The 41,746-nt window shown below is 70.4% G+C and carries 39 protein-coding genes and 1 pseudogene; 20 read left to right on the forward strand and 20 right to left on the reverse strand.

What is annotated here, in order from left to right; all coding sequences use genetic code 11:
- The coding region (locus FHS29_RS35535; RefSeq protein WP_184698991.1) for an AfsR/SARP family transcriptional regulator at positions 1 to 890 on the reverse strand (890 nt) is incomplete at its 3' end.
- A 259-nt stretch (positions 891 to 1,149) separates the two neighbouring features.
- On the opposite strand from FHS29_RS35535, the gene FHS29_RS35540 reads away from it, so the two are divergent.
- Complete coding sequence (locus FHS29_RS35540) at positions 1,150 to 1,650, forward strand: hypothetical protein (RefSeq protein ID WP_184698993.1); 501 nt, start codon at positions 1,150 to 1,152, stop codon at positions 1,648 to 1,650.
- Positions 1,651 to 1,915: 265 nt separating this feature from the next.
- Here FHS29_RS35540 and FHS29_RS35545 read toward each other — a convergent pair whose 3' ends face one another.
- The 9 genes from FHS29_RS35545 to FHS29_RS35585 all read right to left on the reverse strand — a co-directional run bounded on the left by FHS29_RS35545 (position 1,916) and on the right by FHS29_RS35585 (position 12,917).
- Positions 1,916 to 2,863 (reverse strand): carboxymuconolactone decarboxylase family protein, encoded by a 948-nt coding sequence (locus tag FHS29_RS35545; RefSeq protein WP_184698995.1) that lies wholly within the window; start codon positions 2,861 to 2,863, stop codon positions 1,916 to 1,918.
- A gap of 64 nt (positions 2,864 to 2,927) precedes the next feature.
- Positions 2,928 to 4,775, reverse strand: a complete 1,848-nt coding sequence (locus tag FHS29_RS35550) for a DUF8508 domain-containing protein (RefSeq protein ID WP_221457287.1) — start codon at positions 4,773 to 4,775, stop codon at positions 2,928 to 2,930.
- Positions 4,772 to 5,893, reverse strand: coding sequence for a hypothetical protein (locus tag FHS29_RS35555; RefSeq protein ID WP_184698997.1), 1,122 nt, complete (start codon positions 5,891 to 5,893; stop codon positions 4,772 to 4,774). Before FHS29_RS35555 ends, FHS29_RS35550 begins: the two co-directional genes overlap by 4 nt.
- Before the next feature lie 21 nt (positions 5,894 to 5,914).
- Complete coding sequence (locus tag FHS29_RS35560; protein ID WP_221457288.1) at positions 5,915 to 7,321, reverse strand: (5-formylfuran-3-yl)methyl phosphate synthase; 1,407 nt, start codon at positions 7,319 to 7,321, stop codon at positions 5,915 to 5,917.
- Positions 7,322 to 7,738: 417 nt separating this feature from the next.
- Positions 7,739 to 8,389, reverse strand: a complete 651-nt coding sequence (locus tag FHS29_RS35565; RefSeq protein WP_184699001.1) for a class I SAM-dependent methyltransferase family protein — start codon at positions 8,387 to 8,389, stop codon at positions 7,739 to 7,741.
- Positions 8,390 to 8,399: 10 nt separating this feature from the next.
- Positions 8,400 to 9,596, reverse strand: a complete 1,197-nt coding sequence (locus tag FHS29_RS35570) for an FAD-dependent monooxygenase (protein ID WP_184699003.1) — start codon at positions 9,594 to 9,596, stop codon at positions 8,400 to 8,402.
- 509 nt (positions 9,597 to 10,105) lie between these two features.
- Positions 10,106 to 10,843, reverse strand: coding sequence for a MerR family transcriptional regulator (locus FHS29_RS35575; protein WP_184699005.1), 738 nt, complete (start codon positions 10,841 to 10,843; stop codon positions 10,106 to 10,108).
- Between the two features lie 39 nt (positions 10,844 to 10,882).
- Positions 10,883 to 11,797, reverse strand: a complete 915-nt coding sequence (locus tag FHS29_RS35580) for an alpha/beta fold hydrolase (protein WP_184699007.1) — start codon at positions 11,795 to 11,797, stop codon at positions 10,883 to 10,885.
- Positions 11,798 to 12,083: 286 nt separating this feature from the next.
- Positions 12,084 to 12,917: an SDR family oxidoreductase gene (locus FHS29_RS35585; RefSeq protein ID WP_221457292.1), complete on the reverse strand. Its 834-nt coding sequence runs from the start codon at positions 12,915 to 12,917 to the stop codon at positions 12,084 to 12,086.
- A gap of 39 nt (positions 12,918 to 12,956) precedes the next feature.
- On the opposite strand from FHS29_RS35585, the pseudogene FHS29_RS37455 reads away from it, so the two are divergent.
- From FHS29_RS37455 to FHS29_RS35595, 3 genes and pseudogenes are all read left to right on the forward strand, one after another.
- Positions 12,957 to 13,151 (forward strand): annotated as a pseudogene (locus tag FHS29_RS37455) (helix-turn-helix domain-containing protein); the annotation flags it as partial.
- A gap of 6 nt (positions 13,152 to 13,157) precedes the next feature.
- Positions 13,158 to 13,790, forward strand: coding sequence for an MmyB family transcriptional regulator (locus FHS29_RS35590; RefSeq protein ID WP_312865260.1), 633 nt, complete (start codon positions 13,158 to 13,160; stop codon positions 13,788 to 13,790).
- Positions 13,791 to 14,036: 246 nt separating this feature from the next.
- A complete protein-coding gene (locus FHS29_RS35595; RefSeq protein ID WP_221457294.1) occupies positions 14,037 to 14,744 on the forward strand; it encodes a tyrosine-type recombinase/integrase in 708 nt (235 codons plus the stop codon).
- On the opposite strand, the gene FHS29_RS35600 is transcribed toward FHS29_RS35595, so the two are convergent.
- Positions 14,649 to 16,202: an alpha/beta hydrolase gene (locus FHS29_RS35600; protein ID WP_221457295.1), complete on the reverse strand. Its 1,554-nt coding sequence runs from the start codon at positions 16,200 to 16,202 to the stop codon at positions 14,649 to 14,651. The two genes, FHS29_RS35595 and FHS29_RS35600, sit on opposite strands and share 96 nt — an antisense overlap.
- Before the next feature lie 160 nt (positions 16,203 to 16,362).
- Between FHS29_RS35600 and FHS29_RS35605 the strand changes: the two genes are divergently transcribed.
- The 5 genes from FHS29_RS35605 (at position 16,363) to FHS29_RS35625 (ending at position 20,657) form a co-directional block, all read left to right on the forward strand.
- Positions 16,363 to 17,520 (forward strand): sensor histidine kinase, encoded by a 1,158-nt coding sequence (locus tag FHS29_RS35605; RefSeq protein WP_312865253.1) that lies wholly within the window; start codon positions 16,363 to 16,365, stop codon positions 17,518 to 17,520.
- On the forward strand, positions 17,517 to 18,212 hold the full coding sequence (locus FHS29_RS35610; RefSeq protein WP_184699015.1) for a response regulator transcription factor: 696 nt from the start codon (positions 17,517 to 17,519) through the stop codon (positions 18,210 to 18,212). Before FHS29_RS35605 ends, FHS29_RS35610 begins: the two co-directional genes overlap by 4 nt.
- A gap of 1,011 nt (positions 18,213 to 19,223) precedes the next feature.
- A complete protein-coding gene (locus FHS29_RS35615) occupies positions 19,224 to 19,682 on the forward strand; it encodes a hypothetical protein (protein ID WP_184699017.1) in 459 nt (152 codons plus the stop codon).
- Between the two features lie 10 nt (positions 19,683 to 19,692).
- The gene (locus tag FHS29_RS35620; protein ID WP_221457297.1) at positions 19,693 to 20,352 is read left to right on the forward strand and encodes a hypothetical protein; all 660 of its coding nucleotides are present in this window, start codon (positions 19,693 to 19,695) and stop codon (positions 20,350 to 20,352) included.
- Complete coding sequence (locus FHS29_RS35625; RefSeq protein WP_184699021.1) at positions 20,349 to 20,657, forward strand: transcriptional regulator; 309 nt, start codon at positions 20,349 to 20,351, stop codon at positions 20,655 to 20,657. The genes FHS29_RS35620 and FHS29_RS35625 overlap by 4 nt, the downstream gene beginning before the upstream one ends.
- A 123-nt stretch (positions 20,658 to 20,780) precedes the next feature.
- Here the strand turns inward: FHS29_RS35625 and FHS29_RS35630 are convergent, their stop codons facing one another.
- Positions 20,781 to 23,783 (reverse strand): AAA domain-containing protein, encoded by a 3,003-nt coding sequence (locus FHS29_RS35630; RefSeq protein ID WP_221457299.1) that lies wholly within the window; start codon positions 23,781 to 23,783, stop codon positions 20,781 to 20,783.
- A gap of 460 nt (positions 23,784 to 24,243) precedes the next feature.
- Between FHS29_RS35630 and FHS29_RS35635 the strand changes: the two genes are divergently transcribed.
- The 5 genes from FHS29_RS35635 to FHS29_RS35655 all read left to right on the forward strand — a co-directional run bounded on the left by FHS29_RS35635 (position 24,244) and on the right by FHS29_RS35655 (position 28,682).
- Positions 24,244 to 25,212, forward strand: coding sequence for a siderophore ABC transporter substrate-binding protein (locus FHS29_RS35635; protein ID WP_312865255.1), 969 nt, complete (start codon positions 24,244 to 24,246; stop codon positions 25,210 to 25,212).
- Entirely contained in the window at positions 25,209 to 26,201 is a 993-nt protein-coding gene (locus tag FHS29_RS35640) for an ABC transporter permease (RefSeq protein ID WP_184699023.1), read from the forward strand. The genes FHS29_RS35635 and FHS29_RS35640 overlap by 4 nt, the downstream gene beginning before the upstream one ends.
- Before the next feature lie 5 nt (positions 26,202 to 26,206).
- Positions 26,207 to 27,187 carry an iron chelate uptake ABC transporter family permease subunit gene (locus FHS29_RS35645; protein WP_184699025.1) on the forward strand — a complete coding sequence of 327 codons (981 nt, stop codon included), beginning with the start codon at positions 26,207 to 26,209 and terminating at the stop codon, positions 27,185 to 27,187.
- Complete coding sequence (locus tag FHS29_RS35650; RefSeq protein ID WP_184699027.1) at positions 27,184 to 27,942, forward strand: iron ABC transporter ATP-binding protein; 759 nt, start codon at positions 27,184 to 27,186, stop codon at positions 27,940 to 27,942. Before FHS29_RS35645 ends, FHS29_RS35650 begins: the two co-directional genes overlap by 4 nt.
- Positions 27,943 to 28,079: 137 nt before the next feature.
- Complete coding sequence (locus tag FHS29_RS35655; RefSeq protein ID WP_184699029.1) at positions 28,080 to 28,682, forward strand: hypothetical protein; 603 nt, start codon at positions 28,080 to 28,082, stop codon at positions 28,680 to 28,682.
- A 30-nt stretch (positions 28,683 to 28,712) separates the two neighbouring features.
- On the opposite strand, the gene FHS29_RS35660 is transcribed toward FHS29_RS35655, so the two are convergent.
- On the reverse strand, positions 28,713 to 28,982 hold the full coding sequence (locus tag FHS29_RS35660) for a hypothetical protein (RefSeq protein ID WP_184699031.1): 270 nt from the start codon (positions 28,980 to 28,982) through the stop codon (positions 28,713 to 28,715).
- 305 nt (positions 28,983 to 29,287) lie between these two features.
- Between FHS29_RS35660 and FHS29_RS35665 the strand changes: the two genes are divergently transcribed.
- Positions 29,288 to 29,899: an SMI1/KNR4 family protein gene (locus tag FHS29_RS35665; protein ID WP_184699033.1), complete on the forward strand. Its 612-nt coding sequence runs from the start codon at positions 29,288 to 29,290 to the stop codon at positions 29,897 to 29,899.
- Between the two features lie 191 nt (positions 29,900 to 30,090).
- Here the strand turns inward: FHS29_RS35665 and FHS29_RS35670 are convergent, their stop codons facing one another.
- From FHS29_RS35670 to FHS29_RS35685, 4 genes are all read right to left on the reverse strand, one after another.
- Positions 30,091 to 30,765, reverse strand: coding sequence for a response regulator (locus tag FHS29_RS35670; RefSeq protein ID WP_184699035.1), 675 nt, complete (start codon positions 30,763 to 30,765; stop codon positions 30,091 to 30,093).
- Positions 30,762 to 31,910 carry a sensor histidine kinase gene (locus FHS29_RS35675; RefSeq protein ID WP_184699037.1) on the reverse strand — a complete coding sequence of 383 codons (1,149 nt, stop codon included), beginning with the start codon at positions 31,908 to 31,910 and terminating at the stop codon, positions 30,762 to 30,764. Before FHS29_RS35675 ends, FHS29_RS35670 begins: the two co-directional genes overlap by 4 nt.
- A gap of 16 nt (positions 31,911 to 31,926) precedes the next feature.
- The gene (locus FHS29_RS35680; protein ID WP_184699039.1) at positions 31,927 to 32,775 is read right to left on the reverse strand and encodes a CPBP family intramembrane glutamic endopeptidase; all 849 of its coding nucleotides are present in this window, start codon (positions 32,773 to 32,775) and stop codon (positions 31,927 to 31,929) included.
- 249 nt (positions 32,776 to 33,024) lie between these two features.
- Positions 33,025 to 33,645, reverse strand: coding sequence for a TetR/AcrR family transcriptional regulator (locus FHS29_RS35685; RefSeq protein ID WP_184699041.1), 621 nt, complete (start codon positions 33,643 to 33,645; stop codon positions 33,025 to 33,027).
- 56 nt (positions 33,646 to 33,701) lie between these two features.
- On the opposite strand from FHS29_RS35685, the gene FHS29_RS38405 reads away from it, so the two are divergent.
- Together FHS29_RS38405 and FHS29_RS38410 are read left to right on the forward strand one after the other, a co-directional pair.
- Positions 33,702 to 34,115: an alcohol dehydrogenase catalytic domain-containing protein gene (locus FHS29_RS38405; RefSeq protein ID WP_312865256.1), complete on the forward strand. Its 414-nt coding sequence runs from the start codon at positions 33,702 to 33,704 to the stop codon at positions 34,113 to 34,115.
- A gap of 133 nt (positions 34,116 to 34,248) precedes the next feature.
- Entirely contained in the window at positions 34,249 to 34,521 is a 273-nt protein-coding gene (locus FHS29_RS38410; RefSeq protein WP_312865257.1) for a zinc-binding dehydrogenase, read from the forward strand.
- 216 nt (positions 34,522 to 34,737) lie between these two features.
- On the opposite strand, the gene FHS29_RS35695 is transcribed toward FHS29_RS38410, so the two are convergent.
- From FHS29_RS35695 to FHS29_RS35705, 3 genes are all read right to left on the reverse strand, one after another.
- Positions 34,738 to 36,282 carry an alpha/beta hydrolase gene (locus FHS29_RS35695; protein ID WP_312865258.1) on the reverse strand — a complete coding sequence of 515 codons (1,545 nt, stop codon included), beginning with the start codon at positions 36,280 to 36,282 and terminating at the stop codon, positions 34,738 to 34,740.
- A gap of 385 nt (positions 36,283 to 36,667) precedes the next feature.
- Entirely contained in the window at positions 36,668 to 37,747 is a 1,080-nt protein-coding gene (locus FHS29_RS35700) for a lipocalin-like domain-containing protein (RefSeq protein WP_184699045.1), read from the reverse strand.
- Between the two features lie 115 nt (positions 37,748 to 37,862).
- Positions 37,863 to 39,128: an FAD-dependent monooxygenase gene (locus FHS29_RS35705; protein ID WP_184699047.1), complete on the reverse strand. Its 1,266-nt coding sequence runs from the start codon at positions 39,126 to 39,128 to the stop codon at positions 37,863 to 37,865.
- 245 nt (positions 39,129 to 39,373) lie between these two features.
- On the opposite strand from FHS29_RS35705, the gene FHS29_RS35710 reads away from it, so the two are divergent.
- The 3 genes from FHS29_RS35710 to FHS29_RS35720 form a co-directional block, all read left to right on the forward strand.
- On the forward strand, positions 39,374 to 39,841 hold the full coding sequence (locus FHS29_RS35710) for a MarR family winged helix-turn-helix transcriptional regulator (RefSeq protein WP_184699049.1): 468 nt from the start codon (positions 39,374 to 39,376) through the stop codon (positions 39,839 to 39,841).
- 325 nt (positions 39,842 to 40,166) lie between these two features.
- Positions 40,167 to 41,072, forward strand: coding sequence for a YwqG family protein (locus FHS29_RS35715; protein ID WP_184699050.1), 906 nt, complete (start codon positions 40,167 to 40,169; stop codon positions 41,070 to 41,072).
- Positions 41,073 to 41,375: 303 nt separating this feature from the next.
- A partial coding sequence (locus tag FHS29_RS35720) for a TetR/AcrR family transcriptional regulator (RefSeq protein WP_312865259.1) occupies positions 41,376 to 41,746 on the forward strand: 371 nt, incomplete at its 3' end.

Genomic DNA, 41,746 nt, shown 5'->3' on the forward strand with positions numbered 1-41,746 from the left:
GGGACGTCGGTGGCCGCGACGGTGGTGGGCAACGCGCGGTCCAGCGCGGCCAGCTCGGTGAGGCGACCGGTGAACAGTCCCGGCGCGGCGGGCAGCTGACGCGGCACCACCGGTGACCGGACCGCCGCCCCCGTGAGGGGGACGGCGAGGTCGGGGTCCGCGGTCAGGATCCGCTGGTGCAGGTGCTGCAGCTCCGGTCCGGGGTCGGTGCCCAGTTCCTCGACCAGTCGGGTGCGCACCTGCTGGTAGTGGTCCAGGGCGTCGGCCTGGCGACCGGCGCGGTAGAGGGCCAGCATGAGCTGGGCGGTCACGCGTTCGTCCAGCGGGTGAGCGGTGGCGCGGTCGGTCAGCTCGGGCAGCAGCGCGGTGTGCCGCCCGAGTCGCAGCGCCAGGTCGAGGCGGTCGGTGTCGGCGGCGAACCGCTCCAGCTCCAGCCCTTGCCGCACCGAGGCGATCCACGGCGTGTCCAGACCGGCCAACACCTCGCCGCGCCACAGCCCCGCGGCCCGCTCCAGCAGCTGCAGCGCACGGCCCTGGTCGCCCTCGGCACGGGCACCGTCGACCAGGCGGCGGAACAGGTGCACGTCCACGCGCTCGGGGTCGACCAACACGACGTAGCCCCCGCCACGCCGCTGGATCACCACCTCGTCCACGCCGGCGTCGGCCAGCAGGTGGCGCAGCAGGGACAGGTAGTTGCTGACCAACTGCCGGGCCCGTCGAGGCGGACGCCCACCCCAGATCCGGTCCACCAGCTCATCGGTGGCCACCACCCGGCCCGCCTCGACCACCAGCACCGCCAGCACGCACCGCTGCCGGGCGTGCCCGAGGTCCACCCGCGTCCCGTCGACCAGGACCTCGACCTGACCCAACACCCGCAGCTCCACCGTCATCGCCCCACCCCTCCACCCCGGCACCGCCGGGCGCCGTGGGGAGTCCTGCCTATGCCCACCGACCCGCCGGCCGGCACCACTGAACGAGCGATTCGCAGAACGTCGTGTTGCCAGAAGGAAACGGGCGCCCACTCTGGCACCGCGGCGAAACGGACCCGCCGCACCGGACAGGCCGCGGCGCACACCGACGGACGTCGAACCAGGCAAATACCGCCGATATGCCCGCGCCCGTCCGCAGAGCCGTTGAAAGGAGCCGGAGATGTCCGGAGCGAAAACCAGGCGACCCGCCGCCCTGCTACTGGTGGTGGCCGCAGCGCTGACCGCGCTGGTGGCAGGTGCCACGCAGGCGGGCGCCGCACCCGCCACCAGCGAGACGACGACCTTCACCCTGCACCTGCCGAGCACCGACGGGAAGTCCGCCGCCGCGGCGATCGTGTGCCACGGTCGCAGCGACCTGCTGGTCATCCGCCGTTCGGGCAACGACTACGCCCAGGGGACCGGGAGGACGGACTGCCCCGTGACGCTGCACAACGTCACCGCGCAGACGACCCTGTACCAGTGGTCGGCACCCCTGAGCAGGTGGGAGCCGGTGTCGATCGGGAACTACGACAGCCGGCCGGGGAGGAAGGCGGAATCGAGGACCTCCGGCTACAGGTGCACGTCGACGCCGCGCTACTACGTCGCGTCCACCTTCCACTACGTCCGACTGGGCAATCAGCACGCCACGGCCGTCTCGACCAGCCGGTATGCCGGCTGCTAGTCGCGTCACGGGTGGGTCTCCGGAAGGAGGCCCACCCTCCGCCGATCCGCCACCGGCCGCGTGGGACCGGCCAGCGGGCCGCAGGAGCGTCCACCTGAACGGTGGGCGTCACCGGGATGCCGATCCTGCGGCCCTACCACTGGGCGCGCGGCCCGGTCGGACCGGGGAACAGAGCTCCTGCTTCACGGCCAGAAACCGGACGGCACGTTCGAGCGGAGCTGGAGCCCGAGCGAGTTCATTCCGGTCACGGGCACGATCTCGGACGTCATGGTGTCAGAGCTCCGACGGAAGACGCGGTCGGCTGCGTTCCCGTTCGGTCGAGCGGTGAGTCGCCCCAGCCGGTGGGGCCGAGGAGGGCGTTGTTGCGTCGGCGGATGGCGCTGGGGACGGTGGTGTTGTAGGCGGTGATGAAGTCGATTTCGTCGTCGGCGACGCTCGCTTCGTCGAAGGTGTGCAGGACGGTGAACCAGACGTTGAGCAGGCCGCTGAAGTGGACGGTGAGCCAGGTGAGTTCGACGAGCATGCCGGTGGCGTAGGCGTTGCGGTAGGCGGGTGTGTCGGTGCCGGGGTACTGGTCGAGGCCGTGGGCGGTGATGGCGGCGGGGGCGTGGTCGAGCAGGATGCGGTGGGTGGTGCGGACCTGGTCGTCGGTGATGCCGTGGGGGTGGGCCTGGGTGGCGGCGGCCAGTCGCAGGCAGGCCAGGTGCAGTGCGGTGTAGGGCGGTGCGCCGGGGCGGTCGAAGGTGGGGTCGCCGTGCTCGTCGACCAGGTGCAGGAGCATGGCCTCCGCCTGCTTCGCGCGGGTGTCGGGGTCGGGGTGGGGCAGGAGTTCGGACAGGGTGTTGTAGCCGATGACGGTGTGGTGGGTGATGGAGTAGCGGCTGCGGTTGAGCAGGCTGACGACGTTGATCACGAGTTCTTTGGTGACGCGGTCGAGGAAGCCGGAGGTGGGGTAGCGGACGGTGCCGCCTCGTGCGGTGTCGGGGTCGGGGATCTCGGTGAGCTCGCCGGCGTCGAAGATGATCGAGTTGGCGTAGGGCACTTCGGTGATGGCCAGTGCGGGGTGGTGGGCCATGGTGCGGAACAGGTTGCTGGGGATGCCCCAGGTGGCGATGCTCAGGTCGTAGGCGGCTTCCACGTCGGCGTTCATGCGGGCGCGGGGCAGTGGCGGCACGCGGGTGCCGGTGGTGGGCAGGACGAGTTCGTCGGTCATCGGTTCGGTCCTCCGAGGGGCTGGGGCACGGGTTGCTCGTGCGGGGGCCGGTGGGGACTGGTGGTCACGGGATCTTCAGCCGGACCAGTTGGGGGTCGTGGTCGCTGACCTGGTCGGCGAACTCGGCGTTGACGTGGACGATGTCGTAGTCGTAGCCGTCCGCGACCAGCCTCGGGCCGAGCAGGATGTGGTCGAGGACCTGGGCGTTGCCCTGGTAGATGTAGGTGTAGCGCTCCGGTTCGGGCAGGGTGGCGGGCAGGTCGGTCAGACCGAGGTCGCGCAACGTCCGCAGTGGTGGCGAGAACTCGGTGTCGTTGAAGTCGCCCGCGAGCACCAGTCGTGCGTCCGGGTCGTTGTCCAGCAGCCGGCGGGCGAAGTCGCCCAGGACGCCGGTCTGCTCGCCGCGCGGGACGCGGCTGGGTGTGCGGGGCGGGTGGAAGCGGCCGAAGGTCGGGTCGTCGCCGCGCTGTGAGGTCAGGTGGTTGGCCACGACGACCAGTCGGGTGCCGTGGAAGGTGAACTCCCCGGCCAGTGATTTGCGGGTGTCGGTGAAGGCGGGGTGGTCGGGCTGGACGCGGCCGGGACTGAGGTTGAGCGCGCCGTCCGGCGTCACCTGGACCGGTGTGGTCGCGGTGCCGCCGGGGCGGTCGACGAAGGACAGCCCGATGTCGGTGCGGAACAGGAACCCGACCCGGATGTTGCCGCCCGGCACGCCCCCGTCGGCGCCGTCGAGCGGGTCGATCTGCCGGAAGTCGTAGCGCGGACCACCGACGGCGGCGATCCCGTCCACGAGGCTCTGCCAGGTGCGCCCGGCGGTGGTGACACCGGTGTCGGCCGGTCCGTCGTCGTCCTGGACCTCCTCGACCACCACCACGGCGGGGGAGGCGAGGCGGGTGGTGATGGTGCGCGCGATCTCGGCGACCTTCTCGGGTGGTGACACCGCCGAGAGGTTCTCCACGTTGAACGTCGCGATCGCCAGCTCGTCGGCTGCCGCGGGCCGCGCGGACTCCCGGGCCAGGCCCGCGGGGTAGCGGGTCGAGGAGCAGGTGGCCACGATCTCGTAGGCGCCGTAGCGGTAGTCCAGGACACCGCAGGCCCGGGAGAGCCGGTCGCCGACGTCGATCCCGGCGGGGATCGCGTCGGGCACGGGCCCGGTGACGAGACCGAGTCGTTCGGGGTTGGGGTCGTGCTCCCGCGCGGCCAGCGCGCCCCGACCGGCCAGTGTCGTGGCGCCCGCGCCGCCGTCGGCCACGACGGTGACCCGCCTGCCGCCGGAGAACTCCAGTGCCGGTGACACCGCGACGGGCTCGTCCACCCGCACGGGCATGCCCTCCAACGACTCGTAGAAGTCCAGGCCCTGCGCGGCGGGGTCGAACGCGGCGCTGTACTCGATGTCGCCGACCACGTCGTCCTTGACCACCTCGTGCGGCGGGGTACGGCCGGACTCGCCCAGCGGGACGGGTGCGGGCACCGGATGGCGGCCCACGATGGTCACCGACGCCGGACCGCCGATGCGGGTCACCGACAGGTTCGCGTTGGTCGGGGTGTCGTCGCCGTCGCGGTGTTCCCGCACGGTGCCGGTGACCCGTACCAGGTCGCCGACTTGCGGGGTGGGCGCGTCGACGGCGACCTGGACGCCCTCGGAGGTGGCCGGATCGTGGTCGGGGGTGACCGAGTGCAGCCAGAACACCCTGCGGCGGGCGTCGGCGGCCACGACCACGCCCCGCGCGACGGTCACCTGCTGCCCCGCGAGCGGTGATCGGTGCCCGGCACCCTGCACGTCGTGCACGTCCACCACCGGTGTCCGCGGCGGACCTGCCGAAGCCGCGGCGAAGGCGGGGGACGGGCACAGCAGCACCAGGACCGCGCCGAGGACGAGCACCCCGCGCGCGGGCGAGGACGGCGCCGTCACCGTGTCGCCTGTGCGGTGGAGTCGAGCGGCTCGCGGGGCAGGACCAGCTCGGGCAGCGTGCCGTACGGCCACGCCACCTCGGCCTGCGACAGGGCGGGCACCGTCGCGCCGTCCGGCGCCGACCGCGTCCGCGCGGTGGCGTCGAGAACCTCGTAGCCGGGCAGGGTCTCCTGCTCGGTGTCGCCGAGGCTGAACTGGCGGCCGTCGAAGAACCCGGCCATCTCCTCGCCGACGCCGTAGGCCGCATCGGCGCGGCGGGCCTGGTTGAGGCGGTGGTGGATGTTCCACTCGTCGTGGGCGCCCAGGCTGAACGCGGTGCTCACCCGGGTGCCGTAGTAGACCAGGAACGCCCGGCGCCGCGCCTCGTACACCACCGCGTCCTGCGGCCGGCTCGGGTCCAGCGGGCGACGCCCGCCGGCACCGTCGTCGACGGTGCCGAAGTCGAGGTAGAACTGCGGGTCGGTGGTGTAGCGGCGGGCGAAGTAGCCCTCCATCCGGTCGGTGAGCGACTCGCCGCCGCTGCGCAGCGAGAAGAACTCGCGCGCGTCGGTCGGGCCGAGGAAGTAGTAGGCGTCGAACGCGCCGCCGAGCTTGAGGTCCTTGCGCGTCGGGTGTGCCAGGTAGTCGTCCTCGATCAGCACGCGCGACCACATGCGCATGTAGTCCCCGCCCGTCGGGTGGGTCTGGGCCAGCAGTTGCTCCAGGGTCAGGCCGGGGTACTTGTCCTGCAGGGCCGCGATGTGACGGGTGATCAGGCCGGTGCCCTGGCGGGACTCCAGCTGGTAGGCGGCGGGATTGAGGAAGAAGAACCGCTCGCCCCACTGCTCGGTGAGCCGCCGGGCGGTGTGGTTGGCGATGTCGACGTTGGTGGCGAAGTGCCCGCCGCCGCGCGAGCTGATCGGGCAGCTGAGGTAGACCACCACCCGGCCCTCGGCCTGGGCGCGCGCCAGGTCGGACTTGATCAGCGCGGTGTGCAGCTCGAACACGTCGAACCACGCGCCGGTGTGCCAGGTGAACTTCATGATCGGCCGGTCGGGCACCGGGTAGCCGGTTTCGGTGTCCGGTGGTCGTGCGTCGTCGTGGAGGGTCGCCGGGGTGGCGGTGTGGGTGTCGTGCATGGTCGTCGCCTCCCTGGCGGGTCAGAAGGGCTCGAGCCGGCCGTACTCGTCGGCCCAGAACACCTGTCCGATGTCGGGGAAGTTCTCCAGGAGCTGGTCGACGGCCTTGTCGACGCCTTCCACCGAGCGCATCTTCTTCGGCAGCCACAGGTAGCCGCCCTGCTCGGGCGGGACCAGGCCGCGCACCAGTTGCCGCATCATCACCTGGTCGCGGCGGGAGGCGACCGGATCGCCGTCACCGGGGTCCGCGGACGGGTCGGGGCGGACCGCCGACGCGCCGCCGCGGGTGGACACCTGGTCGGTCTGCGGCACCAGCCGCCAGATCTGCTGGGCCTGGTAGCTCTGCAACGACCCGGCCAGGTTCGCCTCCACCCCGCGGTAGTGGCAGTAGTCGACGAAGAACCTGATGTCCTCCACCGACAGGATTCCGGTGCGGGTCAACGCGTCCGGTCCGGTCCCGGTGGTGTCGAACCGGTTGAAGTCCACGATGGACGGACCGTCGCCGTTGCCGGTCTCGGTGGTGTCGACCAGGCCGACCCGCGCGACCTTGAACAGGATGCTGGTGTCGAGCATGATGCCGTCGGCGCCGGAGTCCGCGGTGGCGTCGACCATCTTCTTGATCGCCTCGCGGTCGGTCCGCTCGGCCGGTGTCAGCCCGAATTCCGAGTGCGGGAACGGTTCGTTGATCTTCACCCGGGTGCTGTCCGACCACGCGGGCAGCACGCCGGCGGCGATCAGCTCCCGGAGGTCGGGGCGGTGGTCGAACAACGGGTTGCCGTCCGCGTCGGTCAGGTACTGGTAGTAGTCCGGCAGGTCGATCGTGCCCTCGACCGGTGTGGCGGTCGTGGTGGGCGAGAACTCGCGCAACGCCACCAGTTCCCGCACCACCAGGGGGTTGTTCCTGCGCTGCCGCCACAGCACGAGGTCCTGCGCGAACAGCACCGACATGACCTGGCTGTGGCTGAACTGCTCGGTGCGGTTGAGCGTCTGCACCACCTCGGTGAGCGACTCCCTCAGGATCGGCAGGTGCATGCCGTCCAACCCGACCTTGATGATGTTGCACGGGTGCACCCTGGTGCCCATCGACACCGCCACGCCCAACGCGGCCTGCGACGCCTTGCCCGCGATCTCGTACGGCGACTTCTCCACCGCGTGCCCGCTGTCGGTCCGCCGGAACAGCAGTTGGTCCTCGCCGATGTTGGTGCTCAGCTGCACCTCGCTGTCGCGCGTGTAGTTCAACACCGCGTCGGCGATGCTCATGATCGCCTGCGGTTTGATGTTGCCCAGCGCGCTGCGCGGGTCCTCGCTGTCCACGATCCGCGCCCCGCCCAGCACCGCCTCCCGCGCCTCCTGCGGGTCGAACACACTGACCAGCAATTTCCTGTTGTGCCGCCGATCGGGCCCATCTCCCTGCACCGTGCTTGCCATGGCGGATGACGTCCTTCCGTCGGAAACCGGGACCTGCCCAACGCAAGCAGCACCGACGTCCGAATCCAACGGGGTGCGGGGCCGGCCACGCGATCGTGTAAGCGAATCCCCGGGATCGCCCAAGTCCCGCCACGAGCAGTCAGCACGGCTGGAGGACGGTTCACCGCCCAGTGGTGGGCGACCAGCCGACCGGGCACGGCGGAAGTCGTCGCACCCCCAGAGCCGGTGCGCGGCCAGGTCGGCTCCGCAGCGCCACCGCGATGACGACGCGACCGCGAGATCACCGGTCCGACCGGTTCCACCGGGAGCGCGAGGCGCTGAGCGCACCCCGCCGCGGTGCGGGGTGGTCGCGATCAACTGCGTCCACGCCTGCCACAAGCTCTCGTGGTGCTCGGTGCGGTTCGCAGACGGACGCTGTCAGGAATTGCGACCCTGCTTTTCCGCTTCTTCGACGAAGGTGAACATGCGCATACCTGTGGCCAACGGCTGTGGTTCGCCGTGGAAGCGGTGCACGCCGACACCGAAGCCCGCGTCCGGCTCGGAGACCCACTGGCGGTCGAAGCCACGCTTCTCGAACCATTCACAGATCACCGGCACCAGGTCCGGTGCGCCGCGATGGCGGGTCCAGACGACGGTGCCGCCGGTCGCGCACAACTGGACGCAAGCGTCGACGGTCCGTTCGACGTCCTCGTCGGTGATGTTGCCGAACACCCCGCAGACCAGCACCAGGTCCGCAGGCGTCAGGTCCCGGTAGTGATCGGTGATCGAGGCATCGGCCGTCACCACCTCCACCCCTTCCAAGCCGGCCGCCCGCGCCGTCGCTTCGGCGACCGCCGTGTTCCGCGCGTCCAACTCCACCAGACGCGCTCGAACGTCATCCCGCCTGGGATGCCCGGCGAGGACTTCCAGCAGATCGCGCCCCTGGCCCGCGCACAGGCTGATCACCCGCAACGGCCCTGGCGCACCGCCGTCCAACGCGGCCCGGATCTGCGTCTGAACAGCCCGCAACCGCAGCGCCAGTCCGGAGTCCGGACGGTCGTAGTCGCGGTGCCATCCATGCCAGTCCACGGCACGAACTCTACGGCGCCCCGGAGTCCGGCACCCCGGCGTAGTCGGGCAGCTCGACGCCGTTGATCGCGCGGCCGATCAGCTCGGTGAACCATTCGCCGGTGAAGTCGGGGCTCGGCTCGGCGTCCGGCCCGGGGACGTCGCGGCTGCGGGCGTTGAGCCGGCCGATCTCCTGGTTGGCCTCGACGAACGAGCGCATCCGCTCCTCGTAGCGGGCGAACCCGGCGTCGGGGTTCCACCCGGCGGCGGCCAGTTCACCGGCCAGCAGGTAGGCGCCGACCAAGGCCAACCCGGTGCCCTGCCCGGACATCGGCGACGAGCTGAACGCCGCGTCCCCCAGCAGCCCCACCCGTCCGCTCGACCAGCGGTCCATCACCACCTGGGCGACCTGGTCGAGGTAGAAGTCCGGGGTGTCGTCCAGGTGCGCGAGGATGTCCGGAGCCAGCCAACCCAGGCCCGCCATCCGCTCACGCAGCAGGCGCTTCTGGGCCGCGACGTCACGGTGGTCGACGTCGAAGTCGGCCGAGGTGAAGTAGAACATGGCCATCGCCCGGGTGGCGTCCTGGATGGGCCGCAGGAGGGCGGAACGCCCGGACTCCTGATCCTGGTATTCGAGCAGCCAGCGGTCCAGTCCGAACTCGTTGGGCACGCTGTAGAAGGCCAGCACGTGCCCGAGGTGGCGGAGGAACCGCTCATGCGGCCCGAAGACCATCGCCCGCAGCGCCGAGTGCAGCCCGTCGGCCCCGACCACCAGGTCGAAGCGCCGCCGGTCGCCGCCCGCGAAGACCACGTCGACCCCGTCCGCGTCCTGGGTGAGCCCGGCGATCCGGTCGCCGAAGATGTACTCGACCCCGTCGCGGGTGTCGTCGTAGAGCACCCGGGACAGGTCCCCGCGCAGGATCTCGATGTCCGCGATGAACCCGTCGCCACCGTCGTCGTCGGCACGGAAGGTCTCCAGCACCCGCCCGTCCGCGTCCACGGTGTACGCGCCGGCGGTGTCGGTGCACGCCGCGCGCACCGCCGCGTCCAGCCCCATGCGCCCGATGACGTCCTTGGCCACCCCGCGCGCGTCCACCGCCTGCCCACCGGGACGCAGCTCAGGGGCCCGCTCCACCACGGTCACCTCGGCCCCCCGCCGACGCAACCAGTGGGCCAGCGCGGGCCCCGCGATGCTCGCCCCCGCCACCAACACCCTGATACCGCTCACTGCGTCCCCCTGCTCACCCGTCCGGATTCCGGTCCGGATCCTACGGTGACCCACGGCCCCGGCCGGCGAGTTACCGGCGATTCCGGCTCGCCGTCGGCCAACGGCCCGCAGTCCGGCACCTCGGCGGGGCTCGTGCTGCAACGGCTGTCCAGCAGTATGCCGATCGGTGACGGCGCAACGCTCGGGTGAAGCTCGTCCGAGTCCCTCCCCGGGCCGTCCGCAACGGTCCGTGCTTGGTCGTAACGCCGAACGGCTGCCTCCCGAGATACCCGGTGGCCACCCGGCATCGGAGCGGTCAGGAACGAGTGCGCCAGCCGGAGGTCGGGTGACACCGGGGGATCGGGCGGCGGTGATCGTGGCCATCGCGGCCCTCTTGGCGGCCACCCTGGCGGTGCCGGCCCGAGCGCCGCGCCGGAAAGCCGTACTTCCCGCGTCCAGACCAACACGCAGAACATCTGTCTGTGCCGACGTTCGTGGGTCGGCTATCGGGCGTGACCTGGGCGCTGGCTTCAGCTGTTGTGCTCGGCGGTTCGGCGCTGCTCGGCGCGGTGGGTGAGCACAGCGACGATGCGTTGCCACGCCGGTGACGCCTCGGAGATCCGGGAAATGACCAGTTTCAGGTACCCGGACCGGCCGCTGTCCCGCTCATGGCTGATCTCCCAGGCGTCCAGGTCGTCGATGAGCCGGTCCAGTCGCGGATCGTGCGGATCCCAGTCGACCGCTCGATCACAGGCGAGGTACAGGCGCGTCGTCCCGGGGTCGTCGAAGGCGGCGTTCTTATCCCGTATCCGCTGCGGCACGGCGTGCGGGTCCAGTGCCCGCATCAGGATCCACGCGTCGCGTTCGAGCCGTACCCTCCGTTCGCCGATCCCGAGATCGCGCATCCGGTTCAGGATGGCGACCACCTCGGGGGGCAGGACGAGCCGTTCGCCGCCGGCCAGTTCGGCGATCCGGCGGCGGTACTCGGTGAGCTGGTCGATCCTGCGCTGCAGTTCGACGTCGATGTCGGTGATGGCCGCGGCGAACTCGGTCGGCTGTGCGTGCAGCAGCGCGTCGATTCGGGCCAGCGGAACACCGGCATCGGCGAGGGTCCTGATCCGGATGAGGTCCACCGCCGCCTGCGCGCTGTAGCTGCGGTAGCCGGAGGCGTCGCGATCGGGCTCGGGCAACAGGCCGACGTGGTGGTAGTGGCGGACGGTACGTACGGTCACGCCGGCGGTCGCCGCGAGCTGGCTGATCGTGAGCACTGTCCTCCTCGGACTTCGGGGCACGTGATCGTGCCGACTCTAAACGCGAGCCGCCCGGTTGACGACGTCGCGGATCGCCTGGACCACGGCATCGGGGCGGTCGAAGCACAGGCGGTGGTGGAGGGTGTCGCGGAGGATGCGTTGTTCCCCGTGCGAGACCGCGCTCACCAGGGCCGCGTCCAGCCTCCTCCTGCCCTCGTGCACCTCCTGCAACGTCCGCTCCGACGTCAGCGACTGCTGGGCGGGATCGACACCCAACACGGTGAGTGCGACCACCGGGACGTCGGGGATGTCCGGTCCGGCCAGCAGTTCGGTGGCGAGTTCGGCCAACGTGCCGCGCTCGGCGATGCCGACGTGGATCCATTCGTCGCGATCATGGGCGTCGATCAGCGGTTGCCGCACGTGCTCCGGGTAGTCCACGAGCAACTCGCCGCGCATCTCGCGCAGGGCCAGGCGCATCCGTTCGAGCTGCTCCAGATCAGGTGCCATCTGCTCGCTCGCGACGAGGTGCATCGCGGGCGGCAGGAACGTGTCCCAGTCGCGGTGCAGGGCGTCCAACCAGACCAGTCCGGCAACGTCCTGGGGGTACAGCTGCGCGAACCGATGCGCGTAGAAGCCGCCGAGGGAGTGCGGTGCGAGAACGTATGGGGCGGCGATGTTCTGCGCGTGCAGCAACTCGTGCAGTTCCACGGCGACCGCGGCGGCGGTGCGCGGCAGCGGAAGGGGGTCGCTGTATCCGGTGCCGCCGCGGTCGTACACCACGGCGGTGGTGAACTGCGAAACCTGTTGCTGGACACCGAAGTAGTCCAGACCGACCGCGCTCGCGCCCGGCAGGAACACGACGGCCGGTCCGCCGCTGCCCGACCGGTGCACGAAGATGCCGCGGCCGCCGACCTCCTGGAACCCGCCGACCGGAGGAGCAGGCCGGGCTGCGGAAGTGGTGTCGTTCGTCATGCGACCAGGCTCCAACCCTGACGCAGGGTCAGGGTCAACCCCCTACCACCGCAGCACCCGAGATCGTGCAGCCGTCCGACGCGCTGCCGTGCTGCCGTGCGCCTGACTGGAAGCTCATCGCGACACACGCTCATGCCGCTGACCGGGCACTCAGTGGACGCACTCTTCTGCCGAGTTGAGTGCGCGGGCGATGCTTGGACCCGCACCCGAGTTCACGAAGTGGTGTTGGCCGGCCTGCCCCCTGCTGCTTGCCCGACGCTACGGGTGGTGGTGGGAGCCGGGTGGGTCACGCCGTCTCGGCTAGCTCGCGCCACTGATGCCAGGTGGCGAGCCGCTGCTGGTACACGCTCTCGGTGATCGGGTACGGGTAGCTGCCGAGGAACAGTCGCAGTGGCGGTTCCGGCAGGTCGACCAGGCTGAGGACGACCTCCGCGGTGACCGACGGGTCGCGCGGCGCGCGGGCGGTGGCGCCGGCCCGGCGGGCCTGCCGGATCGGCTCGTAGGCGGCGATCGGTGCGGTGTGCGCCGCCGACGCCCCGGCCCAGTCGGTGCCGTACGGTCCTGGTTCGAGGATCGTCGTCTTGATACCGAGCGGGCCGACCTCCTGGGCCAGGGCCTCGCTCATCCCTTCAAGGGCCCACTTGGAGGCGTTGTAGAGGCCCAGCGTCGGGAAGGCGGCGATGCCGCCGATGCTGGAGACCTGGACAAGGTGCCCGCTACCCTGCGTCCGCATGATCGGCAGAGCGGCTTGGGTCACCCAGAGCGGGCCGAACAGGTTGGTCTCGATCTGGGCTCGGGCCTGCTCCTCGGTAGTCTCCTCGATCATGCCGAACAGGCCGTAGCCGGCGTTGTTGACGACCACGTCCAGGCCGTCGAAGGCTTCCGCGGCGCGGTCCACCGCGGCGAAAACCTGAACCCGGTCGGTCACGTCGAGCGCGATCGGCAGGAGGCGGTCGCCGTAGGTCTCGGCCAGGTCCTGGAGCGTTTCGGGCTGACGTGCCGTCGCGGCGACCCGGTCACCGCGCTTGAGTGCCGCCGTTGCCCAGGTGCGTCCGAAGCCGCGTGACGCCCCGGTGATGAACCATGTCTTCATGGCCTCGACCATGCCCCGGCGCAGCATCGCCGGCCAGCACCCTGGCAGGGATACCCTCGACGAACGATGACACGCGACAATCTTCTCGGAGAGTTCCTTCAGGCGCGCCGGGCCCGCCTGCGGCCGCGTGAGGTAGGGCTTGTGTCCCACGGTCGGCGCCGAGTCACCGGACTCCGCCGTGACGAGCTCGCGAGGCTCGCCGGCGTCTCCGTCCAGTACCTGACAAGGCTGGAGCAGGGCGTCGACCGGCACCCGTCCCCACAGGTCGTGGACGCGTTGACGACGGCGCTGCGCCTCGACCTCGACGCCGCGAGGCACCTGCGCGCCCTGGCCGCCCCGCCAACGGAACCACTCAAGCCCAGCGAGTTCCGCGTCGAGGTGCAGCACCTACTCGACTCGTGGGGCGGCACCCCGGCGTACGTCCGCGACCGCCGTTTCGATGTGCTGACGGCCAACAAGGCAGCCATGGTGCTCTCCCCGATGTACCACCCCGGGCACAACCTGGTCCGCGATGTATTCCTCGACCCCGCCGCACGCAGCTTGTTCCCGGATTGGCCGGACATCGCCGAACAGACAGTCGCGGCCTTGCGGGCGACGGCCGATCCACGCGACCCACGGACCGCCACCCTCGTGGCCGAGTTGCAGGAGCACGACGAATTCCGCTCGTTGTGGGCCGGATACGACGTACGCCCGTCACGCAACGAGACCAAGCGGTTCGATCACCCCGACGCCGGCCACCTCACCCTGCGCCGTCAGACCCTCACCGTCGCCGGAGCCGAGGACCAGGTGATCATCGTCTACCAGCCGGAGCCCGGCAGCGCTTCGGCCGACGCGCTGGCAGGGCTTCTCCAGCCCGGGACTGCTGCGTCCCACGCACCCACGCGGCGATGCCGCGACTGATTGAATGCCGCGCCGGGCTATCCTCATCTGCCGCGGTTGGCATGGTGCTGGTGGTGTCGTCGTGGGGCGACCGTGACGGGTTATGGACCTGTCGAACCTTGGCGATGTCGTGCTGCGCCTTGCCGCCTCGGCCTACCTGGGCCGCTACACCGGACCTCCCGGACCCACACCGAGTCCGACCTGCGCCTGTTCCTCGCCTGGTGTGCCGAGCGCGAACTGGCCCCGCTGGGGTCGGGGCGGGCGCAGGTGAAGCTGTACGTGCGGTGGATGCAGGAAGTCCGCCGGTTCAAGCCCTCCACCGTGTCCCGCCGCATGGCCGTGGTTTCCGGCTTCTACCGCACCTGCGCCATCGCCTCCGTACTCGACCATTCACCCGCCGACTTCGCGCTGGTGGCGATGCTCGGCCTGCTCGGGCTGCGGGTGTCCGAGGCCGGACGCGGCGACGTGCAGGACCTCGGCGAGGAACACGGACACCGCGTACTCCTGGTCCACGGCAAAGGCGGTAAGGAAACCCTCGTCCCGCTGCCACCCGCAGTAGGACGGGCCATCGAACGCGCCGTCGACGACAGGACGACCGGGCCGATCCTGCTCAACCGGCGAGCACGACGGATGGACCGACACTGCGCCACCAGTCGCCTCCACCACCTCGCCAAGACCGCGGTAGTGCGGCTGCCGGAACTGCATCCGCACCTGGTGCGACACACCTGCGTCACCACCATGCTCGACGCCGGAGTCGACCTCCGCGACGTCCAGATCGCCGCACGCCACGCCGACCCCCGAACCACCAGGCCGCGCACCAAGCGCTCTGTTGGTCGCACTGCGTTCTCCGCGCCGCGGCGCGGAAGACCGGCAAGTGGGTCACAGAGCGCAGCGGGCGCCTTCCGGCGGTGTCTTCAGATCGACCAGGTAGCCGAGCACGAGGTCGTTGGTGCAGGCGTTTTCACCGATCAGTGAGACGCCGTGCTGCGCGCCGTCCACGGTCAGCAGGCTGCCGCCGAGCGCTTCGGCCAGGTCGACCCCCGCCTGGTACGGAGTGGCGACATCCCCGGTGGTCGACACCGTCAGCGTCGGAGGCAGGCCGGCGACGTCGTCGGCGAGCCAGGGGCGGGTCCTGGACGGCGGCTTCGGCCATGCCGCGCACAGGTGGTGGGTCTGCTGCACCGGCCTGCCGTCGTCCGTGAACGGCGCCGCTTCGCGGATCCGGCGGTTCGCCTCGGTCTGCTCGGCCGGTGTGCGGCGGGGCAAGTCCATGCACCGGGTCGCGAGGTAGCTGTCGCCGGTACCGTCGTAGGTGCCGTCCGGTTGGCGGCCTGCCAACTGGTCACGCAGCGCGAGCAGGGTGTCGCCCCGGCCCGCGGCCAGCTCGGTGAGCCCGTCGACGAGTCGGGGAACCAGAGCCTCGGCGCGCATCCCGGCCAGCACAGCGAGGACGGCGTCGTTGTAGCCGAGGCCGCGGCCGTCGGTGGTCGGCGCGGGCCGGTCGATCAATGGCCGTGTCAACGCCTGGAACCTCTCGGTCGCGCGAGCCGGATCGGTCCCCAGTGGACAGTCCGCGGCCTGTGCGCATTCCTCGGCCAGTCGGTCGAAGCCCTTCTGGCTTGCCGCGGCCTGTGCGGTGTGCAGCTCGTCGCGGGTTGTGCCGGGGGCAACCGCACCGTCGAGGACCAGTGCCCGCACGTTCTCCGGGAACGTCTCCGCGTAGACCCCGCCCAGCTCGGTCCCGTAGCTGAAGCCGAGGTAGGTCAGCCTCTCGTCGCCGACGGCGGCTCGCAGCACGTCCATGTCCCGCGCGGTCTCCCGGGTGCTGACACTGGTGAGCGCGTCCTCGCCGCCCGCGCTCTCCGCGCACCGCTGCATGATTTCCCTGGCATGCTTCTCGCTGGTGGCGCTGTCGAGGTCCATCGGGTTGTCGATGCCCGCGGCGCGCGCTTCGTCGTCGGCATCGGAGAAGCAGTCCAACTGAGGCCACGAAGCGCCAACACCGCGGGGGTCGAACCCGATGATGTCGAACCGCTGCCCGAGCGCTCCTTCGGTCCACAGTGGCTTCGAGGCCATGGTGGCGACGAAGTTCATCCCCGAGCCGCCGGGGCCACCCGGATTGACCAGCAGCGACCCGATCTTCTCGCCACTGGCGGGGATCCGCAGCAAGGCGACCTCACCGCGAGCCCCGCCTGGGTTGTCGTAGTCCACGGGGACCTGCACCCGCGCGCAGTCCAGGCGCTCGTTCGCGAACAGCTTCTCGTTGACGGGCGTCGTCGCGAAAGGACCGCACGGTTCGAACTTCACCTGCTGGTTGTGGAATTCGGTCAGGTCCGGTGGCGGCGCGCCGGGTGGGGGCGGTGTCGTGCAGGCGCCCGCGAGGGTCAGTGACGCGGCTCCCACGACGAGCAGTCTTGAGCGCGTACGGAACACAGCGACTCCTTGGTAGCGGTGCAATTGCCGCATCGACGCTAGAACCGCCGGTCGCGCCGGCGGATCCGTCGCCGGGCTCGGACCGCCCGACCGAAGTCGGAACCGCACCTCCGTCTTTGGTGGGAGGTGGCGGGGCGGTGGTCTGTCTAGGCTCAACACTGTGAACGACACAGCGGACAGCGGGCGCCGGGACCGGGTCGCCGACGGTGGGTTGTTCGTGCTCGCGGTCCTGACCGGGATCACGCTGGTGGTCCTCCGGCGGGAGATCGGGCCGATGGCACCCGGCTGGATCATGACCGCCGACATCGCCGCCGGGGCGCTCGCCTGCCTCGCGCTCTGGTGGCGACGCCGTTACCCGGTGGTGCTGGCCATCGTGCTGGTGCTGCTGACCACCTTCTCCGAGACTGCCTCGGTCGCGGCGCTGGTCCTGTTGTTCACCGTGGCCCTCCGCCGCCCGACGTGGGCGGTCGTGCTGCTCGCCGTGGGCAGCGTGCTCACCCACACGGTTTATCAGGTGGTGCGGCCGGAACCCATGCTGTCGACGTGGATGTTCGTCTCGTGGATCCTGCTGGTGCACGTCGCTGTCGTCGCGGGGGGTCTGCTTCTGCGCGGCCGTCGCCAGCTGATCGCGTCGCTGCGCGAACGGGCCGTCGCCGCCGAGGTCGAGACCCTGCTGCGCACCGAGCACGCCAGGCTCGAAGCCCGCGAGGCCCTGGCCAGGGAGATGCACGACGTGCTCGGCCACCGGCTGTCCCTGCTCACCATCAACGCAGGCGCCCTGGCCTACCACCGCACCGCCACGGCCGAGGACGCCCGGCGAGCCGCGGAACTGATCCGGGAGAGCGCCCACCGCGCGCTCAAGGACCTGCGCGAGGTCATCTCGGTGCTGCGCGCCCCGGACGGTGACGTGCCGCTGCCCGGCGTCACCGACATCGCCGAACTCGTCGAGGAGACCACCCGCTCCGGCGGCGACGTGCGGTTGCGCGACGAACCCGGCGTGAGCACGGGCGCCCTCGCGGTCCCCACGGCGGTGAGCCGCACCCTGTACCGATTCGTGCAAGAAGGCCTGACCAACGCGCGCAAGCACGCCCCGGCCGCCCCGGTCGCCGTCACGATCACCGCCGAACCCGGCGCGCACCTGAGCGCGGAGGTCGTCAACGAGGCACCACCCGGGCATCCCGCGGCAGCGCCGCCCGGCTCCGGGGCGGGCCTGCGCGGCCTGGCCGAACGGGTCACGCTCGTCGGCGGCGACCTCCAGCACGGCCCCACCCGCACCGGCGGCTGGCGGCTGGGAGTCCGGCTACCGTGGCCGACGTGACCAAGGAGGCACCTGGCGGCGACCGCACCATCGACGTGCTCATCGCCGACGACGACCCGGTCGTGCGCTTCGGGCTGACCATGATGCTGGGTGGCGCCGCCGATCTGCGCGTGGTCGCCGAGGCGACCGACGGCGCGGAGGCGATCGAGCTGGCCCGCCGCCACGCCCCCGACGTGGTCCTGATGGACATCCGCATGCCCGGCATCGACGGTATTACCGCCACCGAGACCCTCCTCGCCCGCGGCGACGCGCTTAAGGTGGTCGTGCTCACCACCTTCGACTCCGACGCCCACGTACTGCGCGCTCTGCGCGCGGGCGCGGCAGGGTTCCTGCTCGAGGACACCCCGCCGGAGGAACTCGTCGTCGCCATCCGCCAGGCCGCAGAGGGACGGCCCGTGCTCTCGCCCGAGGTCACCCGCCGTCTCATCGACCGCGTCGCCGGCGCGGGCCCCGGACGCGACGCTCGCGCCGAAGCCGCGCGCAAGCGCCTGGACTCACTCGCCCCGCGGGAACGCACCGTGGCCATCGATGTCGGCGCCGGGCGCTCCAACGCCGAGATCGCCGCCCGCCACAACCTCGGCCTGGCCACCGTCAAGACGCACGTCTCGGCCATCCTCACCAAGCTGGACCTCGACAACCGCGTCCACATCGCACTGCTTGTCCACGACGCCGACCTCGATCCGCAAGCGTGAGCCGACCGCTCCCAGAACGCGCGCTCATGCCGCAGACCGAGCGCCGCCGAACATGCGCTTCTGCTGATGAGCGAACGTTTCGACCGTGATTGCCGGGACCGCCCCAGATCCCTTCCTCGGACGACAACAGGCACCGCGAGCGTCTAGGGAAGCGAGCACCTGCGCGATGCTACATATGAGATGCTGACGCCGTGACGCTTGACGACTGGGGCGATATGTCCAGCATCGTGGCTGTCTTGATCGCTACGCTTGCCTACCGAGATCAGCGGAACGCTCGACGGAGGGAGTCAAGCTCCAGTGGTTCGCACCAACTGCGTCTCGTTCCTCGCGTGCGTCTGCGACTGATGCGTGCGGCCTTCATCTTTCTGCTGGCAGGAATTTTAGTTTTACCTCCACCAGTGCCCGGCTGGGAATGGCTTACGCCACCCGCTTCCAAAATGTGGACGTAGGTGACCGGGTTGGTCGACGGGAATTCGCGGACTAGCAGTTAGCTGTCCCATGCAAGCGAGTAAAACTCGACCATGCCGACAACGACAATGCTTCATGAACGGTGAACCGCAAACGGTATATTCGACTCAAGCTGTCGGCCGCCAGTCGCTGTTATTCGTATGGCGACGAACATCCGCACATGCCGCATAGCGGGCGTTCGACGGCGACGTCACCTCTGCGGAGTGATCTCAGGGGCATGACTCGTGTGGTCATGCTGTCGCCGTCGACAGGCAAAGGACGTGGTGCTCACCGGCGCGGCTGGTGTGTCGCCCGAGTCGCGGTCTGCCATGTCGTACAGGGTGTTGGCGGTCGAGGGAAGCCTCGTTGTGATGATCCTACCTACCTGTGCTCATGTGGAAGGCGGCTGTCGTGGTGTTGTCCGGTCGGGATGTGCTCACGGATCGGATGGGCCAGCGGGCGGAAGACGGGACCGGTGTGGGGTGTGATCCGAGGCGGGCCGTGGTCGGTGGTCTGCGGTTCGCGTTCTACGGCCGGACCTCGACCATCGAGCACTAGGACCCGATGACCTCGCGGGCGTGGCGGTTGGAGGTTGCGCAGCACCTGACTGCCGGGCGTGGCACGATCACGGCCACGTTCTTCGATGCCGGACGGTCGCGGCGTGATCGGTGGCGTGACCGGCTGCAGGTTGCGGAGTTGTTGGCGGCGGTGCGGGATCCGGGTCGCGGGTTCGATGCGATCGTGGTGGGGGAGTACGAGCGCGGTTTCGCCGGTGATCAGTTGGAGCGGCTGCAGACGCTGTTTCGGCGTCATGGTGCGCAGTTGTGGCTGCCCGAGGCCGGCGGGCCGGTCGACTTGGAGACGCCGGAGCATCGGGCGTTGGTCAGGATGTTGGGTGCGCAGTCGCTGCGCGAGGTGATCCGCGCGGTTCCCGTTCCTGCTGTTCGGGTTGGTCATCGCGGCGGCGATCCCGTTGTACCTGCCGCCGGAGTGCCGGTTCGGGTGCACCTGGTCGACGAGTGACCTGCCGTCGGTGTGGCACTGGTTGCACCCGACAGGGCAGGCGTCGAGGACGTCCACTCTCGGCGCGCACCCGTCGCTGTGGAAGGACGCCTACTGGCTCGCCGCGCTGTCGATGGGGTTCCTGGCGCCGGTGTGGTGGTACCGCCGGCGTGCGCGGAAGGTCGGTGTGGAGACCTCGACGCGGCCCTACGCCCAGGTGACCCTGTTCGTGCTGGTCTTCCCGCTGCTGGGCGTGCCGGTGCTCACCCGGTTGCTCTTCAACGCGCTGAGCTGGCCGCTCGCGCTGCCGGTGCTGGTCGTCGGCGTGGTCGGCGTCGTCGTCGCGACGACCCCCGCGAAGCGCAGGCTCCGGACCGTGGTCGCGGTGCTGTCGCTGATCCTATTCGCCCACCTGGCGATGATCTTCGCGTTTGGGCCCCTGCTGGTGGTGGCGGTGGGCGTGCTCGGGCTGGCGTGGGTGGAGCGCAGCGCGGTGTGCACCACGTTCGCCGTGCTGTTCGCGGTCTGGGTGGTCGTCGTGAACGCGTGGTCCACGTGGGTGTACGGCTCGTTCCTGTGGCCGGCGGCGTTGCTCGACTACGGTGACCTGCTGTCGTCGTCACTGATCCTGGTGCTGGGCGGGGCCGCCGGACTGGTCGCCCGTCGGGTGCGGGACAAGGTTCCGGCATGATCGAGCCCCCCACGTCCGGCTTGGACGACACCGTCCACCAGCGCCACCGGCTGGGCATCCTGACGATCGCGGCCGAGGCCGAGCGGGTGGAGTTCGGCTACCTGAAGACCCTGCTCAGCCTGACCGCGGGCAACCTGTCCCGGCACGTCACGGTGCTCGAGGAGGCCGGGTTGGTGGAGGTCGAGAAGGGGTACGACGGGCGACGCCCGAAGACCTGGGTGAGCGTCACCGCGGCGGGTCGCGAGGCGCTCGCCGCGGAGATGGCGGCACTGCGAGCACTGCTGGACCGCCACGACCAAGCGTGACCCGGCCTGCCCTGGCCACCAACGACCAAACCCCGCGCCCGCATCGGGTGTTCGTCGGCGGCGGTCCGACCGCCAACGGGATCTCGGCGTGTCCATCCGGCTCACCGTGCCGCACCGAGCGCGCTACAGCCACCGTTCCACGAGGTGCCGGGGCGTGTCGTGCGGCACGTACCAGCGCCTGGCCTTGGCGTCCCATCGGGCTTTCGCGGCCTTCTTGGCCGCATCCTTCTCCGCGAACGGCACGTTCAGGTACAACCGGCCGGCGCCGTTGCCGTTCGGCTCGGACAGGGGACGTACCTCGGTACGAGCGGACCGGGCCGGACGGGCCGGCGGGTCGGGGCGGGCGCGCCCGACGATGTGGCGCACGCGTTCGCAGGCCCCGGGATCGGTGATGCGCATCATCAGGTCGGTGGGCCCGGTGCCGGCGAGCAGGTTGAGCGACCCGTGCCAGAGCACCTCGTCGTCGACGATCACGACCTTCTCGTGCATGCGCTCGCGTTGCATCACGGTGCAGCCCGCCGCCTCCAGCGCCGAGATCTGCCTCTCGTCGTCGGATCGCCGGGCCGGTCGGGTGTGGACGGTGACGCGCAGCCCGCTGCCGATCCGGGGTTTCAGCTTCGAGAGCCAGCGTTCGACCGGGGCGGGGTCGAGGAACGCGCAGTAGATTTCGATGCTGCGCCGAGCGTGCGCGATGTCCCAGGCGACCGCGCGCGGCACCTCGTCGGCCGGGAAGAAGGCCGGCCGGGTCAGTTCGTTCGGGCCGAGGCCGGCCAGGTCGGCAGCCGAGCGGAACGGGACGAGGTCGCCGACGTCGAGCCGGTGCGCGTGCCGCTGGAGGTAGTCCACCATGCGGGCGGCTTCGCCGTGGGGCTTGAGGTTGCGGCTCAGGAAGTCGACGTCGGCGACCACCACGAGGTGGTCCTGCGCGCGGCTCACCGCCACGTTGAGCAGCCGGCAGGTCGCGGACGACAGGCCCGTTCCCTCGTAGAAGAAGCCGACCTTGTCGCCGGCGCCGGCGACGGTGTCGATCACCACCAGGGGTCGCTGGCTGCCCTGGAACCGGTGCACGGTGTCGACGACACCGTCGTAGTCGGCGCCGAACCGGTAGGCGAGGCTGCCCTGCAACGCCCTGACCTGGTCGCGGTAGGGGGCGATGACCGCCATCCGTGCGGCAGGCCGGGCATCGGGCGGCCCGCCCTCCTCTTTGCGCGCGGGCAGCACGCCGTCGTACTGGAGTCCCCGGACGAGTTCATGGATCACGGCCTCGTGCACCGGGTTGGACTTGTGACCGCCCGAGCCGCCACGTGCGGCCGAGCGCCGGGACGCGGTGTCGACCAGCACCAGCGGTGCCTCCAGCAACGGCGACGGGGGCAACCGGCTGCTGTCCGCCCGCCCGGTGATCAACGGCGCGTCGGGGTAGGCGATCGTGTTCACGACCGCGCAGATCGCCGAATGCATCCGGTACTGGGTGTTCAGCCCGACCAGGCAGTCATGGGGCCGCACCCGCCCCTGGCCGTCGACGAGTCCGACCGCGTGGAAGGCGTCGCGATCCATCCAGCGTTCGGAGTGCGACCGCGTCTCCTGGCCGGCGTTGCGGTCACTGGACGCCCGGGTCACCGCGGGAAGCTGCCGGAAGTCGCCGGCCACGACCACCCGCTTCTTGGCCAACGCGGCCGAGTACCACGCCGAGGGGAGGTTGACCATGCCGGCTTCGTCGATGACGACGGTGTCGAACTTGTCGATCAAGTACCGGGACTGCACCGCCTTGGCCACCGTCGTCCCCATGACACGGCAGTTGCCGCGCACCACCTCCTCGACGGTGCGGAGCTCCTCCTGCCGCGCTTCGAGGCGTTCCCGCAGATTCTTCGCCGTGGTGACGAGCTGGTCGGCGGGCGCGATCCCGGCCAGCTTGGGCAGGAGCGCGGCCACCTTGCGCTCGGCGGCCTCCGCCTGCGCCGTACGGCGCTGCTGTTCGGCAGTGGCGAATTGGTGCTGCGCGGCCAGGTTGGCGATGTCCTGGTTGACCGCCTGGAGCTGAGCGAGGAGTTCGTCCCGTCGTCGCGCCTTCCGTGCGGCGAACAGTCCGGACGGCACTCCGATCCCGGTCAGCTCGGCGTGCAGCCGGGCCGCCTCCCGTCCGGCGCGATCGGCTCGGGCCGCGGCGGCGGCGGCGTCCCGCGCGGCCTGCCCGGCGTCGCCGCGCAGTTGCGCAAGGCTCCGCGTGAGTTCCGCGTACTCGCGGTGCAGCGCCAAGCGGCTGTCGACGACGTCGAGCTGGTCGCGCAACGCCCCGATCTCGGCCGCCAGGGCAGCGCTCAACCGCGCCACGATCTTCTGCGGCTCGATCTGGTCACCGTACTTCTCCTTGAGCGAGCCCACCGCGATGTCCCCGACCCGCTGCACGAGCCCGTCGGCAAACCCGCTTTCGGCGCTCAACAGCTCGCACAGCCGCTCCACCGCTTGGTCGACGGCGACCTTGGTCGGCGCGAGGAACAGCACCCGATGCCCTTGGCGGTGGTTGCCCTCCACAACGTGGCCGACGACCTCGGTCTTACCAGTGCCGGGCGGCCCCCAGATGAATGTGAGATCGCTGCCCAGGGCGCGAACTACGGCAGCCCGCTGCCGGTCGTTGAGCTGCAGGGTCCGCCAGTCGCGCACGTACCGCTCCGGGTCCGGGCACTGACCGGCTGCGGGCAGGCTCCGGCCCACCAGCCACCCGGCCGCGGTCAGGTTCAACCCGCCGGATCCGGAGGTGGTCTGCTCGAGCTGTTCGGCCAGGGTGACCAGGCCGGACGTGTCGTCCTCGCGGAGTTCGGCCTTCGCCCCCAGCGCGGCGGACGTGCGCAGGCGGAGGCGACCGCGTTCGGCGACGACGAGTTCCGCCGGCTCCCAGTCCGCACGCGGCCGGGCACGCACCAGCAGCGGCCGGTCGGCGAACGAGTCCTTCCAGCCACGGGCGGCAAACGAGTACTCGTGTTGTTCGCCGTCACCGCCCACTGCCTGGCCTTCGGTCAACACGACCTTGTCGAACCCGGTCTCCGCGCCGAGGGTCGCATCGATCTCCGCGCGGACCGCGCGCAGCAGCTCAACCAGTTCCGGCCGGCCCCCGGCCGTTTCGGCGGTCACCCAGGCACCCCCGATTCCCCCTCAACGCACACGCTCGGTGACTCACCGTACCGAATGTGGACGATCGGACGTCACCGATCCGAGGGGGGAGAAGGGGAGCCGGCTTGTTCGAAGGTCGGTACCGCGCGCCGGCGGTACCCGCTGTCGACCGGGCCGGCACCGCTTACCCCGCACTGGCAGGACAACCCGAGTGCCGCCCTGATCGACGCCGTCCGCCTCCTCGCCGGGTCGCTGGACCGGACGGCCCGTCGAGAGAACACACCGAGGGCGCGGCGACCAGCGTTTCGCGAGTGAGATCGAACATACCGGTGGTTGTTGAACCGTCAACGTAGAAAACTTAGGCTCTCCTAAGTTTCGGCCGTTCGGTGGTGTTCCACACCACCGTCTGCACCGGCCACGATGCGCAGTCGGGCGTCGGCCGGAACGCCAACCGGACCAAACGTCGAGGAGAGTGCACCTAGTGGCCACCCCTGACCACCGCGCGACCGGCCGTGGGTTGACCGCGGCTCTCGCCGCCCTCGCCCTGCTCGTGCTCTCCGCCTGCGGGAGCGGATCAGACGCCGCGCCGGCCGCGCCCGCGTCCTCCGGGCCGGTCACGGTCACCCACGCGCAGGGCACCGCCACCCTCCAGGCCACCCCGGTCAAGGTCGTGGTGTTCGACATCGGTGCCCTGGTCACGCTCGACGACCTCGGCGTGCCGGTGGCGGGCGTGCCCAAGCTGGAGGGGCTGCCCGAGCGGCTGGCCAAGTACGCGGGCGAGCAGTACACCAAGGTGGGCACCCTCTTCGAGCCCGACTACGAGAAGGTCAACGAGCTCGCCCCCGACCTGATCATCGTCGGCGGTCGGTCGGCGCCCGCCTACGCCGAGCTGTCCAAGATCGCCACCACGATCGACCTGTCCGTGGACAACGCGAAGTTCCTGACCAGCCTGCGCGAGCGGGTCGAAGCCGTGGGCACGGTCTTCGGCAAGCAGGACGAGGTGCGCCGCCGCCTCGACGCGCTGTCGGCCAAGATCTCCGAGATCGCCGGCCGCACCCCCGCCCAGGGCAAGCGGGGCCTGATCGTGCTCACCACCGGCGGCAAGATCAGCGCCTACGGCCCCGGCTCCCGCTTCGGCCTCATCCACGACGCGCTGGGCGTGCAGCCCGCCGCCGACGGGCTGGGCACCGACATCCACGGCAACGCCGTCTCTCCCGAGTTCATCGCCCAGACCAACCCCGACGTCCTCTACGTGGTCGACCGCGACTCGGCCATCGGCGAGAACGGCCAGGCCGCCCGCCGGGTGCTGGACAACGCGCTGGTCAACGGAACCAACGCCGCCCGCAACAACCGCGTCGTCTACCTGGAGCCGTTCCCGTGGTACGTCGCGCCCACCGGGCTGAGCTCGGTCGAGTCCATGGTCGCGGCGATCGGCGACAGCCTGTCGTGAGCCCGAGCACCGGACGACGGTGGGAGGTCCGCGAGCGCCACCTGGCGCTCGCGGTCCTCCTGCTGGTCCCCGCCGCGTTCGCCTCGCTGTTCGTCGGGGCCGGCGAGCTGAGCCCGCTGGACCTGCTGCGCGCGGACTCCGGCGCGGCGCTCCTGCTGCTGGAGTCGCGGCTGCCCCGCCTGCTGGCGATCCTGCTGGCCGGGACGGCGATGAGCGTGGCGGGGCTGGTGATGATGCACATCACCCGCAACCGCTTCGTCTCGCCGTCCACGGCGGGCACGACCGAATCAGCCGTTCTGGGCGTGTTCGTCGCCACGGCCTTCCTCGGCGCCGAGTCGGTGATGGTCAAGATGGTCGTGGCGCTGGGGTTCGCCCTGCTCGGCACCCTGTTCTTCCTGTGGGTGCTGCGCAGGCTGACCTTCGCCGACGTGATCGTCGTGCCGCTGGTGGGCATCATGCTCGGCGGCGTGATCACGGCGGTGACCACGTTCTTCGCCTATCGCGCCGACCTGCTCCAGTCGCTGTCGGCGTGGACCAACGGCGACTTCTCCTCGGTGCTGCGCGGGCGCTACGAGCTGCTGTGGCTGACCGCGGCGGTGACGGTGGGGTGCTACCTCTACGCCAACCGGTTCACCGTGGCGGGGGTGGGCCGCGACTTCGCGGTCAACCTCGGCGTGCACTACGACCGGGTGGTCAACCTGGGGCTGTTCCTGGTCTCCGCGACCACGGCCGCGGTGGTGGTGACGGTCGGCAACATCCCCTTCATCGGGTTGGTGGTGCCGAACCTGGTCACCCTGCTGCTGGGTGACAACCTGCGCCGCGTGCTGCCGGTGACCGCCCTGGCGGGAGCGGCCTTCGTGCTGGCCTGTGACGTCGTCGGCAGGGTCGTGCGCCACCCCTACGAGATCCCGGTGGAGACCGTCGCGGGCGTGGTGGGCAGCGTCGTGTTCCTCCTGCTGGTGCTGCGCGTCCGGCGTGTGGCGGGGTGAGCCGGGTGACCTCGGCCGAGACCTTCGCCCGAGTGCGCCGCCGGGAGAACCGGGTGCTGGCGCTGCTGGCCTTGGCCGCCGTGGCGACGGTCGTCGCCTTCTGCTTGATCGCGTTGCGCGGCAACTGGGAGTACGCGCTGACCATCCGGGCCCGCAAGGTGGCCGCGATGGTCGTGGTCGGCTGCGCAGTGGCGGTGTCCAGCGTGCTGTTCCAAACGGTCACCAACAACCGCGTGCTCACACCGGGCATCATGGGGTTCGACTCGTTGTTCGTGTTGGTCCAGACGCTGGTCGTGTACTTCTTCGGCGCGCTGGCCCTCAGCTCGGCCGATCCGCGCCTGATGTTCGCCGGGCAGGTCGTGGCCATGGTCGTCTTCGCCGGCGCGCTGTACCGGTGGCTGTTCGACCGGCGCAGCCGCGACCTCTACGTGCTGGTGCTGGCCGGAGTCGTCTGCGGCACGCTGTTCTCCAGCCTGTCCTCGCTGGCCGCGCGGCTGATCAACCCGAACGACTTCGTCGTGCTGCAGGACACCCTGTTCGCCAACTTCAACAGCGTCGACCGGAACCTGCTGGCGGTCTCGGCGGCGCTGGTAGCGGTGGTATCTCTCTGGATGGTCAGGTTGTTCCCGCGGCTGGACGTGCTCGCCCTGGGCCGTGAGCACGCCCTGAACCTCGGTGTGGACCACCGCTCGGTGGTCAACCAGGTGCTCGTCGCCGTCGCCGTGCTGGTGTCGGTGGCCACCGCGCTGGTCGGGCCGATCACCTTCCTCGGCTTGCTGGTGGCGAACCTGGCCCGGCAGTTCGCGGGCGTGTCCCGCCACCGGGTCGTGGTGCCCGCGTCGGCGCTGCTCGCGGTGGTGGCCCTGGTGGGCGGGCAGCTCGTGCTGGAGCGGGTGTTCGCGCTCGACACCGCGCTCAGCGTCATCATCAACTTCGTGGGCGGGATCTACTTCATCGCCCTGCTGATCCGAGAGGCCAAGCGGTGATCGAGGTCCGCAACGTCACCAAGACCTACGGCTCGACCAGGGTCCTCGACGACGTGTCGCTGACGATCGTCCCCGGAGGGGTCACCTCGATCATCGGGGCCAACGGGGCGGGCAAGTCGACGCTGCTGTCGATCATCGGCAGGCTGCTGCCCGCGGACTCCGGCCGGGTCACCGTCGACGGGCTGGACGTGACCACCACCCCCGGTGCCACGCTCGCCAAGCGGCTGGCGGTGCTGCGCCAGGAGAACCACACCAGCATCCGGCTCAGCGTGCGGGAGCTGGTGGCCTTCGGCCGCTTCCCGCACTCGCGCGGGCGGCTCACCGCCGCCGACCTGGCCACCGTGGACGAGGCCATCGCCTACTTCGAGCTGGAGGAGTTCGCCGACCGGCAGCTCGACCAGCTCTCCGGCGGCCAGCGCCAGCGCGCGCACGTGGCCGCGGTGCTCTGCCAGGACACCGACTACGTGCTGCTCGACGAGCCGCTGAACAACCTGGACATGCGGCACAGCGTGCAGATGATGCGCCGCCTGCGGCGGATGGCGCGGGACTTCGCCAAGACGGTCGTGCTGGTCGTGCACGACATCAACTTCGCCTCCTGCCACTCCGACGAGGTGATCGCGATGCGCGACGGCGGTGTCGTGGCCCAGGGCCCCACCGCGGAGCTGATGACGCCCGAGCTGCTGAGCACGGTGTTCGACCTCGACATCGCCGTCCACGACATCGACGGCAACCGCATCGGCGTCTACTACAGTTGACGGCCTTCCGCCGAAGAGGAGTTGCTGCGCGGTGTGCCGGGGCTCAAGCGGGTGGGCACCTCGGTGCGCCAGCCGTGCGGCCCGTCGGAGCACAACTGCGCGCTGCAACTGAAGAACGCCGGTGTGGAGGTCGACAAGTGACCGTGTACGACGAGGCGCTGGACGACTTCGCCGAGCGGGTCGACCGGCTGCCCCGCCGCGCCGTCGCCGCGCTGTTCGCGGCCTGCGCCGCCGCACTGGTCCCCGAGTACCGCCGCTGGGCCGCCCACGTCGGCGCGTCCGCGGAGCCGCTGGCCGACCGGGTGCTGGCGGCGGCCCGCGGCTACGCCACGACCGGCACGGCACCATCCGGGGTCGACACCCTGCTGGCGGAGGTGGAGGAAGCCACCCCGCCGGGCGAATCACCCGACGACTACCCGTCCACCGCGGCCCAGGACTGCTGGATCTGCGTCGACCTCGCGATCCGGGTCATCGCCGACCCCGACCACGAGCCGGGCACCGGCATCGAGTACGCCCTGGAGCCGATCGTCCAGAAAGCCACCGAACGTGTGCACGGGGTGACCGAGGTCGGCAGTGGGCCGGACGAGGACGCACAGGTGGCCGCGGTCCTGGCCGAACCCGATGTCGCCGCGGCACTCGACTTCGTCACGTGGGCCACCGGTCACCTCGCCGGCCGTCCGGACCCGACCGACGCCGATTTGGCGGAACTCGACCGCCGCGCCGGCGTCCTGGCTCCATAGCGCCCGATCCTCGGCGCGAAGCGCGGCGTCCTAGCGGGTGCACTCCCAGATCACCATGGCACTGTACGGGCCGGGGTCGAATTTGAAGATCTCCTCGCACTGGCTGTCCGGGTCGGTGAACCCGTCGGCCTCGGCCTTCTCCGCCGCGTCCCACCGGGCGTACATCAGGGCGAACCCGAAGTCGCTGCTGCCGTCTCCGCGGAACTGCGCGGTGTAGGTGTCGGCGTGCGCGATCCCGCCGCCCAGGAGCAGCGCGGCGAGGGCGATCGGCAGGGCGCGGGCCAGGCGTGTGAGTGTCATCCTCCGACGCTAGGAGCAACCGCGCGGCCGTTGTCCGCACCGAGGGGGTCTGCCGGGAATTCTTCGCCGGCCCAGGGGTGACGAGAGGATCGCGGATGCGTTCCGCACGAGATCGCAGACCCCTGATCCGCACCAGACCCGCGTGGGCCGCCGTGGTGCCGGCCGCCGCGCTCGCACTCGCCTCGACCTGCGTGCCCGGTGCGGCGACACCTGCGTCGACCTCACCGCCGGTTCGGCATCTCCCACAGCACGGCCTGGCGCCCTCGGGCGCTTGGTCGCCCGTCCTGGGTCAGTAGCCTGCACAAATGGTCAATCCGTTCGGGATGAAGCTCGGCGCCAAGGCCGCCCGCCTGCTGGCCCGGCTCGGGCGCACCGAGATCCGCCCGGGGCTGACGGAGCAGGAGTTGGCCGGTGTCGAAGCGCGGTTCGGGTTCTCGTTCGCCGACGACCACCGCGCTTTTCTCGCGGTGGGGCTGCCCACGGGAGGGGGGTGGCCCGACTGGCGCCGCGGCAACGCCGCCCAGCTCCGTTCCTGGCTCGACAAGCCGGTCGAGGGCGTGGTGTTCGCGGTGGCGGAGGCGAACTTCTGGCATCCGGGTTGGGGCACGCGGCCTGCTGGGCGGGCCGCCGCCGTGGCCGGCGCGAGGGCGCACCTGGCGTCAGTGCCGCAGCTGGTCCCAGTCTACTCGCATCGCTACCTGCCCGCGGGCCGGGCGACATCCGCTCACCCGGTGTTGTCGATCCGCGGCGCCGACATCATCCCCTACGGATACGACCTCATCGACTACGTGCACCGGGAGTTCGGTGGCCAGCAGGACAGCACCGACGAGGGGCGGCAGGTCGTCGCCGCCACAGCGACGTTCTGGGCGGACTTCCTGTCCTGGTCGAACCGGGAGGGTGACTCCGGCGCCGGGTGATCGAGTCAGGCGCTCAGCTTGCCCCCCATTCCGGACGACCCGCTGTGCCAGGTGGAATTCTGCATCCCGCGTACGCCCAGATCTTCCAGGTGAGTGCCCGCTGCTCGCAGTCGCATCAGCACCAGCGAGACGCGGCGGCGGCTTGGGGCGGTGTGAGCTGACGTTCCCGGCCGGCTCGAAGTGCGCAGGCCTCACTCGGCGACGACCAGTCCTACCCGGTAGGCGAGTACCACCGCCTGCACGCGGTCACGCAGGTCGAGTTTGGTCAGGATCCGGGAGACGTAGGTCTTCACCGTTTCCGTGGTGATGCACAGCTTCTCGGCGATCTCCGCGTTCGACAGGCCCGCGGCGAGCTGTCCGAGCACTTCGAGTTCCCGGCGAGCGAGGGTCTGCCGGACGTGGTCCAGGGCCGGGCGGGTGGTGTCGGTGGGTCGCAGGCGCTCGGCGAAATGGCCGATCAAGGCACGGGTGACGGCCGGGGCCACCAGCGATTCCCCGGCGGCGACAGTGCGCACGCCCTTGATCAGTTCCGCCGGTGGCGCGTCCTTGAGCAGGAACCCGCTGGCGCCGGCCTTGAGCGCCTCGTAGACGTATTCGTCGACGTTGAAGGTGGTGACCATCAACACCTTCGCCGGGTTGCCCACGCCGGGCCCGGCCAGCCTGCGAGTGGCCTCGATACCGTCGAGGATGGGCATGCGGATGTCCATCACCACGACGTCCGGGCGCAACCGCAGCGTCTCCTCGACGGCCTGCCTGCCGTCCGCGGCCTCGCCGACGACCTCCATGTCCGGTTGCGCCGAGAAGATCGTGGTGTACCCGGCGCGCACCAGTTCCTGGTCCTCGCACACCAGAACCCGGATAGTCATGCCTGCCTCCGTGACGGGATGAGAGCGTGCACCCGGAACCCGCCTTCGGGTCGGGCCGCGGCGACCAGTTCACCACCGAGTATCCGTACCCGCTCCCGCAGTCCGCTCAGGCCGCGCCCACCCGACCCGACCGCGGGTGTGCCCGCGGAGACCCCGTCCGTCGTCACCTCGATCTCGATCCGGTCGTCGTGATCGTCGATCCGGACCCGGGTCAGGTGTCCCGTCGCGTACTTCATCGCGTTGGTCAGCGCCTCCTGCACCACCCGGTACGCCGCCAACTCGACGTCGACGGCGTGCTCACGCCGGTCGCCCCGCCTGTTCAGCTCGACCGGCTGACCGGACAACCGGGCCTGTTCGACGAGGTCGCTGACCCGGCCCAGGGTCGGTGACCGGTCGGCCCGCGCCGAGTCACCCGTCGCCTCGAGCACGCCGAGCAGGTGACGCAGTTCCGTCAACGCCCGGCGGCCCGTGACGCTGATGGCGTCGAGCCCCTCCCCCACGCGTTCCGGCGCCCCGTCGAGCAGGAACTGCGCCGCGTCCGCCTGGACGACCATCGCGGTCACGTGGTGGGTCACCACATCGTGCAGGTCCCGGGCGATGCGGGCCCGCTCTCCGGCGGTCGCCACCTCGACACTCAGCCGACGGTTCTCCGCCTCCTCGGCCCGCCACCGGCGCATCGCGGTCCCGGCCATCCACATCACCACCGAACTCAGGCAGAAGACGACGAACACTTGGAACTGACTGGGCGAACCCAGCAGGTGCAACGTGATCGCCAGGCCGGTGTAGCCCGCGGTCGCTGCCACCGCTGTGACCCGGCGGTACCGGACCTGGTGCGCCCCGACCGCGAAGAGCGCCAGGTAGAGCCCGATGCCGGCGATGGTGTCCGGGTAGCCGAACGACTGGTGCAGTGCGAAGGCGATACCGGTGACCGCCAGACAGCCCGCCGGCCAGCGCCGTCTGATCGCCAGCGGCGCGGCTTGCGCGATGACCAGCACGAGCGCGAGCGCGTCGACCGGGCGTTTCGGCAAGTCCCCGAGCTGAGGGCCGATGGTCGACACGGTCGGTACGAACGCCAGGGCCGTGAGAACCAGCGCGAGCGCACTGTCCTTGGTGGACGGGGACAGTCGCTGCCACCTTAGGAGCATCGCGCGAGCGTACTGGTCAGGCCCCGGCTTTGACACGGCGCTGGATCTGGCCGGTGCGGGCGGCGCGGCGCAGCAGGACAACGGTGGGCACAACGCAGACCAGCAGCGCGATCAGGCTCGCCTCGGGTCCGAAGGTGCCACCGGTCAGCGCGGTAGGACCGGACAGCGTGGTCTGCAGCAGCCCGTGCGGCGCCTCGGTCGTGCCGGACAACGCGACGCCGAAGATGCCGGCGTGGGTGAAGTTCCAGGCGAAGTGCAGGCCGATCGACAGCCACAGCGAACGGGTCGCGACGTAGGCGGCGGTCGTCAGCAACCCGCCCGTCAGGGCGATCGACAGCACGCCCCAGAGCGTCGCGTCGCCGTTGATCGAGTGCGTCAGACCGAAGATCAGCGACGACACGACCAGCGCGACCGCCGTCCCGGTGCGTTCCTCCATGATCCGGAACAGCACGGCGCGGAACAGCACCTCTTCGGTGACCGCGACGCTCGCCGTCAGCCCGGCAGTGCCGAGGCAGCCCCAGATCGAGCCCCACGACATGTCCTGCCAGCCGCCGAACATCCCGATCAGCAGCATCAGCAGGACGAACAGCCCGGACCCGAGCAACGCCCCACGCCGCAGCTGGGACCACATCCGCACCTTGGCGAGTTCGGGGATGTCCGCCCGCTGCTCCACGACCTGCGACAGCTTGCGGTAACCGGCCACGACAACGATGACGGAGCCGATCCCCAACGGCAGGGCGAGCAGCACAACGGGCGACACCAGCTGCATGATGACCGCGTTCGCCAGCATCACGACGGTGAACACGACCAGCAGCACGGGGAACCGATACCTGCGCAGCTGCCCGATTTCCTTCGATTGAACCATTGCCCTCGTCCTCTGTGGCGTTTACTTGTGTGACACAGAGATTAGGAATCCAGGCCGGCCACGGAATCCCGCTGGGGACAGCAACCCGGGTAGCTCTCAGGGGGGACAACGGGCCTTCCCCGGGTGCCACGGCAACCTGCCCGACACGGCCCAGGTGCTCGGCGGCCCTCTTCGTCCGGCCGCATGACCACGCCCATAGCGCTGCGCGCACCGAACTGGACCGACGCCGAGCCGGAATGGTCGTCGGGATCAGGGGCCTGGATATCCGGCGAACCGCACGGGCGGCGGCAACGGCCGGTCCGAGCCGGCTTCGAAGGACTCGAGCAGGTACGCGACGAGCCGTCGCGATCCGGCCGCCGCCTCGGTCGTGCTCGTCGCGACACCGCTGACCGCCTTGAGCAGGAGCACCAGGTCCTCGACCCGGAAGTCCGCGCGCAACCGCCCGGTCGCCTTCGCGCGCCGCACCAGTTCGGCGAGCTTCCACTCGGCTTCGCGCCGTCGGGCATCGAGGTCCAAGGCACCGGGCAGCGCGGCGGCGAATGCGGAGGTCAGTCGGTGGCCGACGGCGTGCATCGCGCCGAGCCTCTCGACCGCGATGCGGAAGGCCCGCCACGGGTCCGGGTCGGCCAGCGCCTCGTCGACCACGGAGACGCACTCCGTGAACTGCCGGTCGAACACCTCCGTGAGCAGCGCCTGCCGGTTCGGGAAGTGCCGGTACAGGGTCGCCACGCCGACCCCGGCCCGGCGTGCGATGGTGGCCATCGGGACGTCGTGGCCGCTTCGGGTGAGCACCTCGCGCGCGGCGTCCAGGATGCGTTGCCGGTTCTGCCGGGCGTCTTCGCGCACGATCCGAGAAGAATCGGCTCGCATCCGTCCCACCTCTGTCCAGTCGGATTTCCCTCGTCACGACCCACGTTAGCGGGATCATGAGCAACGACGTGAGGATGTGGGCGGTCCTGTACGACCGGTACGGGCCGCCGGAGGTCTTGTACGTGGGCGAGGTGCCCAAGCCGGTCGCGGGCCCCGGCCAGGTGCTGGTGCGGGTCGCCTCGAGCAGCGTCAACGGTGGTGAGCTGTACGGCCGCGCGGGCCGGGTACGGCTCGTGACCGGGTTCGGCGGCTTTCCCCACCGCGTCGGGGTCGACTTCGCCGGTGAGGTGGCGGCCGTGGGGCGGAACGTGCCGGACTTCGCGCCCGGCGACCGCGTGTGGGGCTTGCTGCCCGCGGATTCGGCGCCGCCGCGGAGTTCGTCGCCGTACCCGCGCGACGGCTGGCCGCCGCCCCTACCGGCATCGACCTGGCCGAGGCTGCGGCCCTGCCCGTGGCCGGCACAACGGTGATCACCGCGTTGCGGGACAAGGCAAGGCTGCGCGCCGGGGAACGGTTGCTGGTACGCGGGGCCAGTGGCGGCGTCGGCCACGTGGCGGTCCAGCTCGCCGGCGACTGCTCACCCGAAACGGCCGGATGGTGACGGTGTCGTTCGACATCGACCACATCACGGCGTCACTGGGGTACGTGCTCGCGTCCACAGTGCACGGTCGGCGGCGGGTGCGGTTCTTCCGCGGCGACCCGCACCGCGAGCTACTCGCGGAGCTGACGCGGCTGACCGACAACGGCACGCTACGACCCGTCGTGGACCGCGCCTTCCCGCTGGCCGACATCGCCCAAGCACACCGGGCGCTGGAAGCCGGCGGTGTGCGGGGCAAGATCGTGGTGACCATCCGAACCGGCCGGCCTGCGGAGTAGGCGCCGGCCGCACGACGTACCGCGCTGGCGACTGCGGCGCGCTCGAGGGCACCTTGTGCCGCGTCTCACCGTGCATATGTCATCACCGAGCCGAGCAAGGCCACTGAGGACTGCCGTCGCGGGACGACCACGGAACTCCTGGTGGAACGGCGGCTGGACACCGGCCGTTCCACCAGGAGTTCCCCGTCTACCGGCACTTACCGCCGGCAACCCCGGTCACTGCGGAGCGACGTCGGTGCAGTAGAGCTTCTTGTCCGGCAGGCGGCCGGTGGTCAGGAACGTCACCGTCGCCTCGTCCACGCACGTGGAGCCCTGGTTGTAGACGTAGTGCCCACCGTTGTCCGCGCCGACGAAAGCCGCTCGCTCGCCGAGGACCTCGTACAGCCCGAGGCCGTCCTCCCACGGTGTGGCGTTGTCCCTGCGGTTCTGCAGGATCAGCGTGTTGCGCGGTCCCTTGTCGGTCACGCGGACGGGCTCTTCGATCGGCTTCGGCCAGAACGCGCACGCCCAGATGTTGGCGGGCATCCCCGCGGTGAGCGGCCAGGCCGCGCGGTCCTCGGCGGTGCGGCGGGCGTACCCGTCGACGTCGTCGGACCACGGCGCGTCACCACAGGTCAGTGCCAGGAACATGGTGGCCTGGTTGTCGGCCGGCACGCCCGGGGTCGGCGGCGGCGCGGTGAACACCTGCTGCAGCACTTGGCCGTCCGCCTCGGTGAGCGTGCCATCGGCCAGCCCGACGGCGGCCTTCCAGAACTGCGCAAGCACCGGGAGGGACTGGTTGTTCAGCAGAAGGCTGTAGGTGACGGTGCGCAGCATCGAACCCGTCAGGGCCTGTGGGGTGCCGGGGACGGGCGCGGGGGTGCGGTCGAGGCGGTCGGCGAGTGCGAGGTACTTCCGGGTCACCTCGTCCACGGTGCCGCCCAGCCCGAGCGTGGCGTGCTGCGCCGCGGCGACCCTTGCCGCGTCGGGGAAGCGTTCCGACATGGCCTTGCCCCAGTTGTCCTTCGCGTTGGCCCAGACCTTCGTGGGGTCGACGTTGCCCTCCAGCACCACCCGGTCGGCGCGATCCGGGAACAGGGAGGCGTAGACGGTGCCGAGATAGGTGCCGTAGGACTGGCCCCAGTAGGAGATCTTCTCCTCACCGAGCGCCGCGCGGATGCGGTCCATGTCGCGGGCGGTGTTGGTGGTGGTGAAGTACGGGAGCTTCTTGCCGGCGTTCGTCGCGCACCGTGCGGCGTCGGTGCGGGCGTGGTCGACGTTCGCGGTGATCGAGCCGTCCGCGGCCGGGTACGGGAAGAGACCGGCGAGAGACGGGTCGTCGAAACCGCAGCTCTGCGGGGTGCTGTGCTGGACCCCACGCGGGTCGAAGCCGATCAGGTCGTAGGCCGCCAACACCGACGGCGGCAGGGTCGGCGCCACGACACCCGGTGTGTCCAGGCCGGGCAACGCCGGGCCGCCCGGGTTCAGCAGCAGGGCACCGCGACGGTCGCGGGAGTTCGCTGCCGGCAGCTTCGAGACGGCCACCTCGATCTTCTCGCCACCGGGGTTCCGGTAGTCGAGCGGAACCTCCACCGTTCCGCAGGTGAGCCGGGGGTCGCGACTGGCGCCCTCGGCCGACGCCGGGCACGTGTCCCAGGTGATGCGCGGCGTGGCGGTCGCCTCGGCGGCGGCCGGTGGCGCGCCCTGACTCGTCGCGTCTCCTGCCGGGTCGGCGTCACAGGCCGCCACCGCTGCAACGGTGAGCGCCACCGCGATCACCACCCTGGTGAACCTTCGGGGGATACCGGCTCCCGCTGACCGTTGCATTGTCTTCAACGCCCTTGCCTCCAGTTTCTCGGCGTGCCGCGACGCACTGACGCCGTTGTTGGTGAAATCTATGGGGGGTTGCGGCGCCACGAATCCCCCTGGTGTGGACACTTCTCTGTAGTCCTCACGGGGGACACCGGCCTGCGGCCGACCGGCCGTCGCCCGATGTGTGGTTGGCGTCACCCGATAATTACCCGGTTCGTCGTCTCGCCGGTGATCCGCCGATGGCGGTGCGTTCACAGCGATCGCGGCCACCGAACCGGGTGGCCCGGTTCGGTGGCCGCTGTTCGACCCAGGAGGCGCCTGGGTTCGCGTCAGGCGAGAACGGCTTCGGTGGCGGTCAGGATTTCCACTCGCCGGTCATCTCGACGTAGTTCTCGCCACGGACGTTCTTGCCGTTGTACTTACCGGTGAATTCCGCCGTGGCTTCCAGGTAGCCGCCCCCGTCGGGGGTTTCGATCTCCTGGTCCGGGTTTCCGGTGACCTGCACGTCGAGTTCGGAGTGCAGGACGGGAATCCGGATGCGCCACCGGGTGGGATACGTCTGGCCGGTGGCCGGGCTGGTCCACCGCCGGGAGACGCCCTGCGCGAGCGGCTCGACGGCGACCACGTCGTAGGAGCCGTCCGGGTGCAGGACCGTCGCCCAGCTGTTCTTGGTTCCGGCGCCGATCGTGTCCCAGATGGCGACCTTGTCACCGTTGGGCATGCCGAGGTTCATCCACGTCCACCGGACGAGCGACGTGGGCATCTCACCCCACTGCCTGTCCAGCCACGAGGTGCCGTTGACCTGGTGCTTCCTGCCCTCGACCACGAGCGTTCCGGACGTCCGCATCGCCGGGAGCGCGAACTCGTGGTTCGGCACGCCGTCGACCAGGGTGAAAACACCGGTCGACGCGTAGTTCATGGCGGGACCGGTCGGCGACAGCTGGACGTCCAGGGCTCCCCAGGGCGTCTCGACCTGCACCGACTGGCGGGCGGCGTCGCCCGACCAGCTCAGTCCCGGCGCTTGGATGTCGAGCTTGCCCTGGCTCCACCGGTAGTCCTCCGGCTCGACCATCACGGCGTGGTCCTTGTACCACCCGGTGGTCTTGTTGATCACCGAGAACGTCCAGCGGTACGCGGCCTCGCCCCTGTTCGGCAGGATCCGCGTGTGGACCTGCAGACCGAACTCCTGACCGTTCGCCCGCACCGAGCTGGTGAAGTAGATCGAGTCGAACCAGGTCGGCTCGGGCCCCGGCGCGTGCCGACCCAGGTCGACCCCGGGATTGACCAGGGCCGGGATCCCCGATGTGGCCGGACGGACGGTGGAAGCCTCGGATGGAGCGGCCTGAACGGAAGAGCTGATCGGCACACCGAATGCCACAGTCGCCGCTGCGGCGACCAGGACCACCGCTCGGCGCCTGGTCTGGATTCTGGACATGAGGACTCTCCTTGCATCTGAGTGGACGAGACCGTCGCTCGCATGCCGACAAGATCGGCAAGACGATTACCGTCGCGCATTCCGACGGCAGGTCGATGATGGTTTTCCGTGGGACTTACCCGGACAAGCGGGCTTTTTGTCGGTGGTTCGTGCTTTCGGGCGGCGCAGTGGAATTGCGGGCGATGTCGAGATCCCTTTCTTTGTTGATCCTGCTGTTGGCCCGGAGGAACCGCAAGGCGTCGCCGAGCAGCGGAAGCCGGATGCCGCGCGCGATGACCGGCCGAAGCGCGATCTGCCATTGGCTGTCGGGCGTGAAGAAGGACCGCCCGCTCACGCCCGCCTGCTGGTAGCTGGTGAGGTGGGGGCGTAGCTGGGCTTCCCAGGATCTGAGTGCGTCGGGGATGTGACCGGGGTGGTGGTGCAGCATGGTGCCGAGCAGGTCGGCTCCGGCCAGTCCGGCGGAGACGCCCATGCTGGCGTAGAGGCCGACGCACCAGGCGGAGTCGCCGACCAGGACCACCCGGCCGCGTGACCAGGTGTCCATCCGGGTCTGTTCCACGGTGTCGAACAGGAAGTCGCCGGTGTTGTCGAGCGCGTCCAGTGCCGGTCCGAGCAGGGGGCCGGTCGGTGCCGGGCCGAAGGCGGCGCGGACCCGGTCGGCGGGTCGTCCGGTGAACTGCCCGTCGATGTCGTCGGTGCGGTAGGACAAGAGCAGGCTGTGCGGCCGGTCGGCGAAGGGGAAGAGCCACATCGCGCGGCCTGGTTCGAACAGGCTGACGCCGTCGTGCGCGGAGACTCCGTCGAGCGGGTCCGACAGGGCCAGGGCGGCGATCATGTGGCCGAGTCGGTGCAGGTGGTGCCCGTGCGGGCCGAAGAGGAGCTGTCGGACGGTGGAGCGCAGGCCGTCGGCGCCCACGACGAGGGCGAACCGCTCCGTGGTGATCGCGCCGTCGTGGTCGAGGGTCACGTCCACACCGGACTCGTCCTGCTCGATCCTCGTGGGTCGGGTCGCGAAGCGGATCTCCACGTCGCCGGGGAGCGCGTCGAACGCGGCGGCCTCCACGTCGCCGCGCAGCATCATCCGCCAGTCACCCGGGAGGTCTCCGAATCCCAGGCCCGGTTTGCGGTCGCCGACCCGGTTGACGACGAAGGTCCTGCCGTCACGTACGGACCGGTCGGGGATGGCGTGGTCGAAGCCGAGCCGTTGCGCGGCTGCCCGACCGGCGCCGAACAGGGCGACGAAGTAACCGTCCGACCGACGGCCCGGCGCCCGCTCCACGACCACCGGTTCCCAGCCGATCTGGCGCAGACGGATCGCGGTGGCCAGACCGCTGATGCCGAGACCGACGACGAGACAACGCTTCTGACTGTTGGCGGGCATGGTTCTCCTCGGGATGGTGGGGACTGGTGGGCCGGTGCCTTGCGGGACGGACGATGCGGTCGCCCGGCGTTCACTCCATGTCTTGGTCACCTGGGCGAAAGGCACGGGACGGGCCGCGACGGATCCGATCCGGATCCGTCGAGCGGGGCGCCGCGGCGTGCATGACAGCTCCTCAAGATTAGTTTGTATTACGCACTACCTTGAGTTTGGTTGGTAAGACAAACTATGTCAAGTAGGATCGCGGTATGAGATCTGACGACGCGCTCGAGGACGCTCTGGTTCGGACGTCCTTCCGGGTGATGGCCGTGCTCACCCGCATCGGCTCCGACCACGACCTGTCCCTCACCCAGCTGCGGGTGCTCGGCCTCCTGCGTGACCGTCGGCCGCGGATGACCGAACTGGCGGCGTTCCTGGGTCTGGACAAGTCCACGATGTCCGGCCTCGTCGAACGGGCCGAGCGGCGGGGCCTCGTGGCCCGGGGCAGGTCGGCGGAAGACCGCCGTGCGGTCGATGTCTTCATCACACCCGAGGGGCGCGAGCTCACGGACCGGGTGCAGGAGGAGATCCGCGCGGAACTCGCGCCCTTCACCGACCGGCTGCGCGCGGACGACCGCCATCTGCTCACGCGTCTGCTGGACTCCCTCTCCGACGCGGCAACGGCACATCAGGCCGCGCGGGGGGCGGCAGGTACCTTGCCCCTCGGTCGCGCGTAGAGGCCCTTCGAAGCGTTCGAGGGTCGTCGGCGCGCTTCTCCTCGTCCAGGTGGCCGACCGAAAACCACTGTCGTGCAACAACCGCACGGCACGCGAGTCGGCGCGGTCACGACATCGACGCGGCTGAACACGTGGGCCAGGGCGCGGTAGACGAACTTGAAGGCCGTGCCCTGGAAGAACCCTGGCACATGCATGTGGCCGAACAGGTTGTCGGGCATGAGGTTGTTCGTGGCGAGCGTCGGGATGGCTTGGGGGACGGCGGAGTTCGGGACGAACCGGGACGGGCCGGGCTGAGCGACCTCGAGCCGTCTGCGATCATGCCAACATGGACCGTTACGAGCAGTTCCGCCGCGCGGCGGTCGATCAAGGCGTTCCGAACGACGAGGTCGACAAGTTCGCAGATCAGCTCCGATTCGCGATCTGGATGGGTTCCCCCCGCCACGACGAGCAGGTCGTCGGCCGGCGGGGAGGGCTTCCCCGGTTGCCGGTGGGCGTGGAGTGGCCGAGCAACAGAAGGGGAAACCCGTTACCGTTCATCGCTTCCGTCGACTGTGCGGCCCTCCCGCGGGTCGAGGGGCTTCCCCTGCCCGAGGACGGCTCGCTGCTCTTCTTCCTGCATCACGAGAACGACCTGCCGGCTCCTCTCGGCACGGACGTGCCGGAGTTCGCTCGCGTCGTGTACGTCCCGGCGGGCACGGAGACGGCGGTGGCGTCACCGCCGCCCGGCCACGACAGCACGACGTTCTTCCACGAGGACATCCCGTTCCTCATCCCCGAGCAGCAGCTTTCCGCTTGGGTCCAGCCGGTGCTGCCGGAGTGGATCGAGGAGGAGGACTTCGAGTTCGACTCGGAGGTCGAGGAGCGCCTGTTGGGCGAGCTGAAGCACGTCGACGACTTGTGTGAGCTGGTCGACGAGCTTTGGCCGGACCCCGACCGAAGCCCCGTGATCCACCTCGGCGGGTACTGCTCGGAGATCGGCGGCCAGGACACCCCGTGGACGCAGATGACGTACGCCGGCATCACGAGCCGGTTGGACGACTCGGACTTCCCGGGATCGGAACGGTTTGACCCGGGCGAGGTGGAGAAGTACCGGCTGACTCGTGAATGGGTGCCGCTCGCCCAGTTCCACACCGGAAGCCAGTACCACTACGGGTGCTTCCTGATCGGTCGTGATGATCTCGCCGGCAAGCGGTTCGACCGGACGCTGTCGTTCACCATGTTCACCGAGTAGGCGGGAAGCGGGCACCACCCGGCGCCCGGCGCTGACGCCACGAGCCTTCGATCGGCTTCCTGATCGGCACGAGCGTCGGCGCCGGGCGGCGACCCCGGCGGCACGACCGGTGAGGCCCGCAGCACGCCCGCCTGGTGTCCCGACAAACCCGGCGCGCGCCAGTCCACACCGGACCCCGGCCGGGGTGCCGTCCGGTGTGGTCCCACCTCGGTTGGGCGGCACCGGGTCCGACGACACCCCGCCCCCGATTTGGAGCGACACACCAAGTTGGTGCATCGCTCCAAAGCCTGTTAGCGTGGGCATGTGACCACGCCAGCCCGCCGGCCCCGGCGGCGCAACCAGGTGCTCTCCCGGGAGCGGATCGTCGATGCCGCGATCGAACTGCTCGACGCGGGCGGCGAGGACGCGCTGACGGTCCGGGCGATGACCGGACGGCTGGCGACCGGGCCCGGGGCGGTCTACCACCACGTGGGCACCAGGGACGAACTGCTCGACGCGGCAACGGAAACGATCGTCACGACGGCTCTCGCGACCAGGCCCTCCCGGGCGGGGGCCACACCCGGGGACGAGATCCGCGCGGTCGCGCTGGCCGTGTTCGACGCGATAGCCGACCACCGGTGGCTCGCCACGCGGCTGACCCTCCAGATCGTCCGCAACCCGACCGGACCGGTGAC

It is taken from the genome of Saccharothrix tamanrassetensis (assembly GCF_014203665.1).
Classification (GTDB): domain Bacteria; phylum Actinomycetota; class Actinomycetes; order Mycobacteriales; family Pseudonocardiaceae; genus Actinosynnema; species Actinosynnema tamanrassetense.

Bases quoted from the DNA above. Each gene is read 5' to 3' on its own strand.
- FHS29_RS35540 (WP_184698993.1), top strand. From the start codon at position 1,150: ATGTCCGGAGCGAAAACCAGGCGACCCGCCGCCCTGCTACTGGTGGTG.
- FHS29_RS35545 (WP_184698995.1), bottom strand. From the start codon at position 2,863: ATGACCGACGAACTCGTCCTGCCCACCACCGGCACCCGCGTGCCGCCA.
- FHS29_RS35555 (WP_184698997.1), bottom strand. From the start codon at position 5,893: ATGCACGACACCCACACCGCCACCCCGGCGACCCTCCACGACGACGCA.
- FHS29_RS35560 (WP_221457288.1), bottom strand. From the start codon at position 7,321: ATGGCAAGCACGGTGCAGGGAGATGGGCCCGATCGGCGGCACAACAGG.
- FHS29_RS35580 (WP_184699007.1), bottom strand. From the start codon at position 11,797: ATGACGAACGACACCACTTCCGCAGCCCGGCCTGCTCCTCCGGTCGGC.
- FHS29_RS35585 (WP_221457292.1), bottom strand. From the start codon at position 12,917: ATGCTGCGCCGGGGCATGGTCGAGGCCATGAAGACATGGTTCATCACC.
- FHS29_RS35615 (WP_184699017.1), top strand. From the start codon at position 19,224: ATGACCTCGCGGGCGTGGCGGTTGGAGGTTGCGCAGCACCTGACTGCC.
- FHS29_RS35625 (WP_184699021.1), top strand. From the start codon at position 20,349: ATGATCGAGCCCCCCACGTCCGGCTTGGACGACACCGTCCACCAGCGC.
- FHS29_RS35660 (WP_184699031.1), bottom strand. From the start codon at position 28,982: ATGACACTCACACGCCTGGCCCGCGCCCTGCCGATCGCCCTCGCCGCG.
- FHS29_RS35665 (WP_184699033.1), top strand. From the start codon at position 29,288: ATGGTCAATCCGTTCGGGATGAAGCTCGGCGCCAAGGCCGCCCGCCTG.
- FHS29_RS35670 (WP_184699035.1), bottom strand. From the start codon at position 30,765: ATGACTATCCGGGTTCTGGTGTGCGAGGACCAGGAACTGGTGCGCGCC.
- FHS29_RS35675 (WP_184699037.1), bottom strand. From the start codon at position 31,910: ATGCTCCTAAGGTGGCAGCGACTGTCCCCGTCCACCAAGGACAGTGCG.
- FHS29_RS35680 (WP_184699039.1), bottom strand. From the start codon at position 32,775: ATGGTTCAATCGAAGGAAATCGGGCAGCTGCGCAGGTATCGGTTCCCC.
- FHS29_RS35685 (WP_184699041.1), bottom strand. From the start codon at position 33,645: ATGCGAGCCGATTCTTCTCGGATCGTGCGCGAAGACGCCCGGCAGAAC.
- FHS29_RS38405 (WP_312865256.1), top strand. From the start codon at position 33,702: ATGAGCAACGACGTGAGGATGTGGGCGGTCCTGTACGACCGGTACGGG.
- FHS29_RS35700 (WP_184699045.1), bottom strand. From the start codon at position 37,747: ATGTCCAGAATCCAGACCAGGCGCCGAGCGGTGGTCCTGGTCGCCGCA.
- FHS29_RS35705 (WP_184699047.1), bottom strand. From the start codon at position 39,128: ATGCCCGCCAACAGTCAGAAGCGTTGTCTCGTCGTCGGTCTCGGCATC.
- FHS29_RS35710 (WP_184699049.1), top strand. From the start codon at position 39,374: ATGAGATCTGACGACGCGCTCGAGGACGCTCTGGTTCGGACGTCCTTC.
- FHS29_RS35715 (WP_184699050.1), top strand. From the start codon at position 40,167: ATGGACCGTTACGAGCAGTTCCGCCGCGCGGCGGTCGATCAAGGCGTT.